Genomic DNA, 57,186 nt, shown 5'->3' on the forward strand with positions numbered 1-57,186 from the left:
CTGAACGCATTGCTTGAGCCTCGAGACCGATTCAAGGTTTTGGCGCTGGCGCTTCTGATGATTATTACTGCCTTTATGCAGATGGCGGGTGTCGCCTCGGTCATGCCCTTTCTAACGGTACTTTCAGATCCAAGTGTTGTAGAGCGTAACGCTTGGCTGAACTTTGTATACATGGCAATCGGTTTTGAATCGGTGGATGGGTTTCTCTACTTTCTGGGCATCATGGCTTTTGTCATCTTCATGTCCGGCACAGCGCTACAGGCATTGACTAATTGGGCTATTACCCGATTTTCTCATATGCAGCAGTATGAGCTTTCACGCCGCCTTATGGCGGACTATCTACGCAGGCCATACACTTTTTTTCTTACCCGGAATTCGGCTGATTTGGCCAAAACGGTGCTACAGGAAGCGAATCGGGCCATCAGTGGCGTGCTGATGCCCGCGATGCGGCTACTCAGTCACGTGCTCCTGGCTGCCGCAATTATTCTGCTCCTTATCGTGGTCGAGCCTTGGCTGTCTCTTGGTGTGGCTGTCGGGTTGGGAAGTATCTACGGCGCCATATACCTGGCGGCCCGCACTTGGCTGCACCGTATTGGCAGGGACCAAGTCGAGGCCAATCGTGAGCGTTTTACCGCGGCAGCTGAAGCCTTTGATGGCGCTAAGGAGATACGCCTGCTGGGGCGGGAGGGCGACTATCTGGAGCGTTTTCGGGATCCATCAAAGCGATTTGCCAAAAACCAGGCGAATGTGAGTCTTCTCGAAACGATTCCCCAGTACGCGATCGAAGCCATCGCTTTTGGTGGTGTACTGCTGCTGGCTTTGTATCTGATGTCAGGCCCGGGTGGGGTCGCTCAGGCGTTGCCGTTGATCGGTCTTTATGGGCTTGCCGGAAAACAGCTCATACCAGCCTTCCAAAAAATCTTCAGCACTAGCGCCGCGTTGCGATTCAACATGCCTGCTGTGGACAACATTCTTGATGACTTGGGTGATCGAGCGGGTTCGCGTCCCCTGATGTTGCGAAACCATAGCGTAAAACCATTGGCGCTTCAGCGGGATATCACGATCAATAATCTGACATATCACTATCCGGGCAGCGACAAGCCGGCGCTACATAACCTGAATCTGAGCATTCCAGCGCGTACAACGGTCGGATTTGTCGGGGCTTCGGGGGCAGGAAAAAGTACGCTCATCGATTTGTTGCTGGGCTTGCTGGATCCTGATGAAGGAGATATCCGGATTGACGATGAACGTCTGACGTCCACAAATATTCGTGCCTGGCAGGCAAGCCTGGGGTATGTGCCCCAGCAAATCTTTCTTGCTGATCAGAGTGTTGCGGAGAATATTGCTCTTGGTATACCCGCGGGAAGGATTGACCATGATGCGGTACGCAAGGCTGCGCGCTTGGCCAATCTGCATGACTTTGTTGTAAAAGATCTGCCATACGGCTATGACACAGTCATTGGCGAGCGAGGCGTTCGACTATCCGGTGGACAACGTCAAAGGATCGGTATTGCCCGGGCCTTGTATCGTGACCCTGCTGTACTTCTGTTCGATGAGGCCACCAGTGCGCTCGACAATGCAACAGAGCGAGCTGTTATGGACGCGATTCATAATTTATCAAAAGAAAAAACTATAATTCTAGTTGCCCATCGGCTGAGTACTGTTGAGCCTTGCCAGTGTATCTATGTGCTGTCTCAGGGGCGAGTGGCTGAACAGGGAGCTTGGCAGGAATTGCTTAATGCTGGTTCACATTTGCAGAAACTGGCATCTGGAGCCGAGCAATGAAACGGCGGGTCTTGGTTGAGTTTGGGTATCTCCATGATGCTGGTATTTGAGTTTTTCACCGATGATATCAAAGGCATGCCGCAAGGTTGCCAGGAAGGATTAAGATGGGAACACCTCTAGTTAGTGTGGTGATGTCAGTCTATAACGCCGGCCCTTATCTGGGCGAAGCCGTTGAAAGTATATTGCGCCAGACCTTTCGAGACTTTGAATTCATCATCATTAATGATGGGTCAACGGATGGTAGTTTAGAGCTCCTTGACTACTATGCAGGTCTTGATAAGAGGATTCGGCTTGTTCATCAGCATAATCAAGGAATACCTGCTGCACTAAATAGGGGAATTGATCTTGCGAAAGGGGGGTACATTGCGCGCATGGATGCGGATGATATATCTCTACCAGAGAGATTGGAGAAACAGTATGCGTTTTTGGAAAGCCATCCACAGGTGGCGGTGCTTGGTAGTCAAATTGATAGTATAGATCATGCAGGGTTACAGATAGACAGGAAATGGGCACTGCCATCATCAGCCGGGTTGGTTGCATGGCGAATGTTGTTTCGCACGAGTGTTGCGCATCCCACAGTGATGATGCGATCAGATGTGGTCAGGAAATTTAATGGGTATAGTTTAGCATGTCGAGTGTCGCAAGATCATGAGTTGTGGACGCGAATGATTTCTTCCTGTCGTATTCAAAACCACCAAGATGTCCTTTTAAAACGCAGAGTCTGGGGAGGAAATGCGACATTTACAAAAGCGATCTCTGCAGATGGTCCGCTCCTGCCAAGTCTTCAGGAGTTGCACGGTCGCTATGTTGATCAACTTGCCGATTTAAGGGATTTGCAGTTTTGCCGTAACTTTGTGTATTACGGTATGAGTAAGTCCATGGAGTACGCAAAGTATTCTGTTGCAGATCTTCAGCGAGTATTTAGCTATATTCAAGAATTAAGAAAAGGGTTTGTCAGGAAACACCCATATGCCTATGAGGATGAGGCTAAGATTCTCAAGGATGAGCATAAAAAGCTCATGGATATCGCGTATGGAGTCGATAGTTTTAGTCGTGTGAAAGGCCTCGCGCTCAAGCTCAAGACGCCTTTTTTTGTTTCTCAGGTTAAATCACGTCTTCACGATCGATATTTTTTTCGTCATGGTTGATGGTTGGAAGAGTTTTCTTGATGTTTTTGGGTTGCGGTTTATTTGATTCATCTGCAGGGCATCGATGGCGAATTAAATCAATTGGTGCGTGTGTGACCGCGGCTGCCTAGCCAAAGATGCCATAAGTCGGGGGCGTATGATTAAGTCATTGGCAAAAAAAATAATTAAGCATGAGCGTTGGTGCTTTTTATCCTGGTGCAGAAGTCGTTTTGGGCTTTTTTCGTCGATATTCGCTTATATCCATTTTTTGTTGGGTGGGAAAGCGGTTCGTGTAACGGATCATGTTACTGGGGTTGGCGTATTTTTACGACCCTGTACTGCAGATCAAAAAGTATATGATGAAATCTTTAAGGCTCAAGAATATCGGCTTGATGTGGGGGAGCCTGTGGTGATTGTAGATGCGGGAGCTCATATCGGTCTTTCTTCGGTTTATTTTGCCCAACGTTACCCACGAGCGATGATTATTGCTGTGGAGCCTGAAAGCTCAAATTTCGAGTTACTAAAAAAAAATGTAAGTGTATATGCCAACATTAAGCCAGTTCATGCGGGTCTATGGAGTAGAACGACTTGCCTAGCAATTCAGGATGAGGGGGTTGATACATGGAGTTTTCGTGTCGTAGAGGCCGACTCTGAGCATGGCATTATGGCAACCAGTGTGCCTGATTTAATGAGTGATTTTAATATCGATCGTATTGATGTATTAAAGATTGACATTGAAGGCGCCGAGCTTGAAGTCCTTGGTGATAGTGGTTCGTGGATTGATTCGGTTGATACGATAATTATTGAATTGCATGACCGCTTCAGGCCTGGCTGCAGAGCGGCCCTTGACGATGCCCTTTCCGACTTCGAATACAGTGAGTCATTTTCTGGGGAGAGTATAGTCATTAGTAATATGAAGCGACTCTCTGTTGATAAAAATATTGCCTCTTGATTTTTAGGTATTTTCTGGTGCTGTTTTTATGAATTTTGTGGCTGCCTTGTTTTCTGTGGGCTAAATTCCTAATTACTTAAAGTTTATTTGGTTCTGATGATGACAACAGAAAGTAATGCAGAATCTATCTCGCTGCCACTGGTTTTAGTAATACCAACCCATGACCGTGTCCTGCTCCTTGAACGAACCCTTGATTCAGTGCTGGCATGCAGGGCGCCTGAGGGGAGATCTGTTCGGGTGGTTGTTATAGAAAACGGAGGGAGGTATGGTGCCGAGGAAATCGTCAGGCAAAAAAGAACATGGGTCGTGCCTGAGTATCACTATACGGCAGGTGGTAATAAGAGCTTGGCGCTGAATCAAGTCCTGCAAACCGTTCCGGATTCACTGCTGGTCTTTCTTGATGATGATGTGCGTGTTGATCCAGACTTGCTCATCCATTATTCCAATGCTGCCGGACATGATTGCGAAGGACGTTTCTTTGGTGGGGGGCTATTGGTTGACTACGAAAAAACTCCCCCCGAATGGTTGCGTGGATATTTGCCGAGATCATCGACGGGATGGCACCCAGAAGAATATGCTCCCTTGGGGCGCATGTACTTTTTCGGGGCCAACTGGGCGGCTTTTTCAAGAGATTTGAAGAAAGTGGGCGGTTTTGACCAGCAGTTTGGGCCTGGGGGGCTCTCTGGTGGGACAGGTCAGGAAACGGTGACGCAGCAGCGATTGTCACAGGCTGGCATCAGACCCGAGTACATCAGGGGCGCCATTGTCTGGCACTATGTGCCTGAATGTCGGTCTTCGCCTCAATGGGCACTGGAAAGGGCCTATAAAACGGCCATTTCCAGTGGCTATAATCTTTCCAAAGCCGAATGTGGCAAGACAATTTCAGGAATTCCACTTTGGCTTTTCCGTGCGATGGTTTTGGCGTGGTTAAGGTCTATCAAGGCCGTGTTGATGGGGAATCCGGTGGATCGCTTTCATGCGAAATTTAAATTCACTGAAAGATTGGGCCATATGAGAGGTGTGCGTAGGCGTCATCTCGAAAGCCGAAATTCTACTAAAGATGAGCATTGATGCAATTTTTCTTCTCTGACTATCCGACTGTCGTTACTTATCTGTCTTTGCGATTCCAGTAGGGTAGGCAACGTAGCGCCGTTTCTCCGGGAGGTAGTATGCGATCGCTAAGTATGGCGGTGGGCAGTTTTTCTGATCGAGTGATGTTGAAATACTATCCCTGGAGGCGCCCATCATTTCAAGAAAAGATCATGGAGATTGAAAGGTTGAGAAAAGTATATGCTTTCTCACATGCGCAGGCCTTAGGGAAAGGTGGTGCACGTTCCGTGATCGATCAGCTTGGATTCCGAAGGCCCGCCGTCATCGGCGGGGAAAAATCGCCGCTGGATATCAAATATGACAGCTTGCCTGATGCATTTGTCATCAAACCTTCTGAAGGCTCTACCAGTCGTGGCGTATTTCCCATTATCAGAGATGAGGCAGGCTTGAAGTGCCTGTTTGAGGGTTATGTCACGCCTGATTACATTTCATCCACGATATTACGGCATGCAAATGATATCTCGTATCATACGGAATCAGTCACGATAGAGGCGTTGGTTCAGGATCCACAGCGCCAAGGGCAGATTCCGTATGACTGGAAATTTTGGTGTTTTCAAGGGCGAGTGGGGGTGGTTTGCCAGAATTCATGGAAAACGCGAAAAATCAGGGATGTTAAATGGTGGGATGGACAATGGGAGGATCTTGGCAAGGCAAGAAATGATGCTCCTGTCCTGAGTACACTTCCTGCTCCCCGGTTCCCGAAGGAGTTGACTGAGGTCGCGCAGAGCATTTCGCGAAAAATTCGTTTTCCATTTGTTCGCGTGGATTTGTACGAGGACCACATCGGGCCGATGGTAGGAGAAATCACGCCGTTTCCCGGGTTCAAGGCACCATTTCGAAGAGACATCGACCGCATGTTGGGCAAAGCCTGGGAAGAGGCGTGGGCGGAACTAATGTCACAGGATGGGTATATCCTTCCTTTGTCTCAAAACAAGCAAGCCGGTGTGTAGGACTGAATCCGGGCTTGTAGAGACTAATACCTAGGTTGGGTGAGCTCGCGCACGCACGATGAAAGGAAATAGATCACACATGAGTAATGCGACACCGGAAATTGCGGTTGTTATCCCGTACTATCAGCGACAGGCTGGTCTTCTGCGGCAGTGCGTGCTCTCCATCATAGAGCATTCCGGAACCACAAATTTTCAGATTATCGTTGTGGATGATGAGTCGCCTGTCTCGGCAGCCGAAGATTTGGCAGGGCTAGAGCCTCTCATGCTGGAACGAATCTGTATTATCCGTCAATCCAATGGCGGCCCTGGTGCGGCCAGAAACCGGGGTTTGGATGAAGTTCCTGCGGGAACTCCCTATGTGACTTTCCTTGACTCAGATGATCAATGGACCGCTGATTTTCTAAGTGATGCGGTATTTGCCTTGCGCTCTGGGTGTGATCTTTTTATTGGCAACAGCCAGCGCATTGGCCAGAAAACTGCCCGCTTTGAGTGGGTTTCTGGGGCAGGATTCAGCATGGCACCCGAGGATCACCAACAGATGGATGTGGTTCGTAAAATTTACGAATTTGCTGGCGATTTTTTCGATTTGCTGGTCTACCGGACGAATGTTATCGGGCCGACCACAATGGCATATCGGTTCGACAAGTTCCCAACGGTACGGTTTGATCCTTCTATTTTCAATGGACAGGATCGACTGTTCAAGCTCACTTTGGGGCAGGGTTTGGATCGAGTGGCTTTTTCACCAAAGATCTATGCCTATGAAGGCGAAGGAGTGAATATCTTTGACAAGTCTCAGTGGGGGGCTCCTGGCTCCATAAGACTGGCTTCCAGTTATATTCGTCTTTGCAAGCGTATTCTGTTACAGATACGGCTGACGTCTGCCCAGAGAGACCATATTGCCAAGCAGCTTGCAGAAGCTCGCCGCGGTTTGGCGGGGAACACCTTACACCTGCTTCGCACCGGCAGGCCAGTAGACTGGTCTCGGATCCTGTCGACATTTCGCGAGGATCCAATATGTGCGGTGTGGTTTGTTCCTAATCTTGCCTTGAGCATTTGGAAACGCTTTTCATAGTAGGTGATGCTATGGTCGTGGTTGCTGGCTATGTTCCAAAATCGCGAAAGCAGAATATGGTCTCACCTGAAAGCAGGTAATCAAACGGGTATGTGCTTACGCAGGAGAAAAATGATCGGCTCGTCCCTTGCCATGGTAACCGCCAATCATCCAGTTCCATCATTATAAGATTGGTGTTCTTAACCCATTCCAGATTTTTCTGGAAGAGATTTGACTGTGCGCCTTCGATGTCGATCTTGATGATGAAAGGGGCATCAGTTCCGGCTTGTTTGCAAATGTCATTGATGGTGTAGCTGGGAACGGTGTCTGCATGTTCGCTATCTTCCGCATCAACCTTGAATGCGGCAGAGCCTGAATCCGGATTGATGATGCGTAGGTGCCCACTTTGACTCCACACCCCTCCCAGTAGCGGGGTTGCCCGATCGCCCAGGGCTTTAATATTGCTTTTTAGGATTTCATAGTTCGCCCTGTCTGGTTCCACGACGATAATCTGAGCCTCGGGGAATTTTAATCCCAGGAAGAGCGTGGATAGCCCGATGTTGCCGCCGCAGTCGATGATGAGTGGACGTTTCCCTTCAGAGATCATTTTGTGATACTGGTTGATCAGGTTTTTGCTCTGCGGGAATCCTGATATGTCATACTGCTGTAGAACCAGACACTGCCAGAATATGGAATGATCGCTGACGGTCTTGCGTAAGTGAATCTTGGAAGGATAGCCGGGTGTCTGGTACTGCTTAATGGTGCCGGGCGCCTGATGCATGCGGGTTTCCATGGAAAAAAGCAACCGTATTCCGTGAATAATCCCGAATTTTCGGAGATAGTTTGGTGTTTTTGCAATAATGCGGTAAAGAGTTTTCATCTTGCTCCACCAAGTGATTTTGGAAGGGATTTTATGATCTGTTTAGCTTGGCGGGTGTAGGCTCCCCCATCAAATCTGTGCCCACCGATGAAATGGATAATTTTCCCATCCTCCAGATCTTGCTTGAGATCCCAGTACGGATAATGCTCGAAAGGCAAGACAAGCGGGTTATCGGTATTTGCAATCATATAGTTTGATGCAACCTGTTCACTACCCCAGGAAGACCATTTTTCATTACCTAATTGCTTCTCCATTTCCACGGAGAAGTTCTCAAGCTCCTGGAACTTGATGCTTTCCATGGCAAATCCCGCAAAGCCAGCGCAGCCGCGGATATAGCTGCGTTCCAATGCATTGGGTAAATTGCAGAGTGCACGCTCAGCCAGCACCTGAATATGCTGGCTCTCCATGGCGTGAGCGAGTTTACTGGCATCATGAACAGGGGTGCGTGAGCGCCCAAGGCGAGTGCCTAGCGTGAAGCATCGGTTCTGTTGGATGCACTGAAGAACTTCGGTCGGTTCGCGAGCCGTCACCGTGTCTGAATCCAGTTGGATTACGTAGTGCCGGGGACACAGGCATGAAATCATTACTAGGCGCTCCCAGCAGCCACCACGTGGGCACTGGCCGACGTCAATGTCTGAAGTGCGAATAAATTCGACTGTTCCCAAGTGTTTTTCGATGATTTCTCTATGATTTAGGCATAGCCCATCATCTATGATGAAAAATGATCTCGGCGTGATGAATTGTGCGAGCGATTTTGCTGCGATTAGCAGCATGATCAGGTCGGGGTCATGTGATTGGCTGAGAATTATGGTTTGGCTTTCGGGGTTGCAGACAATAGGGGCTGTCTTAAGAATTCCGCGCGCATTCCAGTTGAATAGCCGTTTTTTGTACTTGGCTAATGAGGGCATTTTGGGCTCTCTTGTTAGGTTATTACCGAGGAGTTATGAGGTTGGATTTCAGGATCATTACCCACCCATTCATGACGCACTAGAAATGCGGTTTTACCAGGATCGATTGCCTGCGGTGGAAGGCAGAATCCACTTGCCGTAGGCATGGAGGAATCCAACTGTGCAGTGCGAATTTCATCCAATCCGTAGGGGTGTATTCTTCGAGGTACTCCCTGAATTTTGGATATGATCTCCAGTTTTTTTGTGAATGCAGTCGCCGCCGTCATCAGCGCGTGGCCGGCAGGGTTCAAGAGCATGAAAGGCTCTTTGCCACGATTATCAATTCTGAGCTCATGGGACAGCTTTCCATATTTCGATGCGAAATTAAGCGAGATCGTACAGCGAAGATCCTGTATATGGTTTCGGCTAAGCGCCTTCTTCTGTCCATAAATTCCATTAAGCAAGCGCCAGTCCAATGCCGCCAGGACTCTTTGAGCAAGGCCGATGACTGGTTGCCGTAATAGGCAAACCGGATACCCGGATAAGTGAACGGATAGCACTTCATTTTTTTCTGAAATTTCAACGGTATCAAAATCAGTCAGGCCATAAATGCCGGTGCTGGTTTGGAATATGGGTGTCCAGCCTGCTAATGCGGGATTTCTAAGAAGTGCATCCGCAGTTGTGCGAGTGGGTGGAGGGCATAGGCATTGTCCCCCCAAAACCAGATGGAATGGCACGCCTCCTGCATAGCGAAATTCGACTTCTGTACTGCTAAAGCGCTGCGGGGGTTGTCCACGAGTGGATACCAGTGCCACCATCTCCCTTGACTCAAATCGGAGCAAACCAGCATCCGTATCTTCTATGAGATGTGTTTGTGAATGAGAAAAACTCAGGTGATGTAGCCAATTTGAAGCTGGTTCAGCACTACTGTTGGTGTGCTGTGCCCAAGTCAGTATGCCTGCAAGCCAGGCATTATAGACACCTAGTTCCATATAGTTATCCCAACCGGCTTCCTTGTCTTCCGCTATATTCGGATTGAGTGATATGAGCCCATCTACTCGCGTTTGTCGGTCAAGGCGATCCAGTATCCCGGTAATGATGTGGTAGCCTGAATTATGGCGCTGCCTCTCATCGGAAAAACCCATCAATAATAGGCTTGCCAGGAGACAGGCATCGCCGTAGAGCGCATGCGTGCTGCGACCAAAGCCTCCCACGTGGGTAGCTCCATCCCATGTAAGCGCTACCCAATCTAGCATTTTTTGAATTTTGGATTTCAGTGCAGGAAAATCCATGTGCCATGCGGCTAAAACAGCAACAAATAGTGCTTTGTGGTGGTAGGCCATGGGGGTTGCTCCCCATGAATTTTTCGGTTTGGACGGATAATCTATGAACCCACCAGAGGGCGTAGTCCATCTATCTAATAGTTCGATGAATTTTTTTCCACGCTGTATGCGTTCGCGATCGGATGTCGCCTCCAGTATTCGGCAGAGAGCTGCCAGCAGTGTCCAATTGTTGGAAGAGTAATGGCCCCGTAGGGGGAAGCGGGGCATGGCGGAGTTAATTATGAGCTTGGTGGCTGCATGTGTGTCGCTTTGATCAAGGGTGTTTCTCAGCAATAATAGCAATAACCGATTGAATGGCTCATGACGGATTGCTTCTGGTGGGGTTGATAGCCATGACTCAAGAAGGTCCGTCCACGTAGTACTCTCGGTACCGTTTTTCAGTGCCAAGGCTAGGGCCAAGCTACTTTGACCATAGTGACTATTTGGCATAAGGTCTTGCCGTATGGGATCCCAGACACCTGATCCAGGCCTGATGAATGCCGCTAGATTTAAGGTGATCTGGTCCGTGAATTTATCCAGGCGTCGTGAGCAAGGTTGGGACGGTAGTCCAGAAAAGTTTTTTGAGTGATCGCCGATGACAGGTTGTGATAGCTCATCCATGTTATCGATCTCCTAGTTGTAGTTTTTTTTGTCAGCGGCGTCCACTTGTGCAGATGCGATAAAGTCTGGAAATCGAATCCTTTGGGATAGTAATTTACTCCTATCTCCTGTGGTAGCAGTTTCGATTACGGTCGGTGATTCGGATTCTTCAAGTTCACGACGCATGATGATAGTCAACGCGATAAAAGCATACAGGAGATTGAAATAGGCGACATCCAGAAAGGTCCCTGCTGCCATGAATCCTATCAGCCCAACTTGCAGAGCCCAAGCGAATTCGGCCAGCCATAGCTGATTTTTTCTTTTCGCGGCGGTTCGCCTTATTCGGTGCAGTGTATGGAATGTAAACCCGATCAATAGCAACCATATCGCTAAGCCACCAAATCCGTGCTGTCCCAGCATCTGGAAGTAGATGCTGTGAGCAGAAAAATGGTGTCCCCAGCCGCCGTCAAAATTGGCATAGCTGAGCCACCAGTCAAAGCCCTTGCCGGTATGTCGGAATCCCATTCCCAGCAAAGGGCGTTCTTTTGCCATGTTCCAGTTTGCTCCCCAGGCCTGGATCCGCTGCATGGATGAGTCATCTTCCTGGTAAGTCTGGATTGTTTTCCACCTTTCCAGGAGTGGATCGGGTACTGTCACACCAAGCACAAGCACGCCGATGAGTGCTGCAGCAATCATGGTGCCTTTGTACTGCATCCTGAGAAAAAGGAACGGCAGAATCGCAAGAAATCCGAGCAATGCCCCCCGTGAGTGGGTTGCCAGTATCGCAATGATGGTGAGCCAAAATGCTGCATATATTCCCCAAGAAATATATTTTGACCAACTGCGTATCCATGGCCAACCAAAGTCGATCCATTGATAGTAAAACATTCTTGCGCTGGCCAATATCAAAGGTAATATCATCAGCATGGCCAGGCCAATATAGGTGTTGCCTGCCAGAAAGCTTCTGGGAGGGCCTAGAACCATATGTGCCCCCCCCGTGCTGATGGCAAAAAAACCTCCTTTGATCCCATAAAACCCAATGGAAAATGTAATGATGAGTAGTAATGGCACAATCCGGCGCTGACCATAAATAAGTATTGGCGTCACGAAAGTAATGAGCATGATCTTCATGACTGTATCCCACTGCGCCCAAGCGCCAGTCGGGTTTACTGCAAAATAGCTTGTCAAGGTGAAATACCCGGCCAGGATGAACATCATGGCCATCTCTCGGGTATATGGCATGGGTCGCCGATCCTTTGTGAGAAACAAGGCGATAAGGGTCGCGAGACCAATGACGACAGCTATTTGGAATGTCCGCATAAATCCCCATGTATGCGCATGAGGAACAAAAAGCCCCACCCAGAACCATGCAAGGATCCCGACCCAAGGGCGAAGCAGTATTATCGGCACTAAGCCAATGGTGATGGCAAATAGCAAAAGATCACGCATGACTAGACCTTTGGGGCGCGTATATCAGAAAGTCCTGTGAGCAGTGCGGGACTTTAAGAGGCAGGATAGTCTTTTTATGATTCATAAAATCAACCTTGGGTGTTTTTCAGGGACTTGAGCCTGCATGCTGTTTTGATCTGGAAAATCACGAAAGGGGGTTGCCTCAGCATTTTATATTCCCTGCTTAGTGGCGCATGAGGCATGATTATCATAAGGAAAGGTGGCGATGTTTTACTGTTTTGAAAGCACTTAGTAGCAAGTAACGCCAAGTTGCCGGGCGGCCGGGCCTTCGAGTGGCGGAGTAAGCAAATGAGCGTAGTGCCAATTGCGGGTCTCCAGCCCAGTAATGATGATAACCAAAATCGAAACTGATATCAGCGAGACGTTTTTTGATATCAGCTGGAGCTGTATACTCTTGGTTGGGGCCTTTGAGTCCCCATCGGGCCAAGGCCTTTTCAACCACTATGCGCTCATAGTTTTCATGAGGCCACTTGTGGATACACCCTCGTCCATGTACCCGATAGAGTGCAAGGATACGGTCAAGTTGATGGATCTCTGTCACTCGTGAGGCCCTTATCCAGTAGTCATAATCCTGGCCGCGCTTTAGTGTAGTATCAAATAGGCCAATGGTATCGATGAGGGTTCGCCGGAACACCACTGTGATTGTGTGGAGTAGAGAGCTGAAAAGTAGTCGATTGTAGAGCCAGCCGGAGCGATCTGGAACTATGCTGGCTGGCTGCCCCATTGTGGGGGTAGAGATATATGATAAGGCCGCCGGAAATCTTCCCTCGGTATCTGGTTTCCAGACTTGCCATCGGGCGTAAACCATGCTGATGTTCGGGTGTCTTTCAAGATGCTGAATTTGAAGGGATAGCTTGCCGGGTAACCATATGTCATCAGAATCAAGAAAGGCGATGTATTCACCTGCTGCCGCTGCCATTCCAGCATTCCTTGCAGCAGCAGCTCCCTGGTTCTCTTGTGTGATCAAAGTGATGCGATCACCATAGCTTTTTAGTAAGTCGATGGTTTCATCCGTTGAGCCATCGTCAACGATGATGAGTTCTATGTTTGGGTAGTCTTGGTCGAGTACGCTCTCAATAGCCTCTTGTATATAAGCGCCAGTGTTGTATGAGGGCATTACAATACTTACAAGTGGCTTGCTTGGTTGCGCTTTGCTATTGATGCTTGGGGCGCCGTGAGTTGCATGGCAAGATCTGTGCATTATGTGCTCGGCTTGAATTGTTGGTTGCTATTTTAGCTGATTAGCTCTGTTCCAGCACAAGCCACATTTGTTATGGCGAGAGCTTGAAAGTTGGTAATTTTTCACTCCTTATGATGGGGTGAGGGCGGGTTTATGTGCTCGGAAATTAGGTAGAGAGGGCGCTGTTTAGTTTCATCGAACATTCGGCCCAGATACTCTCCTATTACTCCCAGTGCTATTAGTTGAACTCCGCCTAGAAAAAGGATTACCACCATCAATGATGGGTAGCCAGGCACAGGGTTTCCGTGAATGAGTGTGTGGACGATCATCCAGATGCCGTAGATGAATGAAAGTGCAGCAACTGTCAGGCCAAAATAGGTTGCTATCTTAAGTGGTGCTGTGGTGAAAGATGTGATTCCTTCAAGCGCGAAATTCCAAAGCTTCCAGTAATTCCACTTGGTAGATCCGGCAAATCTGCGATCCCGATGATAGGGTATTGCAGTTTGTTTATATCCGATCCAGGCAAAGAGACCCTTCATGAAACGATGATGTTCTCTCAGGGATTTCAGGGCATCAATGGCGGGCCTGCTCAGGAGTCGAAAATCGCCTGTATCTGCGGGAATTTCCACATGGCCAATTTTTTTTATGGTACGGTAGAAAAGGTATGCAGTAATTTTTTTTAGCAATGATTCTCCGTCACGCGAGATACGCTTGGCATAAACCACATCGTTTCCCGCACGCCACATTTCTAATAATTCAGGGATTAGCTCTGGAGGGTCCTGTAAGTCGGCGTCGATAATGATCACAGCTTCTCCTGTCGCATGATCGAGTCCAGCCGACATTGCAATTTCTTTCCCAAAGTTTCTGCTGAGATTAATAAGCTCAACCTGGGGGTCATTTTCAGATAATTGTGTGATTATCTCAGCTGTATGGTCTTTGCTGCCATCATTTATGAAAACAAGCCTGAAATTATAGGGAAGCTCTTTGGTGACGGATTTAATTCTTTCGTAAAGTGCGAGTATGACTTCTTCTTCGTTATACGCGGGGACAATAATTGAGATGGTTGTTATGTTTTTGTCTGATTCTTTTGGGGGGTGGTTGGGCATGGCGTTTGTCCTGAAAAGGTCCAATATTTGTTGATTATGAAGTTCCAGAATAGCACCACAGCCGTGCTAGCGATCTGTGCAGCTAAATAATTTATCTTTAAAATATATACTCCTGTGGCTAGCAGTCCTGCATTTAGTAGCATGCCGCTCAGTGCCGCTGCTATAAAGCGTGGAGCAATGGTTGTGTGGGTTCCTGTTGCTTTGAATGTGAAGCGATAGTTCAGGATATAGTTAATGATTGCGCCACCGATAAATCCTATGGTGGATGCAAGGGTAGGCTCCACATTTGCTGTATATGCTAGCCCGATAAAAAGTGTATAGTGGCCGGCGGTAGAGATGCCGCCGACTGTTACGAAGGCTAAAAATTGATGCGCAATATGCATTCATGGCCTTTGCTGAGATTGGCGATGAGAGCGTTGCTTTTCTGTAATGCTTAATGCCGCGATTATTGCTAGAAAACCTAGCGCTGGTAAGTGATATTTGCCGCCGCTCTCTACGATAGAGTGAATGCTGTAGAAATATAGAAAAACAAGTATCATGGGCAGTAGCAAAATTGAAGGCGGTTCGCGCCGGCTAAGCCATCGATATGTGCCCACTAGAATGATTATCCAGATTAGGATCCAGTAGGAGTTTGCTACAGCTTTCCATGCCGCATATGTCGGTTCACTCACCTGGATTCCGCCACGTCGTAGGGTTTCATAGATTCCTGTGCTGTCGTCTCCCAGGAATAGTATTTGCTTTTCTATGGCAAGGCGCAGGAAGTCCATTGGGTTTTCACGTATCCATTCCATGCCTAACTTGAATCCTAAGGCGTTGGCCTCAAGCTCTGGATATTGGTCAAGTTGGTCCGTCCATTGTGTTCGAATGAAACCTCCTGTAGCCTCGGGGTGATTGGCTTTATAGAAGACACCGCCGCCATTGGTGGAGATTAGTACGAACTGGTCGAAAACCTGATAATTTCTTATAGACCAAGGTGATATAATTAATGCCATTCCCAATAGTATGAGTGCTAGTCTCATAAGTATTATTTTTGCGGGTGACCGGATTAGGAAGTCGGAGACTATGACTGCCGTTGTCAGTAGAATCACTGACGGCTGAACCAAGGCACCAAAGCCAAGGATCATTCCTGCCGGAAGAGCAATTTTATAATTTTTCGGTCTGCGGTAAAGAAGCAGGAATACGATTACGAGTATGAGTATCAGGGGCATCTCTTTTTCAGGAACACCGGTGAGCGCGATGTGTGTGGGCCAGATACAGATAATGGCTGTGGCAATGCGCCCACATGCTTCTCCTCCAATTGTGCGTCCAAGGAAATATACACCTATTATGGTGCCGGTATATATCGCCAGATTCGTTCCGACGATAACTTCTTTGCTTGAACCAAAGATGGCCACTATGGGGGAAAGCAGAAATGGGTACCCCGGAGGCCAGAAAGCTCGCCATCCTGTACCGCCATATTCTTCGCCTCTGCTAAGTTTTTCTGCAAGCCAGAGATAGGTGGCTCCATCTGACGATGGAGATGCTGGAAAGCTGATAACCCAAAGCAGCCTCAGGATTATTCCTATAGTAATTACTGACCCTAGCCACATGGCTGTGGATGGTTTTTTTGAGAGATTTTCGGTGCGGTCAAAGAGATAAGTTAATTTCTGGCGACCTATGAAAAGTGTCGTCAATATCCCCATTGAAAATAGTATCCCAATAAGCCAGTTTATCCAGGGGGAGGGGGCAAATAGCAGGCGCGTTGAAAGTAGTGGGGTGGCAATCAGTACCTGGATTGATACTATTCCTAAAATGCCAACGATAATGAGTGTAAGTAGGAGCCTTATGCCGGTTGAAGTATTCACAATATGAGCTTCCTTAGCATGCGGTTGTATAATTCCAGATGCCATTTTTAAAGCAGGGAGATAAAAATGGAGGTATGGGCGTGATTTAATTTGTTTGCTGGAGGCTTGAATGGTTGCCGCAACTTGCGTCTCCGGTGCTGCGGGAATCGAGGTTGCATCCGATGCGTGAGATTCAGGCATCGGCCACAAGTGCAGCCACCCGTTGGTGGTGCTTTGCTATAAGGTGCGCGGGCCTTCTTGGCCAAATGTGGGTTGGCCCGACCGCTGATGCTCACTCTAGCCTCCCATGGTGGTCTATCCGGCAGAGACGTGCTCCCTGCGGGCACGCATTTTGGTGCTGTGCTGGTAGAAGCGGCGTCCAGGCTATGCCGATTATGAATTGTCAGTGACTTGAACATCTGCATTAAGCCATGCTGATGTGACCGGCTTTACTCTTATGGGGCTTATCCTACACCCGGTCGGCACAGGGTGAAACGTCTTCCAATGAATGCTCGCCAGAGGTTTGCCAGGAGCTTGGTTGCGGCGGACCCATATTTTTTTGTCTGGTTGCCTTTGATTCTCTAATCTGGGGGGAGGATTAGCAAGATGTTGGCACAAAGCCTGCCTTACCTGAGACGACCTATTCGTGACCCTGCTGTGAGCAGTGATCTGGATGCCAGAACGCCTGTGTAACCGAGGTGTTCTGTTGGGGCTTGGGGCACCACTGATAGAGCTGGCCGGACTGAAGGCCCCGCTCTCTAGCGGCGGCACTTAGATGATTCGCTTGGTTAGGACCAATGTCTAATCCTTGAAAGCCCCCTGCCGTTCGGTTCTATGGATGGGAGGCGACCGGTATCGAGTGCTTTGCAATCATGGACGCCTTAGGTGTGTTGAGGTCGTATCCGATGGTTGAAAGTCCCACTCAAGATGGGGAAATTCCCACTCCTGTTCCCGCGTTTGCCCGCGATCAAGTTTGCCTTCGACAGGGCGGAGGTCCAGGGTGTCAAGATTGCCCCATGGGTTTCTTAAATAGATGTCGGCCTGTCCCATGTTGCGGGTCAGGTTGTCCTTGTTTCTGACCCGGCGGGGCAGGATCAGCGGGGTGCCGGCGAAGACGGCGTTGCCCGCGACGACCTGTTCGTAGCCCTGCTGGGGGCGGTCGACATGAATGCCGAAACCCTGTGCAACCAGGGTGTTCTGCAGGATGTGAACCTCCCGGGGCAGGTGGTTGTGGGGGCGGACGATGAGGGCGTCGTTGTAGTGGTTCACGAACAGGTTGTTGTACAGGGCAATATTGCCCTCGCCCTGGAACAGGCGTTCGTAGGGGTTCTGGTAGAACAGGTTGCCATGGATCAGGTAGCGATCATGTTGCCCCAGGCCGGTTTCGGGGAAATGGCCCACCAGCAGGTTGGGGCGCGCCTGGTTGCCGCTGTTGCCGTGCCGGGCCTTGCTGAAGGTGTTGTAACGAATGAGGGTGTGTCCCGGCTGGGTGGGCATGCCCGGTAGCCATTGGCGCTGGGTCTGGTGTTTGATCTGGGCGTTGTAGCCCAGGGTGTCTTCGATAAGGTTGTGCTCGATCAGCCCGCCGATGAAGGGGCCGCTTCCATCAGGTCTGCCCAGATACATGCCGGTGCCCACATGATGGATATGGTTGTGCCGGATGATCCAGCCCCAGGCGGGGCTGCGGGTGGTGATGCCGTTATGCCCTTGGGCACCGTCGTAATTGTGGATGTGCAGGTGTTCCAGGGTGATGTGGTGGGTGAAGTGGCTGTGGCTTTCGGCGACGATGGCGTCGGCGTTTTGCTGTTGGCCGTCCAGGGTGAGATGCCGGATGGTGATGTGGGCAGCATTGACTAGGCTGATGGTGCGCTGGTTGTTCCTTGCCTGGAGCAGGGCGGGTGTGCCGGTTTCCGGACCGGTGATGACGATGGGGTGTTCTGCGGTGCCCTGGATGTGGTGCAGGTTGAGCTGGCCGGAATAGGTGCCGGGGGCCAGTTCCAGGCGATCACCCGGCTGGAGTTGCCTGGCCAGTTGGCGGAAGTTCTCCGGCGTGGCCTGAAGGATGCGACGGGGTGTCGGCAGGGTGGTGGGCGCATCCGGTTCCGCCATGGTGATGGCGAGTGTCCGCTGGAGCGGTGGGAGTAGGTGGGTGTTGATGTTGCTGCCGGGTGCGCTGTCCTTCATTGGGGACTGGATTTCAGCGCTGGTGGTGATGGTATGGGGCTGGGCGGCCAGTGGCTGGCTGATGGGCAGGAGCAGCAACAACAGCAGCAGGAGTAGCGGCGGTAGGTGGTGCCCGGTGGGGTGTTTTGGAGTTTTGGGTGGTGCCATCATCCGTCAGGTATCCGCGGGTTGAGTGGCCTGTCGATTCGGAACGAGAGGTTCAGCGTAAACGGATATGGGATGTTCTGCCATATATATGGAGTTGGGCTATGGTGGAGTCCTGGTCCCTTGGGCGACCGCCCGATCATGACATTCTGGATGGAGATCTCCATTGACTGATGTGCCTCGAAAGGGGGTTAATTTTGCGGTGGCTGCCTGGTTGTCACTGCTGGCGGTGCTCTATGCCACCTTGATGCCGTTTGATTTCGGTAACCAAAGTGTTGCCCAGGCCTGGGCACATTTCACCAGTCTGGATGTCCCGCAAATGCGTGCCTCGGCACGGCAGCAGTGGGTGGCCAATATCCTCATGTTCGTGCCTCTTGGGCTGTTCTGGACGGCCTGGTTGTCCGGTTATGTGCGCGGTTTCCTGGGGCGTTGCCTGGTGGGGCTGTTCGTGGTCCTGCTGGCCCTGGCGACCACGGCGACGGTGGAGTTCCTGCAGTTCTGGTTGCCCCGGCGAGAGCCGTCCCTGCTGGATATGAGCGGCAACTTCATTGGTGGCGTGGTGGGCGTGCTGGCATGGTATGGATTGTCGGGGCCGGGACTCCGGTGGTTGGCGACGCTGCGCCAGGGTGGGTTGACCGCGTTGCGAAGAGGGTTGGTGATCTATGGGGTGGCCTATGTGCTGTTTGCCTGGTTGCCGCTGGATTTCATCGTTTCCTGGCAGGAGTGGGTGGGTAAGCTGGAATCCAATGGCTGGGGGCTTTGGCGGGCGCCTGTCTCTGAGGATGCCGGCCTGCGCTGGTGGGTGCTGCGGAGCATGATTGTGGTGATGACCCTGCCTGTCGGTATCTTGGTGGGGTGGTGGATGAGGGAGTATTTTGCGGCTGTCTCAGGCCGCAGGAGATTCTTCCTGTCCGTGGTTGCCGCAACGATGTTTGGCGTGTGGGTGGAAATCGGGCAGTTTCTGACGATTTCCGGCGTTGCCGAGGGTGGGTCCGCTCTGTTCCGTGCGCTGGGGGTGCTCCTGGGGATCGGGCTGTTTGTGTGGTGCGGTTATTTCAGTCCGGATCGGCTGCGTCACTGGGCGCGGCCGGTGGTGATGCTTTCGTTGATCCCTTATCTGGCGCTCATGGTGCTGCTCAATCTGGGCGGAAAGGGGTTTGTTCGGGGGGGTGAATCCGGATGGACTGGGGGACGATGGCGAGTCTGAATGTGTCGCTGATGGTGGAGCCGTCCACAAGGTCAACCTTCCAGGGCAGCTCGGATTCGCTGAAGGCCTCCTGGAGCAAGCCCAGGTGTCGCAGGCTTATGGGCGTTCTGGGCATGATGAGTAGATCCAGGTCCGAATAGGGCTTGGTCCTGCCGGTGACCCTGGAGCCGAAGGCCCTGACTTCCGTGTCCGGCAGGTGCCGGCAAAGGATGTCCGACACGATTGCCCAGTGACGGGGCTCGATGTCGATGGGAGGCTTATTGGTTGCGGGCATTGAGCTGTTCCAGCAGGTGTTGCGCATCCTGAAGAAAGCCCTGGCACGCCTGGAGGATTATGGCCGCTTTCTTTTGATCGTAAGTGTGGGCCGTGATGTTGCGCAGGGTGCGATACTGGAACCAGGCTTCCACGTCACTGATCAGGCCTTTTTCGGCTCCGCTTCGCAGCAGGTCTCTGAAATTGCTTTTATCGATTTCTTCAGGGCTGGCTGCTTCCAGTTCCATCTGTCGACGTAGCATCTTGACGCTGAGTTCGTAGACAAACTCGAAATTCTGAATCACGCCGGCGATGAGGGTGTTTCTGACCGCAGGCGCCTGTGACTGGAACCAAGTGCTGTCACTGACGATGGCCATGGCCTCTCGAAACGAGATGATGGCATTTTGCAGCGGACTCAGATCCAGCGTTTCATCCATGGTGCTTCCCCATGTTGGTTGCTTGGTCAGACCAGTATTTCCGGAATGCCCGGGTGGCCCAGGAATTTTTCCGGGCTGGCCGTCAGGCCGTAGGCCCCTGACTGAAAGATGACCACCAGATCGTCGGGTTGGGCCTTGGGCAGGGTCATGCGGTCGGCCAGTAGGTCGAGGGGAGTACACAGGGGACCGACCACCGAGGCGGTTTCCGTGTCTGTCTCGTTCATCCGGTTGCCGATGGCCACCGGGTAGTTCTTGCGGATGATCTGGCCGAAGTTGCCCGAGGCCGCCAGGTGCTGGTGCAGACCGCCGTCGGTGACCAGGTAGGGGTGGCCGCGGGAGAGCTTGCGATCCAGGATGCGGCAGACGTAGACCCCCGCCTCGCCCACGAAGTAGCGCCCCAGTTCGATCACCAGTGCCGCCTCCGGCAGGCGGCGGGCCGCTTCTGCCTGGAGCGTGGCCAGGTTGTCGCCGATGGGGCCCAGATCCAGGGGGCGTTCTCCGGGGAAGTAGGGGATGCCGAAGCCGCCCCCCAGGTTGAGGAACCGGACCGGTGCCGGGGCGTGTTCGGCCAGTCGGCAGGCCAGTTCAAAGCTTTTTTGCTGGGCCTCGACGATGGCGCCGGCTTGCAGGTTCTGGGAGCCGGCAAACAGGTGAAAGCCTTCAAAGTGCAGCCCGGCGTTGCCGATGGCCTGGAGCAGGCCCGGCACCTGCTCGGCATCCACGCCGAACTGTTTGGGGCCGCCGCCCATCTTCATGCCGGAACTCTTGAGTTCGAAGTCCGGGTTGACCCGTACCGCCACCCGGGCGGGCAGGCCCAGCTGTTCCGATGCCTGGGCCAGGAGGGGGATTTCCCGGAAGGATTCGATGTTGACCAGGATGCCGGCGGCCACGGCCTGTTGCAGTTCCAGCGGCTGTTTGCCGGGGCCGGCAAAGCTGATGTCGGCGGGATCGGCGCCGGCGTCCAGGGCCACCTTGAGTTCTCCGGCCGAGGCCACGTCGATGCCGTCCACCAGGCCGGCCATGTGGCAGACCAGAGCGGGCATGGGGTTGGCCTTCATGGCGTAGTGAAGCTGGATGCCCCGGGGGAGTTGTTCCCGCAGTTGCGCCACGCGCTGGGTGAGCAGGCCGCGGTCATGGGCGTAGAAGGGCGTCTGCCCCACGCGGGCGGCCAGCCGGGTGAGCGGCATGCCGCCGATGATGAGTTCGCTGTCACGGACGGGGAACTGGGTCATGGGGGTGTGGGTGGGTTTATCCTGTGACATGGCCAACCTGTTGTTTTGCCCATTCCATCGTTGCTGTCATGCCCTCAATGGCTTCGTCGATACCGACATCCGGCGCCGGTGCTCCCAAGTATCTGAACTCTACCGCGTATGGCCCCAGACGAAGAAGAAGATCAGTAGAAACCGGCGGGTAGATGCCGTGTTGTTCCATGATTCTCTGCAGTTCCAGCAGATCATGAGTTCTTCTGAATACGACCTGTCTGACAGACAGAACGGATTTAAGGGATTTTTCCATGGCCTGTTGGGCATGGAAGAGGATGATTTCGTGTGGTGCCTCCGGGACGCGGGCGAGAATATGGACCGCCGCCTGATCCCTCGCGCCCGCTTCGAGCAACTGCAGTGCCTGTTCAGTCCAGGGATCCATAAAGAAGCTTGCCTTCTCTTGAGGCCCAGTAGGCCGGGGTGCTGCACCACTGGCGGTGTTTCTCGAAATCGCGCTCGTCGTAGAGCAGAAGATCTACGCCGATGCCGGCTTTGCCTATCGCAAGACGGATATTGCGGTATTCAGCGGTATGATCGGGTATTTCTTTTTCCACCAGCATGATATCCAGGTCAGAGTCTTCCGTGGCTTCCCCTCGGGCATAGGATCCAAAAAGGATGAGCTTGGAGGGGGCGTGGGCCGCCTTGATGAGTCTGCTCGCGATGTCTTCAATCGCTTCCTGTGACAGCATCGGCCTCGTTCTCCTTTTTGTACCCGGGGATCAATTTAAATCAACGGGGATCTGGTTGCGATGGGCTTGAGGGGGTGAACGGTGGTTTCAAGGCGATGCGCGATGTGCAGCCAGCGCCTTGCGGTCCAGCTTGCCGTTGGGGTTGCGGGGGAGGGGGCCGTCATGGGCGTGGATGCGGGTCGGGACCATGTAAGCGGGCATGCGGGCCTTGCATTGGGCCAGCAGGGCGTCCACGTCCAGGGGCGTGTCCGCCGTCGGCGGTGTGGCGATGACGGCGATGACCTGGCCCAGGGTGTCGTCGGGGATGCCGAAGGCCACGCATTCGCCTACCAGCCGGGTGGCGTAGAGGATTTCTTCCACTTCCGTGGGGCTGACCCGGTAGCCCGAGGTCTTGATCATCTCGTCCCGACGGCCGATGAAGTAGAGGTAGCCGTCTTCGTCGTATCGCACCGTGTCGCCGGAGAAGACGGCGATTTCGGGCAGGACCAGCCCGGACTCGCGGCCCGGGGCCAGGGTGGGCAGGGGCCTGAAGTGACGGGCGGTCTTGTCCGGATCGTTCCAGTAGCCCTGGGCCACCAGGGCGCCCCGTTGGACCAGTTCTCCCGGTTCGTTGGGGGCGCAAGGGCTGCCGTCTTCCCGCAGGACCAAGACTTCGGCATTGGGGATGGCCTTGCCGATGGAGTCGGGGCGTCGATCCACCTCTTCCGGCGGCAGGTAGGTGGCGCGGAAGGCTTCGGTGAGGCCATACATTAAGTAGGGGCGTGTGCGGGGCAGGGTATCCCGCAGTCGACGCAGGGTTTCCCGGGGCATGCGCCCGCCGGTGTTGGCGATGTAGCGCAGGTGTTGGTCGATGCCTTCGGGCCAGTCCTGCTGGGTGAGCTGAATCCACAGGGGTGGTACGGCGGTCAGGCCGGTCACCCGTTCCCGGATCAGGGCCTTGAGTACATCCCGGGGCATCAGGTAATTGAGCAGGACCACTCGGGCGCCGGCATGGAAGGCGGTGGTGAGCTGGGAAAATCCCGCGTCGAAGGACAGAGGCAGTGCGGCCAGCAGGGTGTCGTCGGCGTGGTTTTCCAGGTATTGGGCCACGCTCTTGGCGCCCATGACCATGTTGCGATGGGACAGGACCACCCCCTTGGGGCCGCCGGTGCTGCCGGAGGTGTAGAGGATGGCGGCCATGTCGGTGTCGATGATGCGCGGCTCCCGGTAGTCGGCGTGGCCGCCCGGTTCGGGCCAGCCATGGAGGGCGACGCCGGGCAGGTCGGGCATGTCGCCGGGGGCCTCGGTCAGGATGATGTGGCGCAGATCGTGGCAGTCCGCCAGGGCTTCCCGCAGGCCGCTGAGGCGGGCGGGCGAGGTGATCAGGATGCGCACGTTGCAGTTGCGCAGGATGTAGGCCACCTGGTCGGGCTTGAGGATCGGGTTCACCGGTACGAAGACGCCCCCCGCTGCGCTGGTGCCGAAGATGCCGGTGACGGTTTCCAGGCGTTTTTCCAGGTAGACGGCCACCCGTTCGCCGCGTGTGAGGCCGATGGCCGCCAGTGCGGCGGCAAAGTCCCGGATGGCCTGGCTGGTGTGCCCGTAGGTCCGGGTGGTGGCGCCATGGGTGAGGGCGGGGGCCTCCGGGCTGCGCTCGTCGGCGGCGAAGGGAAGATGGTGCAGGAGGTAGGTGCTGTCCATGGGGGCCTCGCGCTGTGTTTGGTGTGATTCTGCAGTATCGAGGGCAGGAAAGACTAGGTGCGGCCCGGAGATATCCCGATCTGGTGGAGGTTGGCCAACTGGGTCATAGTGGCGCAATACGCCCATTCTAAGACGCCTGGAGGTCGTCGCGCAGGTCAATATTCTTGAGGCCAGGAACCCGCGGTGAATATCCTTGAGGATGTTCGCGGCGCACTATAATTGGAATGCGGATGCGCTGCATCTCAGCCATGGAGATCGTGTCATGAGTGTTTTGAGTCCTGAGTCTCGGAAGTTTGGCTGGTGGATCCTGGTCCTTCTGCTGATGATCCCCCTGTCGGCGCCGGCGTCGGAGTTGGCCGATGCCATTGCCCGGGTCAAGCCCTCCGTGGTGGGGGTGGGGACTTTCCAGCCGACCCGTTCGCCCCGGGCCAATCTGATGGGGACGGGATTTGCGGTGGCCGACGGGCGTCATGTGATCACCAATGACCATGTGATTCCCCTGACCATCGATACGGCGAATCGGGAGCACCTGGCCATCTTCATTCCGGGGTCGGGGGATTCCGGCGAGATGCGCCGGGCGGAGCGGGTGGCCTCGGACCCGCTGCGGGATCTGGTGTTGTTGAGGATTGAGGGGGCGCCCCTGCCTGTGCTGCGCCTGGGGAACTCCGATCGTCTGCGGGAAGGCGAGACGGTGGCCCTCACGGGCTTTCCCATTGGTGCCATGCTGGGGCTGGTGCCGGCCACTCATGTGGGAATTGTCTCCGCCATTACGCCCGTTGCCATGCCCATGCATTCCTCTCAGCAGCTGGACCCCCGGGTGATCCGGCGCCTGCGTGATCCCTATGCGGTGTTTCAGCTGGATGCCACGGCCTATCCCGGTAACAGCGGCAGCCCCCTATACCGCCCTGCGACCGGCGAGGTGGTGGGGGTGTTGAATATGGTGTTTGTGAAGGAGGGTCGGGAGCGGGCGCTGGATCGGCCCAGCGGGATCAGTTATGCGATCCCCGGGAACTACATCCGGGATCTGTTACGGCAGGTGGATCTGACGCCCTGAATGAGTCGTTCCCGCGCAATTCTTCCGCGTCATTCCCGCGCAAGCGGGAATCCAGTCGAGGGTTGGAGAACACTGGGCTCCCGCTTTCACGGGAGTGACGGTGGTGGGGTGGGGTGCAGGAGTGGCGGTGGGTGCGGGTAGGTCAGTTTAACGTAAACGTATTCTTGACATTGTTTGCCGGAGGCAGGCTATCAAAGGCTTTATGAGCGTTCGTACCAAGCTGATCCTCGCTGCCTGGCTGTCCCTGTTCGGGGTGCTTTATGCCACCTTGATGCCGTTCGATTTTAGTGATCGCTCCCTTGGGCAGGCCTGGGACCATTACGCCGGCTTGACCTTCCCGGTGATGAAGGCCTCGGCCCGCCAGCAGTGGGTCGCAAACATCCTTCTTTTTTGGCCGCTGGGGCTGCTTTGGGCAGCCTGGCTTTCCGGTTACGCGCGTAGCATGGTGGGCAAGTGGCTGGTGGGGGTGTTTGTTGTGCTGCTGGCCTTGGCGACCACGGCTACGGTGGAGTTCCTGCAGTACTGGCTTCCCCGGCGCGAACCTTCCCTGCTGGACATGAGCGGCAACTTTCTCGGGGGCTTGCTCGGGGTGCTGACCTGGTTTGCCTTGTCCGCGCGAGGGAAACGGTGGCTGGATTTGCTGCGTCAGGGTGGGCCGCTGGCCCTGTGGCGGGGACTGCTGATCTACAGCGTCGCTTATGTGCTGTTTGCCTGGCTGCCGCTGGATTTCATGATCTCCTGGCAGGAAGTGCTCAATAAACTGGCGGGTGACCACTGGGGGGGCTGGAAGGCACCGGTTGCCGAGGATATGGGGTCGCGAGGATGGGTGATCGGCAGCATGATGGTGGCAACCTGTCTGCCGGTGGGGCTCATGCTGGGGTGGTGGCTTGTGCATCGGGTGCCTGCGGCGTCATGGGTCCGTCTGGTGATGCTGTCCCTGCCGCTGGCGGGCATGTTCGGCGTGTTGGTGGAGTTGGGTCAGTTCATGACGGTATCCGGGGTTGCCCAGGGGGTGACGGCCCTGCTCAGGACCTTGGGTGTGGTGCTGGGTGTGATGCTGTTTGCCCGGCGTTCTTCTGTCACGCCGGATCGCCTGCGGCACTGGGCCAGGCCGTTGGTGTGGTTGGGGGTGTTGCCTTACCTGGTGTTGACCTTCGTGCTCAACCTGGGGGCCGGAGGCTTCCAGGTTGATGTTGGATCGGCGCTTTCCAAGCTGGAGTCGCTGCGATTCCTACCGTTCTGGTATCACTACATGGTGCCGGAAGCGGTGGCCATTTCCAGTGTGTTCTTCCATGTGGTGATGTATCTGCCGGTGGGTGTCGGGCTGTGGCTGTGGTGCTGGGGGCCACGCGGGGTGACACCTGCCGGGCGCGGCCTCATGGCGGCGGGGGCGGCCTTTTGCCTTGCCTTGGCGATGGAGACCGGCAAGTTGTTCATGGCGGGGCTGCGGCCCGATCCGACGAACGTGTGGATTGCCGCGGGCGCGGCCTGGTTGGGCTGGCAACTGCTGGGGTGGGCATGGATGGGTCTGAAAGGTGTGCGGCTTGCGCCGCAGCGACCTGCCAGCCGGTCCGTTGCTGATCCTTCAGGCCACGGACCGACTTCTTCCCGCCGGTCTTATGGGGGGTTCGTGCGAGGGGAGTAGAGGCGGGTATTTTAGAATGAGCGCATGACCAGCACTTGCACCTTGAACAGAATGGCGGTCACCAGCAGGCCGATGCCGCCGGTGAGGATGACGATCAGTTCCAGTCTGAAGAGGTAGTGCTCACCCATCAGCCAGGTGACTGCGCTGGCAAGACAGGCGGTGATGCCCAGCAGGGCGATGAGGGTGCCTAGTATGTCGATGAGTTTGTCCATGTTTTGTTCCAGTGGTGGATGTGGTTGATTTTCGACTCATCCATAAGTCATCGTTATGTTGAGCTTGTATCTTCCATCGCCATGTCGGTTCGGTTGATTTGGTCTATATATAGCCATTATTTTTTGCGGTTTGCCTTGATTGATGTCGAATGTTTGTGGTCCTAATGGTTGACCAGCGTCACTGGATCCGGTCGTCTCGTCCATTTGTGGGTGATCGGTGCATGTGGGTGGTCGGTTACCCCGTTTTGTCGGTATGCTTTACATGTTCTTGTGCCGGGCACGCCTTCTGTCGCAAAAGATGTGCGAAAATCCCGTATTTCCGGGATGGGTGAATAAATTAAGTCATGCAGTTGCGGATCGATCAGATTAAGGCGTGGTCTCACGGGGTAGTGTGTCGGTAAAATTTACGCTATCAGGTTGATTTTGTGAGGGTCGTCACGTTAGATTGTCGGTTATGCCCCGTCATGTGGCGTTCCACGCGGGATGGCTCTTTTTTTGCATTCTATTGTTGGTGAGCTTGGGCGTTGCGTCCTGGTCGTGCCAGGGGAGTCTTCTGCTAAGCTCCTCCAGCTTGGCTGGTCTGAAAACTGCTGGTCCGAATGTCGGATCGCCGGAATTTACCTCGGCTGTTTCCGACTGGATAGTGTCTTGCCTTGCTGCCATGCATGAATGCTAATCTCTCGCGAGGCTACTACTAATGGCTGATAAAAACATACCCGAAACCAGTAACAAGGCGTCCGAAGCGTTGCCTCGCCCTGTTGACAGTGGGGCATCGGGCTCGCGCGGGGTGCATCCTGGTCGAAGACGGTTTGCCTTGGCCGCCGGTTCGACCTCGGTGCTCTTCGCTCTGGTCAACAAGCCGGTCTTGGGGGCGTGGGCCTGTGTTGCCGATACACCCTCCGGTTTCGACTCGCTGAAAGCCAGTGGTCGCAAGGGAGATCGGGAAAATTTGCTGTGTGGCAAATCACCCGGGTACTGGGGGAATGCCGCTCAGGTTAAGGGGGCATCTTCTCCTGAACTGGGTAGGCTATTCACCGAGGTGTTCGCATCCGCAAATCATTTTCAGGTTGTGGGAAATGTTCGTGATGCGGATTTAAGGATCAGTGCCTTGACGCTCGGGGATGTTGTATCCAGACATCAGCACAAGAAGCAGTCGTTTCGTGATCCTGACAATCTTGCTCGTGCATTTGTGGCGGCGTATATGAACGCCATGACATGGCCGGGCACGTATCCTTTGAGTCCACGCCATGTGGTATCGATGTGGCAGGAGCTTGATGGAACGGGTGTGTATATGGTCAGGCCCGGGGTATCCTGGGATAGGGCCCGCGTGAAGGAATATCTCGAATCAACATACGAAAGGACTGTCTGGATTGACGATGCCGATGAGTTTTTTGATGTCTCGGACGGTTCTCCGGACTGACCTTGGAGATTGATCGCGCAGACGTTATCGCCTGGCAATTGCATCCTGCAGGCGTGATCGTTCGAACCCTGGATGATGGCGCGGCCGTCTTTCATCAGGGTTCCGGTGACGTCTACGTTCTGTCCCGTCTTCACGGTGAGGTGCTGGAGCATCTGGCGGCGGGGCGCGGCGATTTCAGGGCATTGTTGCAGTTTTTTGACCTCGACACCGAGCCCTCCGGACCCGAAGATCTCCGATGCAAAATCCAGGAAGCGTTGTATCAGGTCATGTCCACCCTGGAGAGCATGCAGCTGGTGGGGCGGGTGGCATAGAAACCTCTCCGCTGATGGATGGCGTGGGCGATATCCCGGCACGTGACTTCAGGGCGCTGGTGGCCGATGCCGGTGTCATCATTCGTTTCGGGCGTTTTGCCTTTCGTCTTCGATCCCCCGTCGAACATTTGGCCGATGAAGTGCATCGGATGTACCGGTATCATCCGGTGAGCCTGGAAGGGTTTGCCGACTTTCATGTGGAAGTGAGGCCGCCCCGTACCCTGAGGCGATGGTTCGGCAAGCAGCTCGAATTCCATGTGGATGGCAGCTCATCTTTCTTCCCTTTGCCCCATGCGCAGGCCTTTCCGTTGTTGGAATGGGGGCTCAACTGGTGTGTCCACGATGCGGTAAAGGATTGCCTGATACTTCATGCTGCCGTGGTGGAAAAGGACGGCAAGGCCCTGTTGATTCCCGCGCCGCCGGGTTCCGGCAAGAGCACCCTGGTGGCCGGGCTGGTGCATCAAGGCTGGCGGTTGCTGTCGGATGAGCTGGCGCCGTTGGCCCTGGACGGACTCAGCGTTGAAGGGCTGGCGCGCCCGATCAGTCTGAAGAATGATTCCATCGACCTGATCAAGGGACTGGTGGGGGAAGATGCGTTCAGTGAGACCGTGCGGGACACCGTGAAGGGTTCGGTGGCGCTGATGCGTCCACCCCGGGAGAGCGTGCTGTCCGTGCGGCGGCCGGCAACCCCGGCGGCGGTGATCTTTCCGAAATTCACCCGTGGCGCCCGGCCCGTCAGTCAAGGGCTGGGGCAGGGGGCTGGGTTTGCGTTGCTGATGGAGAGCGCCTTCAATTTCTCCGTCCTGCGTCGGCGCGGCTTTGAGGCGTTGGCTGATCTTGTGGCGCGGTGCGAGTGCTACGAGATCGGCTACGGCAGCCTCGATGAGGGTATGCAGTTGGTGGAGGACATCCATGCCGCTGCCTGATGCCCTCGATTCAGGGAAGGGTCTGCTCGTGTCCGGGGTGCTCAATCCCGAGGCCTTGGGAGCCCTTTCTCCCGGTCAGTGGGATGTACTGATCAGGCAGGCCCGTCTGAGCCGATTGCTCGGTAGGCTGGCGATGCGCTTCAATGAGTGCGGACTGCTGGCGTCCGTGCCCGTCGGTCCCCGTCAGCATCTGGAATGGGCCATTGCCCGGGTGAATACCCAGACGGAGGAACTGCGGTGGGAGCTGTCCTGTATCGAAGAGGCGTTGGCCGGACTGGATGTGCCGGTCATCCTGCTCAAGGGGGCGGCCTACCATGTGGCCGATCTGGCATTTGCCCGGGGGCGTCTGTTTGGTGACATCGACATCATGGTGGCGCCGGAGTCTCTGCCGCGGGTGGAGGCGGCGTTGATGCTCAAGGGCTGGGCGAACAGCCATCATGATGCCTATGACCAGCGCTATTACCGTGAATGGATGCATGAGTTGCCGCCCATGCAGCATATCCGTCGTGGCACGACTCTTGACGTCCATCACTCGATTCTTCCTCCCACGGCCCGGCTGAAGACCCGCCCTGGGCTGCTGATGGACGCTGCGGTGACTATTGAGGGCTGCTTCTTCAAGGTGCTGGCGCCGGAAGACAGGGTGCTGCACAGCGCGACGCATCTGTTCTTTTCCGAGGGTGAGATGGCTGGCGGGCTCAGGGATCTGCTGGACCTGGACGGGATGGTCCGGGGGTTCTCGGGGGGCGAGGACTGGCAGCGGTTGTTGCGGCGGGCGGCTGAGACCGGGCTGGAGCGCCCGCTGTTCATGGCGCTGCATTATCTTGATCATCTGGTGGGTACGCCTGTCCCCGGAGATGTGCTTGATCAGGTGCGACACCATTATCCGGCGGGGTTGGCGGGGGCGGTACTGGACTGGGGGATGCAGGTATCCCTGGCGCCTTCGGACACCCTGGATCGGGGTGTCCTGCAGCGTCTGAGTGAATGGTTGCTGATAGTCCGGGGTCACTGGCAGAAGATGCCCCTGCACCTGCTGATGATGCACCTGGGCAGGAAGGCCCTCGTCCGGCAGTCCTGAGGGCCTGGCCCAAGCCGGGCCTGTCTTCAGTAGCGCGGTGCCCGTTCCCAATCCAGCGAGGTTTGGGTGATGAACGCCAGGTCGTCGTGCCGCGGGGTCCAGCCCAGTGTGGTGCGGATTCGGTCCGCCGCGGCCACCAGGCTGGGCGGGTCGCCGGCGCGGCGCGGTTCTTCCCGGATGTCCAGCGGCTTGCCGTTCAGGCGCCCCACCGTATCCAGCACTTCTCTGACGCTCAGCCCGTGGCCGTAGCCCACGTTGAAGGTGTCCGATTCGCCTCCGGCGCGGAGGTAGCCCAGGGCCTTGAGGTGGGCGGCGGCCAGGTCGCTGACGTGGATGTAGTCACGCACCCCGGTGCCGTCGGGGGTGGGGTAGTCGGTGCCGAAGACCGAGACATGGGGTCGTTTGCCCACGGCGGCTTCGCAGGCCACCTTGACCAGCAGGGTGGCCTTTGCCGTGGACTGGCCGATGCGGCCTTCCGGGTCCGAGCCGGCGACGTTGAAGTAGCGCAGGATGACGTGGCGCAGATCACAGGCGGCGGAGAGATCCCGGAGCATCCATTCGCTCATGAGCTTGGAGGTGCCGTAGGGGTTGATGGGGGCGGTGGGGCTGTCTTCCCGGGCGATGCCGTCGCGGGGGATGCCGTAGACGGCGGCGGTGGAGGAGAAGACGAAATTCTTTACACCGGCCCGGGCGGAGCATTCCAGCAGGTTGCGGGTGCCGCAGGTGTTGTTGCCGTAGTATTTGAGCGGATCGGCGACGGATTCGGGGACGATGGTGTGGGCGGCGAAGTGCATGACGGTGTCGATGTCATGCTCATGCAGGATGCGGCTGACCAGCGCCTTGTCGGCGACGTCGCCGATGATCAGTTCGCCCTGGGTGACGGCGTCGGCGAAGCCGGTGGAGAGGTTGTCCAGGACGATGACGCGTTCACCGGCCTCGGCCAGCATCAGGGCGGTGTGGCTGCCGATGTAGCCGGCGCCGCCGGTGACCAGGATGGGTTTGTTTGACATGGTGATCCCTCGGGCTCAGGCCTGGATGGACCGGCCTCGGCCGATGGCGTAATAGGCAAACCCCATGTCTTCCAGGTGCCGCGGCTCGTAGAGGTTGCGACCGTCAAAGATGGTCGGGGTCTTGAGCTGCTTGCGGATCAGGTCGAAGTCCGGGCTGCGGAAGACGTTCCACTCGGTGACGATGGCCAGCGCGTCGGCACCTGCCAGGGCCTCTTCGTGGTCTTCGCACAGGGTCAGGTTCGGGCGTTCACCATAGAGGCGGGCGCATTCTTCCATGGCCACCGGGTCGTGGGCGCGAACGTGGACGCCGGCATCCCACAGGGCTTCCATCAGGGTGCGGCTGGAGGCTTCGCGCATGTCATCCGTGTTGGGTTTGAAGGAAAGGCCCCACAGGGCGATGGTGCGGCCCTTGAGGTCGCCGTTGAAATGGGCGCGGATCTTGTCGAACAGGCGCTCTTTTTGGCGCTCGTTTACGTCTTCCACGGCGGCCAGCAGTTGAGCCTTGAAGCCCACCTGGCGGGCGGTGCGTTCCAGGGCCTTCACGTCCTTGGGAAAGCAGGAGCCGCCGTAACCGCAGCCGGGGTAGATAAAGTGGTAGCCGATGCGCGGGTCGGAGCCGATGCCCTGGCGCACGTGCTCGATGTCGGCGCCCAGCTTTTCCGCCAGGTTGGCCAGTTCGTTCATGAAGCTGATCTTGGTAGCCAGCATGGCGTTGGCGGCGTATTTGGTCAGCTCTGCAGAGCGGATGTCCATGGCCATGACCCGGTCATGGTTGCGGTTAAAGGGGGCATAGAGGGCGCGCATGAGTTCGGCGGTGCGCGGGTTGTCGGTGCCGACGATGATGCGGTCGGGCTTCATGAAGTCGTCGATGGCGGCCCCTTCCTTGAGGAATTCCGGGTTGGAGACCACGTCGAAGTCCACCTGGGAGCTGCGTTGGGCCAGGGTGTCGGTGATGGCCGCCTTGACCTTGTCGGCGGTGCCCACGGGGACGGTGGACTTGTTCACCACGATGCGGTACTCGCTCATGTTGTCGGCAATGGCGTGGGCGACGGCGAGGACGTGGCTCAGATCGGCGGAGCCGTCCTCGTCGGGCGGGGTGCCCACGGCGATGAACTGGAACAGGCCGTGTTTGACGCCTTCTGCCGGGTCCAGGGTGAAGGAGAGGCGTCCGGCGGCGGTGTTTTCGGTCACCAGGTCTTCTAGGCCGGGCTCGTAGATGGGGATTTCGCCGCGCTTGAGGCGCTCGATTTTGTCGGGGTCGATATCCACGCACAGGACGTGGTTGCCCACTTCCGCCAGGCAGGCGCCCGTGACCAGTCCTACATAGCCGGAGCCGTATATGGTGACCTTCATGATCGTGCGATTCCCCTGATGTGGATCTTTGAGTCAATCAGGCATCGTAGCAAAGGCCCGTGATGACTTCATTAAGGAAGCACTGAGTAAGCCTCTTTCCGCCACTCCCCGATGCCCTTCTTCCTCTGTCTCCCCGGTCCAGTCTTCCTGCGCTCCCCGGTCCACTCTTCCCGTGCTCCCCGATGCCTCTTTCCGTCACTCCCGCGAAGGCGGGAGTCCAGAGTTTTCAGCCTATGACTGGATTCCCGCTTTCGCGGGAATGACGGAAGGGGGGCGAGGTCGGGCCGCAGGTTCTGGATTCCCGCTTTCGCGGGAATGACGGAGCTATCGGGGATGACGGAGCTATCGGGGATGACGGAGCTATCGGGGATGACGGATTTGCTGCGTGGGCCGGGGGAATGACCGGGAATTTCACTTCAATCGAAAATTAGTGCTTGACAGCGGGGGCGCTCATGCGAATAATCACCGGCTTTCACCCCTGGAGGGGTTCCCGAGCGGTCAAAGGGGGCAGACTGTAAATCTGCTGGCTCAGCCTTCGAAGGTTCGAATCCTTCCCCCTCCACCAGATTCCTGGTTCCGGCGTTTATCCACTACATTAAGGTGTGAGCGCCGGGTTTCCTTCCTGAGTAAGGGGAGGATGAGGTGTTTTACTTGGCGTCCCGTGTCCCGTTTTTTTGGGCGGGTGCCGGCAAGGCGACTGAGTGGCGCTACCGGCAGTGCGGGGTTCCGCGGGTGTAGTTCAACGGTAGAACCTCAGCCTTCCAAGCTGATGATGTGGGTTCGATTCCCATCACCCGCTCCAACAGCATCAGTGTTATAGAGTCAGGCCCATATAGCTCAGTCGGTAGAGCACTTCCTTGGTAAGGAAGAGGTCACCGGTTCAAATCCGGTTATGGGCTCCATTGTCTATTTTGTGTAAAGCAAGAACTTCAGCCGGGGTGCTAGACCATGTCGAAGGAAAAATTCGAGCGTAAGAAGCCGCACGTGAACGTGGGCACCATTGGTCACGTTGACCATGGCAAGACCACGCTGACGGCGGCGCTGACGGTGGTTCAGGCGAAGAAATTTGGTGGTGAGGCCCGTGCCTACGACCAGATCGACAACGCCCCGGAAGAGCGCGCTCGCGGTATCACCATTGCCACCGCGCACGTGGAGTACGAGTCTGATAATCGTCACTACGCCCATGTGGACTGCCCCGGCCACGCCGACTACGTGAAGAACATGATCACCGGTGCGGCGCAGATGGACGGCGCGATCCTGGTGGTGTCTGCCGCTGACGGCCCGATGCCCCAGACCCGCGAGCACATCCTGCTGGCCCGTCAGGTGGGCGTGCCCTACATCGTCGTGTTCCTGAACAAGGCCGACATGGTGGACGACGCCGAGCTGTTGGAGCTGGTGGATATGGAAGTGCGTGACCTGCTGTCCAGTTACGACTTCCCTGGCGACGATACTCCGATCATTGTGGGTTCTGCGCTGAAGGCACTGGAAGGCGACACTTCCGATATCGGCATGCCGGCGATCGACAAGCTGATTACCGCCCTGGACGAATACATTCCGGAGCCTGAGCGTGCCATCGACGGTGCGTTCCTGATGCCGGTGGAAGACGTGTTCTCCATCTCCGGACGTGGTACTGTAGTGACCGGTCGTATCGAGCGCGGCATCGTGAAGGTGGGAGACGAAGTCTCCATCGTGGGTATCCACGACACCATCAAGACCACCGTGACCGGCGTGGAGATGTTCCGCAAGCTGCTGGATCAGGGTCAGGCGGGTGACAACGTGGGTGTGCTGCTGCGCGGCACGAAGCGTGACGAAGTGGAGCGTGGTCAGGTGCTGTGCAAGAGCGGCTCGATCACCCCGCACACCAAGTTTGAAGCGGAAGTTTACGTGCTGTCGAAGGAAGAGGGTGGTCGTCACACCCCGTTCTTCAACGGCTACCGTCCGCAGTTCTATTTCCGTACCACGGACGTGACCGGTTCCTGCGATCTGCCGGAAGGCATCGAGATGGTGATGCCGGGTGACAACGTGAAGATGACCGTGTCCCTGATCGCGCCGATCGCGATGGAAGACGGTCTGCGCTTCGCGATCCGTGAAGGTGGCCGTACCGTCGGTGCCGGCGTGGTCGCCAAGATCATTCAGTAAGCAGTAAGAAGTACTGGCGGAGTCATCCGCCGAGGCGATACAATCGTCCAGCTGGAACGGCTTGAGTTCGGCGCCCGTCGGAAGGCGGGTGCCGGGTTTGAATCAGAAGGCGGTTCGCTTGTATCGGTTGTTACAGGCCAGTAGCTCAATTGGCAGAGCAGCGGTCTCCAAAACCGCAGGTTGGGGGTTCGAGTCCCTCCTGGCCTGCCATCTCTCGCAGGCAGTTGCGATTGCACCCGGGTCAAGTTCTATCCCATGGCAGGTAAAGCGGAAGTAGAAGGTGCCGGTTTCGATACCGTCAAGCTGCTGGTAGCCGTCGGGCTGCTGGTGGCGGGCGTCATCGGCTTTTATTGGTTCTCGGATGGGTCAACACTCCTCCGTGTTCTGGGCCTGCTGGCAATCAGCGGGGTGGCGGTGGGTATCGTGTTTACCACTGCCAAGGGTCGGACGCTGGCGGGTTTCCTCCAGGATTCGCGCACCGAAGTGCGCAAGATGGTCTGGCCCACCCGGGTCGAGACCTTGCAGACCTCTCTGGTCGTCCTGGCGGTGACTATCCTTGTGGCGATCATGCTGTGGCTGATCGATATGCTGCTGGGGTGGTCGATTCGCGAATTCATCCGCTGAGCAATTAGGAAGTCAAGATGGCCCTGCGTTGGTATGTCGTGCATGCATATTCCGGTTTTGAGAACCAGGTGAAGCGCTCCCTCAAGGAGCGCATTACCCGTTTTGACATGCAGGACAAGTTCGGGGACATCCTCGTGCCCACCGAGGAAGTGGTGGAAATGCGCGACGGACAGAAGCGCAAGAGTGAGCGCAAGTTCTTCCCCGGGTATGTCCTGGTCCAGATGGAAATGGATGAAGATACCTGGCACCTCGTCAAGAGCGTGCCCAAGGTGCTGGGTTTCATCGGCGCCAACGCCGATCGTCCCACGCCGATTTCGGACAAGGAGGCCGATGTCATTCTGCAGCGTATGCAGGAAGGCGCGGAAAAGCCGCGTCCCAAGGTCTTGTTCGAGCCCGGCGAAGTGGTCCGGGTTACCGATGGTCCCTTCAACGACTTCAATGCCGTCGTCGAAGAGGTCAACTACGACAAGAACCGCCTGCTGGTGGCTGTGCAGATTTTTGGCCGCTCCACGCCCGTGGAGCTGGAGTTCCATCAGGTCGAGAAGGTATAGATCTGCTGGAATTACCGAATTGCGGCAGGACCCGGGGAGCCCTGGGTCCTGCCGCTTTTCCTCAGGGGAGCCGAAAGGCGCTAGCACCCACACTCAGGAGTTCATGTCATGGCTAAGAAGATCGAAGCTTACATCAAGCTTCAGGTGGCCGCCGGTAAGGCCAACCCCAGTCCCCCCGTCGGCCCCGCACTGGGTCAGCGCGGTGTGAACATCATGGAATTCTGTAAGGCCTTCAATGCCCAGACGCAGAGTCTGGAGCCGGGTCTGCCGATTCCTGTGGTGATCACCGTCTATTCCGACCGCTCCTTCACCTTCATCACCAAGACCCCGCCGGCCTCCGTGCTGCTGCGCAAGGCCGCTGGTGTGCCCAAGGGTTCCGCCACGCCCAATACCGTCAAGGTGGGCAAGGTGACCCGTGAGCAGGTGGAAGAAGTTGCCCGTACCAAGATGCCCGATCTGACCGCCGCAGATATGGAAGCCGCCGTGCGTTCCATCGCCGGCAGTGCGCGCAGTATGGGTCTTGACGTGGAGGGCGTGTGAGATGGCAAAGCTGAGCAAGCGCATGCGGGCGATCCGCGAAAAGGTTGAGCCCGGCAAGATGTATCCGTTGTCCGATGCCCTTCATCTGCTGAAGGATACGGCTTCCGCCAAGTTCAGTGAATCCGTGGACGTGGCCGTGAACCTGGGCGTGGACCCGCGTAAGTCCGACCAGGTGGTGCGTGGTTCCACCGTGCTGCCCAACGGCACCGGCAAGACCGTGCGCGTGGCCGTGTTCACCCAGGGTGCCAATGCCGACGCCGCCCGTGAAGCCGGTGCCGACATCGTGGGCATGGATGATCTGGCCGCCGAAGTGAAGGCCGGCAATCTGAACTTTGATGTGGTGATCGCCAGCCCCGACGCCATGCGTGTGGTGGGGCAGTTGGGCCAGATCCTGGGTCCCCGCGGCCTGATGCCGAACCCCAAGGTGGGTACGGTGGCTGCCGACGTGGCGGGTGCGGTGAGAAATGCCAAGGCCGGTCAGGTGCGTTACCGCACGGACAAGGGCGGTATCATTCACTGCACCATCGGCAACGTGAGCTTTGAGCCCAAGGCGCTGGAAGAAAACCTGATGGCGCTGTTGGGCGATCTGATGAAGGCCAAGCCGGCTGCCGCCAAGGGTGTGTACATGAAGCGGGTGACCGTTTCCACCACCATGGGTCCCGGGTTGCCGGTGGATCAGGGTTCCCTGTCGCTGTAATACGGATTCGAAATTAGTTTGGGTGGGACTGCCGGCGCAAGCCGGTATCCGTCCAAGACCGCAGGCGTCCCGGGTTGCCGGGACTTAATGGAAGCATCAGGTCCGCCTGCGCAGACGGTGTCTCCCGATTCAGGTTCTTCCTGCTGAGGGTACGCCGTAAAGGTAGTCGAGGGTCTTACCGCTCTCGGCTTTATCACTCAGCGTCAACGGCGCAAGCCCTTGACGTCAAACAGGAGGTATATCCGTGGCACTGAATCTCGAAGACAAGAAGGCGATTGTCTCTGAGGTCGCTGCGGTGGCCGCCAGTGCTTATTCAGCCGTTGCGGCTGAATATCGCGGGCTCTCCGTGGGCGAGATGACCGAACTGCGCAAGAAAGCGCGTGAGTCCGGCGTCTACCTGCGGGTGGTGAAGAATTCCCTCGCCCGTCGTGCGGTCGAGGGGACCGATTTCCAGTGCATGCAGGAAGGTATGGTCGGACCCTTGGTCCTGGCCTTCTCCCAGGAAGATCCGGGTGCTGCTGCAAGACTGGTCAAGGACTTTGCCAAGAGCCACGCGAAGCTGGAGTGCAAGATGGTGTCCGTGGGTGGACAGCTGCTGGGTCCGGGCGATCTGGATCGTCTGGCCAGCATGCCGACCCGCGACCAGGCCATCAGCCTGCTCATGGCTGTCATGAAGGCGCCGCTCGACAAGTTCGCGCGCACCCTCAACGAAGTCCCGGGCAAGTTCGTTCGCACTGTGGCCGCTATTCGCGACCAGAAACAGGCTGCTGCCTGAGCATATTTTTGAACCGAATCGGGTATCACACCCTCTTAGGAGTTAACCATGGCTGTTTCGAAAGAAGAAATCCTGGAAACCATTTCCAACATGACCGTTCTGGAAATCGTTGATCTGATTTCCGCGATGGAAGAGAAGTTCGGCGTGAGCGCTGCCGCTGCCGTGGCTGCCGCCCCCGTTGCCGCCGCCGGTGGCGAAGCCGCTGCTGAAGTCAAGGACGAGTTCGATGTCGTCATGACCAGCTTCGGCGCCAACAAGGTCAACGTGATCAAGGTCATCCGCGGCCTGACCGGTCTGGGTCTGAAGGAAGCCAAGGACATGGTCGAATCCGCTCCGGCCACCGTGAAGGAAGGCGTGAACAAGGATGAAGCCGAGAAGATCAAGAAGGAACTGGAAGAAGCCGGCGCCAGCGTCGAACTCAAGTAAGGCGTTGGTCTGGTCTTTGTTTCGCGACTTGCTCGCGTGACACCCGGGGGCTGGCGGTGATACACCGCCGGCCTCTTGCTGCTTGCTCCACTTCACCCCGCACACAAGGGTGGCGTGTCGATTCTAGTGTGAGGAATCACAATGGCTTATAGCTACACCGAGAAGAAGCGCATCCGCAAGGATTTCGGCAAACGGCCCCAGATCCTCGATGTCCCCTATCTGCTGGCCACGCAGATTGATTCCTACCGTCAGTTCCTGCAGATGAGCGAGCCCCGTCAGGGCCGCGACGAGATAGGTCTGCACGCCGCCTTCAAGTCGGTGTTCCCGATCGTGAGCTATTCCGGGTCCGTGGAACTGGAATACGTCAGCTATCGCTTGGGTGATCCCGTATTTGATGTGAAGGAATGTCAGCTGCGTGGGATGACCTACGCCGCCCCGCTGCGTGTGCTGCTGCGCCTGGTGATCTACGACAAGGAAGCCCCGGCGGGCTCCCGCGTGGTCAAGGACATCAAGGAGCAGGAAGTTTACATGGGCGAACTGCCGCTCATGACCGACAACGGTACGTTCGTGATCAACGGTACCGAGCGCGTGATCGTGTCCCAGCTGCATCGGTCCCCCGGCGTGTTCTTCGACCACGACAAGGGCAAGACCCACAGCTCCGGCAAACTGCTGTTCAATGCCCGCGTGATTCCCTACCGCGGCTCCTGGCTGGACTTCGAGTTTGATCCGAAGGACTCCATCTTTGTACGTATCGACCGTCGCCGCAAGCTGCCTGCGACGGTGCTGCTCCGTGCCCTGGGCATGGAGGAAGAAGACATCCTGGAAACCTTCTTCGAGACCAATACGGTCAAGATCCTCAAGGAAGGTTTCGAGATGGAACTGGTCCCGGAGCGCCTGCGCGGCGAGACGGCGGCCTTTGACATCTACGTGGGCGATCAGCTGCTGGTGGAATCCGGCCGGCGCATCACCGCCCGTCATGTGCGCCAGATGGAACAGGCCGAGCTGAAGTCCCTGGAAGTGCCGGCCGAATTCCTGGTGGGCAAGATTCTGGCCCATACCGTCGCCGATGAAGACAGCGGCGAGCTGGTGGCCAACGCCAACGACGAACTGACTCCCGACATGCTGGAGAAGATCCGTCGTTCCGGCGTCAAGACCTTCCGCACCCTGTATACCAACGATCTGGATCACGGCCCCTATATCTCCAGCACCCTGCGGATCGACACCACGCGCTCCCAGCTGGAGGCCCAGGTGGAGATCTACCGGATGATGCGTCCGGGCGAGCCGCCGACCAAGGATGCCGCCGAGAACCTGTTCCAGAGCCTGTTCTTCAGCGAAGACCGCTATGATCTCTCCGCCGTGGGGCGGATGAAGTTCAACCGTCGCGTGGGTCGTGAGGAAGAGGTCGGCCCGGGCGTGCTGGATAACCAAGACATCCTGGACGTGGTCAAGGTCCTGATCGACATCCGTAACGGCAACGGCCATGTGGACGACATCGACCACCTGGGCAACCGTCGCGTGCGCAGCGTGGGCGAGATGGCGGAAAACGTCTTCCGCGTCGGCTTGGTGCGCGTGGAGCGCGCCGTGAAGGAACGCCTGAGCGTGGCCGAGAGTGAGGGCCTGATGCCTCAGGAACTGATCAACGCCAAGCCGGTGGCGGCGGCGGTGAAGGAGTTCTTCGGCTCCAGCCAGCTGTCCCAGTTCATGGACCAGAACAACCCGCTGTCCGAGGTCACCCATAAGCGTCGTATCTCGGCCCTGGGCCCCGGTGGTCTGACCCGCGAGCGGGCGGGCTTCGAAGTCCGTGACGTGCATCCCACGCACTATGGTCGCGTCTGCCCCATCGAGACCCCGGAAGGTCCGAACATCGGCCTGATCAACTCTCTGGCCGTGTACGCCCGCACCAACCGCTACGGCTTCCTGGAAACGCCGTACCGCCGGGTGGTGGACGGCAAGGTGACCGAGGAAATCCTGTATTTGTCGGCCATTGAGGAAGGCAACTACGTCATCGCCCAGGCGAACGCCACCCTGGATGAGGCCGGTAGCCTGATGGACGAGCTGGTGTCCTGCCGTTTCCAGAACGAGTTCACCATGTCCACTCCGGACAAGATCCAGTGCATGGACATCTCGCCCAAGCAGATCGTCTCCGTGGCGGCGGCACTGATTCCATTCCTGGAGCATGACGACGCCAACCGCGCCCTCATGGGTTCCAACATGCAGCGCCAGGCCGTGCCCTGTCTGCGTGCCGAGACCCCGGTGGTGGGCACCGGCATCGAGCGTACCGTGGCCATCGACTCCGGTTCTTCCATCGTGGCCCTCCGGGGTGGCGTGGTGGACTCCGTGGATGCCGCCCGTGTGGTGGTGCGCGTCAACGATGACGAGACCGAAGCCGGCGAACCCGGTGTGGACATCTACAACTTCATCAAGTACACCCGTTCCAACCAGAACACCTGCATCAACCAGAGCCCGCTGGTCCGCGTGGGTGACGTCATCGCCCGCGGTGACGTCATTGCCGATGGTTCCTCCACGGATCTGGGTGAACTGGCCCTGGGCCAGAACATGCTGGTGGCCTTCATGCCCTGGAACGGCTACAACTTCGAGGACTCCATCCTCATCTCCGAGCGGGTGGTACAGGAAGATCGCTTCACCTCGATCCACATCGAGGAACTCACCTGCGTGGCCCGGGATACCAAGCTGGGGCCGGAGGAGATCAGTGCCGATATCCCCAACGTGTCCGAAGGTCTGCTCTCCAAGCTGGATGAGTCGGGCATCGTCTACGTGGGGGCCGAGGTGAAGCCGGGTGATATCCTGGTGGGCAAGGTCACGCCCAAGGGCGAGACCCAGCTGACCCCGGAAGAGAAGTTGCTGCGCGCCATCTTCGGCGAGAAGGCCTCGGACGTGAAGGACACGAGTCTGCGTGTCTCTTCCGGTATCGAGGGCACCGTGATCGATGTCCGCGTCTTCACCCGCGACGGTGTGGAGAAGGACAAGCGTGCCCTGCAGATCGAGGAAATGGCCCTGGAATCCGTCCGCAAGGACCTCAAGGATCAGCTGCGTATCTACGAGGACGACATCTACGATCGCGTGGAGAAACTGCTCTCCGGCAAGCTGGCGGCCGGTGGCCCCGGCGGCCTGAAGGATGGCGCCAAGGTGACCCGCACCTACCTGAGCGAACTGCCTCGTGAGAAGTGGTTCGAGATCCGCATGCGCAGTGAGGAAGTCAACGAACAGCTGGAACTGATGCAGGACCAGCTCAAGCTGCAGCATGACGCCTTCGAGAAGCGCTTCAAGGAGCAGAAGGCCAAACTCACCGCCGGTGACGATCTGGCGCCCGGCGTGTTGAAGATGGTCAAGGTCTATCTGGCCGTGAAGCGTCGCATGCAGCCCGGTGACAAGATGGCCGGCCGCCACGGTAACAAGGGTGTGGTGTCCATGATCGTGCCGATGGAGGACATGCCTTACCTGGAGGACGGTTCCCCCGTGGACATCGTGCTCAACCCGCTGGGCGTGCCTTCGCGCATGAACGTGGGGCAGGTGCTGGAAACCCATCTGGGGTGGGCGGCCAAGGGGCTGGGCCAGAAGATCGGCCGCATGATCGATGCCAAGGCCCAGATGGACGAGTTGCGCCGGTTCCTGGATCAAATCTACAACCATGATCCCAAGAACATCAAGGAAGACCTGTCCCAGCTCTCCGACGAGGAGGTCATCGAACTGGCCAAGCGCCTGCGTCGCGGCGTGCCCATGGCCACTCCGGTGTTCGACGGTGCCGAGGAGCATGAGATCAAGCACATGCTCAAGCTGGCGGATCTGCCGGAAACCGGTCAGACCTTCCTCTGTGACGGCCGGACCGGTGAGACCTTCGATCGGCCGGTCACCGTGGGCTACATGCACATGCTGAAGCTGAACCATCTGGTTGATGACAAGATGCACGCCCGTTCCACCGGCCCGTACAGCCTGGTCACCCAGCAGCCGCTGGGCGGCAAGGCCCAGTTCGGTGGCCAGCGCTTCGGGGAGATGGAAGTCTGGGCCCTTGAGGCCTACGGCGCGGCATATACGCTGCAGGAAATGTTGACCGTGAAGTCTGATGACGTACAGGGCCGCAACAAGATGTACAAGAACATCGTCGACGGCGATCACCGGATGGAAGCGAATATTCCCGAGTCCTTCAATGTACTCATGAAGGAAATTCGTTCGCTGGCCATCAATATCGAACTGGAGCAGGACTGAGCCAGGACCACATGACGGGGGCGGACCTTCCGTCCGCCCCGTCGGGCAATCAGGACGTGTCCGCTCCGACTCAATCGAGGTGAATCGATGAAAGATCTTCTCAATCTACTCAAGCAGCAAGGCCAGGTGGAAGAATTTGATGCCATCCGGATCGCGCTGGCGTCCCCTGAAATGATCCGGTCCTGGTCATTCGGCGAGGTCAAGAAGCCGGAAACCATCAACTACCGTACCTTCAAGCCGGAACGGGATGGCCTGTTCTGCGCCAAGATCTTCGGCCCCATCAAGGACTACGAGTGCCTGTGCGGCAAGTACAAGCGCCTCAAGCACCGCGGCGTGGTGTGTGAAAAGTGCGGCGTGGAAGTGACCCAGACCAAGGTGCGCCGCGAGCGCATGGGTCATATCGAGCTGGCCAGCCCGGTGGCCCATATCTGGTTCCTCAAGAGCCTGCCGTCCCGCATCGGTCTGTTGTTGGACATGACCCTGCGCGACATTGAGCGGGTGCTGTATTTTGAAGCCTTCGTGGTGGTGGATCCGGGCATGACCACCCTGGAACGGGGCCAGTTGCTGAGCGACGAGCAGTACCTGGATGCCATCGAAGAACACGGTGACGAGTTCGATGCCCGCATGGGCGCCGAGGCTGTGTTCGAACTGTTGCGCTCCATCGATTTGCAGCAGGAGGCCGGCCGCCTGCGCACGGAAGTGCGCGAGACCAATTCCGACACCAAGATCAAGCGTCTGGCCAAGCGCCTGAAGCTGATCGAGTCCTTCCTGGAGTCCGGCAACAAGCCCGAGTGGATGATCCTCACGGTGCTGCCGGTGCTGCCGCCGGATCTGCGTCCCCTGGTGCCCCTGGACGGTGGTCGCTTCGCCACCTCCGACCTGAACGATCTGTATCGCCGGGTCATCAACCGCAACAACCGTCTCAAGCGTCTGCTGGAGCTCAATGCCCCTGACATCATCGTGCGCAACGAAAAGCGCATGCTGCAGGAGGCGGTGGACGCCCTGCTGGACAACGGCCGTCGCGGCCGTGCCATCACCGGCACCAACAAGCGCCCGCTCAAATCCCTGGCCGACATGATCAAGGGCAAGCAGGGTCGCTTCCGTCAGAACCTGCTGGGCAAGCGCGTGGACTACTCCGGTCGTTCCGTGATCGTGGTGGGTCCGACCCTGCGTCTGCACCAGTGCGGTCTGCCCAAGAAGATGGCCCTGGAGCTGTTCAAGCCCTTCATCTTCGGCAAGCTGCACCGCCGTGGCTTGGCCACCACCATCAAGGCAGCCAAGAAGCTGGTGGAAAGGGAAGGGCCGGAGGTCTGGGATATCCTTGAAGAGGTGATCCGCGAGCACCCGGTGATGCTCAACCGGGCACCGACCCTGCATCGCCTGGGCATTCAGGCCTTTGAACCGGTGCTCATCGAGGGCAAGGCGATTCAGCTGCATCCGCTGGTCTGCGCCGCGTTCAACGCGGACTTCGACGGCGACCAGATGGCGGTGCATGTGCCGCTGTCCCTGGAGGCGCAGCTGGAAGCCCGCGCCCTGATGATGTCCACCAACAACATCCTCTCGCCCGCCAACGGTGAGCCTATCATCGTGCCGTCCCAGGACATCGTGCTGGGCCTGTACTACATGTCCCGCGATCGCATCAATGCCAAGGGCGAGGGCATGTTGTTCAGTGACGTGGACGAGGTGCATCGCGCCTACGAGAACGGCGTGGTGGAACTGCACGCCCGCGTGCAGGTGCGCATCCGCGAAGTGGTGGTGAGCGAGGACGGTGAGCGTTCGGAGACCCTGACCCGCTATCAGACTACCGTGGGCCGTGCCCTGCTGTCCCGCATTCTGCCCCCGGGCCTGCCGTTCGAGATCGTCAACCGCGATCTGACCAAGAAGGCCATTTCCGGGCTGATCAACCACTGCTACCGCCGCGTGGGTCTGAAGGAGACGGTGATCTTCGCCGACCAGCTGATGTACACCGGCTTCAAGTACTCCACCCGGGGCGGTGTCTCCTTCGGTATCAACGACATGGTGATTCCGGACGAGAAGCTGGGCATCCTGGCCGCTGCCGAGACCCAGGTGAAGGATATCGAGGAGCAGTATTCCTCGGGTCTGGTGACCAAGGGCGAGCGCTACAACAAGGTGGTGGACATCTGGTCCCATACCAACGACCAGGTGGCCAAGGCCATGATGGAGAAGCTGGGCAAGGACGAGGTGGAAGATGCCCAAGGCAATCTCGTCAAGCAGCCTTCCTTCAATTCCATCTTCATGATGGCCGACTCCGGGGCGCGAGGTTCCGCCGCCCAGATCCGTCAGCTGGCGGGGATGCGCGGCCTGATGGCCAAGCCGGACGGTTCCATCATCGAGACCCCCATCACGGCGAACTTCCGTGAAGGTCTGAACGTGCTGCAGTACTTCATCTCCACCCACGGTGCCCGTAAGGGTCTGGCGGATACGGCACTCAAGACCGCCAACTCCGGTTACCTGACCCGTCGTCTGGTGGACGTGGCCCAGGACCTGGTGGTGACCGAGCCGGATTGCGGTACTGATCAGGGTATCGTCATGAAGCCCATCATCGAAGGCGGCGACGTGGTGGAACCGCTGCGTGAGCGGGTGCTGGGTCGTGTGCTGTCCGAGGACGTGCTTTCCCTGAGCGGCGAACTGATCATGTCTCGCGGCACCCTGCTGGATGAGGACGCCGTGGACACCATGGAAGCTGCCGGTGTAGACGAGGTCGTGGTGCGTTCCGCCATCACCTGCCAGACCCGTCACGGCATCTGTGCCAAATGCTATGGCCGCGACCTGGCGCGTGGACACCGGGTGAACATCGGTGAGGCGGTGGGTGTCATCGCCGCTCAGTCCATCGGTGAGCCGGGTACCCAGCTTACCATGCGTACCTTCCACATCGGGGGCGCCGCCAGCCGTACCGCGGCCGCCAGCAGCATTTCCGTCAAGGGCAAGGGTTCCATCCGTCTGCACAACATCAAGACGGTGTCGAACAAGCACGGCAACCTGGTGGCAGTGTCCCGTTCCGGTGAAATCGGCGTCATTGACGATGCCGGCCGTGAGCGTGAGCGCTACAAGCTGCCCTATGGTGCGGTCATCATGGTGGTCGATGGCGAGGCCGTGGAAGCCGGCAAGGAAGTGGCAACCTGGGACCCGCATACTCACCCGATCATCACCGAGGTGGCCGGTACCATCCGTACCCACGACTTCATCGACGGCGTGACGGTGAACAAGCAGGTGGACGATATCACCGGACTGACGTCCACCGTGGTCATCGATCCCAAATCTCGTGGGTCCCAGGGCAAGGACCTGCGTCCCACGGTGAAGCTGATGGGCCCCAACGGTCAGGATCTGTGCCTGGCGGGTACCGAAATCCCCGCTCACTATGTGCTGCAGAGCGGCGCCATCGTGAACCTGGAAGACGGCGCCGCAGTGGAGGTGGGTGACGTTATCGCCCGTATCCCGCAGGAATCCTCCAAGACCCGCGACATCACCGGTGGTCTGCCTCGGGTGGCCGATCTGTTCGAGGCCAGGAAGCCCAAAGAGCCGGCCATCCTGGCGGAACGTTCCGGTACGGTCAGCTTCGGCAAGGACACCAAGGGCAAGCAGCGTCTGATCATCACCGATGAGAAGAGCAGCGAGACCCATGAGGAGCTGATTCCCAAGTGGCGTCAGGTGAACGTGTTCGAAGGTGAGCATGTGGAGCGCGGGGAAGTGATCGCCGACGGCGAACCCAACCCCCACGACATTCTGCGTCTGCTGGGCGTAACCGCCCTGGCCGAGTACATGGTCAAGGAAATCCAGGACGTCTATCGTCTGCAGGGTGTGAAAATCAACGACAAGCACATCGAGGTGATCATTCGCCAGATGCTGCGTAAGGTGGAAATCACCTATCCGGGAGACAGCCGCTTCCTCAATGGGGAGCAGGTGGATCGTGCCCGGGTGGTGGAAGAGATGGATATGCTGGGACCGGACAAGCAACATCCCCTGTATGATCGGGTGTTGCTGGGCATCACCAAGGCCTCGCTGGTCACGGAATCCTTCATCTCCGCGGCTTCCTTCCAGGAAACCACGCGGGTGCTGACCGAATCCGCTGTGCGCGGTGCCCGGGATGACCTGCGCGGCCTGAAGGAGAACGTGATCGTGGGTCGCCTGATCCCGGCCGGTTCCGGGCTGGCGTACCACAAGGAGCGGCGCCGCCGGCGTCACGGCGGGGGCCTGTCCTTGTCCGTGCCGGAAGTGGCCGCTGCTCCGTCGCAGACCCCGGTGACGCCCGAATCCAATGGGGATTCGGACGGCGCCGCGGCCTCCGAGGAATGATTCAGCAGTCTTTTGGTGGTGAGTGTGCCCGTCATGTCTTGACACTGACGGGCCCTCTGCCTAACATATCGCACCCTCGACAGGCCGGTAGGTCCGGCCTGTCGTTGTTTTTGGGCTAGGAGAAACGCTTTCATGGCAACAATTAACCAGTTAGTGCGCAAGCCGCGCAAGCGCCCGACGGAAAAGAGCAACGTGCCGGCCCTGGAGGCCTGCCCGCAGAAGCGTGGCGTGTGTACACGTGTCTATACCACCACGCCGAAGAAGCCGAACTCCGCGCTGCGTAAGGTCGCTCGTGTGCGCCTGACGAACGGTTACGAGGTCTCCAGCTACATCGGTGGTGAAGGTCACAACCTTCAGGAACACTCGGTGGTGCTCATTCGTGGTGGTCGTGTCAAAGATTTGCCGGGTGTGCGCTATCACACGGTCCGTGGCAGCCTGGATACCCAGGGTGTGCAGAACCGTAAGCAGGCTCGCTCCAAGTACGGCGCCAAGCGTCCCAAGAAGGCCTAAGGGCTCGTTGAGATAAGACCATGTCCAGAAGATCTGAAGCTCCCAAGCGCACCATTCTTCCCGATCCCAAGTACGGGAGTGAGCTGCTCGCCAAATTTATCAATACCGTGATGCGCGACGGCAAGAAGTCCGTTGCGGAACGCGTGCTGTACGGCGCCCTGACCCAGATTGAAGGGAAGAAGGGTGACGGTATCCAGGTGCTGGAGCAGGCGCTGGAGAACGTGCGTCCCCGCGTCGAGGTGAAGTCCCGCCGCGTGGGTGGTGCTACTTACCAGGTGCCCGTGGAAGTGCGTGCCGTGCGCCAGAACGCCCTGGCCATGCGCTGGATCGTGGATGCCTCCCGCAAGCGCGGCGAGAAGTCCATGGCCCTGAAGCTGGCGGGCGAGTTGATGGATGCCGCTGATAGCAAGGGTGCTGCGGTGAAAAAGCGTGAAGACACCCACCGCATGGCGGACGCCAACAAGGCCTTCTCGCATTACCGCTGGTAAGGCAACCGGCGGCCAAGAACAAGACTTTTCGAGGTAATTTCAAGTGGCACGCAAAACACCCATCGAGCGCTACCGGAATATCGGTATCATGGCGCACATCGACGCCGGCAAGACGACCACGACGGAGCGTATTCTGTTCTATACCGGCGTCTCCCATAAGCTCGGTGAGGTGCATGACGGCGCAGCTACCATGGACTGGATGGAGCAGGAGCAGGAGCGCGGCATCACCATCACCTCCGCGGCGACCACCTGCTTCTGGTCAGGTATGGACAAGCAGTTCCCGGAGCATCGCGTCAACATCATCGACACTCCCGGGCACGTGGACTTCACCATCGAAGTGGAGCGTTCCCTGCGTGTGCTCGACGGTGCCTGTGCCGTGTTCTGTGCCGTGGGTGGCGTGGAGCCTCAGTCCGAAACCGTGTGGCGCCAGGCCAATAAGTACCAGGTGCCGCGGATGGCGTTCGTCAACAAGATGGACCGCCCCGGCGCCAACTTCCTGCGCGTGATCGGGCAGATCCGTGATCGTCTGGCTGCCAATCCGGTGCCCATCGTGATTCCTATCGGCGCTGAGGATACCTTCAGTGGTGTGGTGGACCTGCTCAGCATGAAGGCCATCTACTGGGATGACGCCTCTCAGGGTATGACCTTCGAGGCCAAGGATATCCCGGCCGAGATGCTGGAGCTGTGCAACGAATGGCGTGAGCACATGGTTGAAGCTGCCGCCGAAGGCTCCGAAGAGCTGATGGAAAAGTACCTGGAAGGCGGTGAGCTGAGCGTTGATGAGATCAAGCAGGGTCTGCGTGCCCGTACGCTCAGAAATGAAGTGATTCCCGCTCTGTGTGGTACCGCCTTCAAAAACAAGGGCGTGCAGCGCATGCTGGACGCCATCATCGAGTTCATGCCGGCGCCCACCGACGTGTTGGCCATCAAAGGTATTCTTGATGATGCCGCCGAGAGTGAAGGCGTGCGTCATTCCACCGATGACGAGCCGTTTGCCGCCCTGGCGTTCAAGATCGCCACCGACCCGTTCGTGGGTACGCTGACCTTCTTCCGTGTCTATTCCGGTGTGGTGCAATCCGGCGACAGCGTCTACAACCCGGTCAAGGGCAAGAAGGAGCGCATCGGCCGTATCGTGCAGATGCACGCCAACTCCCGCGAAGAGATCAAGGAAGTGCGGGCGGGCGACATCGCTGCTGCGGTGGGTCTGAAGGATGTCGGCACCGGCGATACCCTGTGTGATCTGAGCAATATCATCACCCTGGAGCGCATGGAGTTCCCCGAGCCGGTGATCTCCGTGGCCGTGGAGCCCAAGACCAAGGGCGACCAGGAAAAGATGGGCGTGGCCCTGTCCAAGCTGGCTCAGGAAGATCCTTCCTTCCAGGTGCGTACCGACGAGGAATCCGGCCAGACCATCATTTCCGGCATGGGCGAGTTGCACCTGGACATCATCGTCGACCGCATGCGTCGCGAGTTCAAGGTGGAGGCCAATGTGGGCAAGCCCCAGGTGGCTTACCGGGAAACCATCCGCAAGAAGGTGGAGCAGGAAGGCAAATTCGTGCGTCAGTCCGGTGGTCGTGGTCAGTACGGTCACGTCTGGCTGCGCATTGAGCCGCTTGAGGCCGGTTCCGGTTACGAGTTCGTCAACGGTATCGTGGGTGGTGTGGTGCCCAAGGAATACATCCCGGCGGTGGACAAGGGCGTGCAGGAGCAGATCAAGAACGGTGTCATTGCCGGCTTCCCGGTGGTGGACGTGAAGGTCACCCTGTTCGACGGTTCCTACCACGATGTGGACTCCTCCGAAGCCGCGTTCAAGATCGCCGGTTCCATCGGCTTCAAGGAGGGCGCCGCCAAGGCGGGCGCCGTGCTGCTGGAGCCCATCATGAAGGTGGAAGTGGTGACGCCGGAAGAATACATGGGCGACGTGATGGGTGACCTGAACCGTCGTCGCGGTCTGGTGCAGGGTATGGACGATGCCCCGGCGGGCAAGATCGTTCGCGCCGAGGTGCCGCTGGCCGAGATGTTCGGCTACTCCACCGACCTGCGCTCCGCCACCCAGGGTCGCGCCGTGTACTCCATGGAGTTTTCCAAGTATGCGGAAGCGCCGGCCAGCGTGGCTGAAGCGGTCATCAAGAAGTCGTCCTGAAGATCGGCTTGATCGGACGTCACCAGATTCGAATATTGAAGGGGTAATACAAGGTGTCGAAGGAAAAATTTGAGCGTAAGAAGCCGCACGTGAACGTGGGCACCATTGGTCACGTTGACCATGGCAAGACCACGCTGACGGCGGCGCTGACGGTGGTTCAGGCGAAGAAATTTGGTGGTGAGGCCCGTGCCTACGACCAGATCGACAACGCCCCGGAAGAGCGCGCTCGCGGTATCACCATTGCCACCGCGCACGTGGAGTACGAGTCTGATAATCGTCACTACGCCCATGTGGACTGCCCCGGCCACGCCGACTACGTGAAGAACATGATCACCGGTGCGGCGCAGATGGACGGCGCGATCCTGGTGGTGTCTGCCGCTGACGGCCCGATGCCCCAGACCCGCGAGCACATCCTGCTGGCCCGTCAGGTGGGTGTGCCCTACATCGTCGTGTTCCTGAACAAGGCCGACATGGTGGACGACGCCGAGCTGTTGGAGCTGGTGGATATGGAAGTGCGTGACCTGCTGTCCAGTTACGACTTCCCTGGCGACGATACTCCGATCATCGTGGGTTCTGCGCTGAAGGCACTGGAAGGCGACACTTCCGATATCGGCATGCCGGCGATCGACAAGCTGATTACCGCCCTGGACGAATACATTCCGGAGCCTGAGCGTGCCATCGACGGTGCGTTCCTGATGCCGGTGGAAGACGTGTTCTCCATCTCCGGACGTGGTACTGTAGTGACCGGTCGTATCGAGCGCGGCATCGTGAAGGTGGGAGACGAAGTCTCCATCGTGGGTATCCACGACACCATCAAGACCACCGTGACCGGCGTGGAGATGTTCCGCAAGCTGCTGGATCAGGGTCAGGCGGGTGACAACGTGGGTGTGCTGCTGCGCGGCACGAAGCGTGACGAAGTGGAGCGTGGTCAGGTGCTGTGCAAGAGCGGCTCGATCACCCCGCACACCAAGTTTGAAGCGGAAGTTTACGTGCTGTCGAAGGAAGAGGGTGGTCGTCACACCCCGTTCTTCAACGGCTACCGTCCGCAGTTCTATTTCCGTACCACGGACGTGACCGGTTCCTGCGATCTGCCGGAAGGCATCGAGATGGTGATGCCGGGTGACAACGTGAAGATGACCGTGTCCCTGATCGCGCCGATCGCGATGGAAGACGGTCTGCGCTTCGCGATCCGTGAAGGTGGCCGTACCGTCGGTGCCGGCGTCGTTTCCAAGATCATCGAGTAAGCATCATGGCAGCCAAGCAGAGAATCCGTATTCGCCTCAAGGCCTTCGATCATCGTCTGATCGATCGTTCCGCCAGTGAGATCGTGGAAACCGCGAAGCGGACCGGTGCTCGTGTGAAGGGCCCGATTCCGCTGCCGACCAAGATGGAAAGCTTTACCGTGCTGATTTCTCCGCACGTCAATAAGGATGCCCGGGATCAGTACGAGATCCGGACCCACAAGCGCCTGATGGACATCATGGACCCCACCGACAAGACTGTGGACGCCCTGATGAAGCTGGATCTGGCCGCTGGCGTGGATGTGCAAATAAAGCTTAACTAGCCACAATAGTTGTGGCATAATTGTTGGCTTTCCATGGCCCGGTGCAGGGTAACTTGTGCCGGGCCGTGATTTTCAGAACGCAGAATAATTTCTTCGGCGCTCCGGTTCGGGGCGGAAGCAAGAGGTAGTGTCATGGCAATCGGACTGGTCGGTCGCAAGGTGGGCATGACTCGTGTCTTCACTGAAGACGGAGTCTCCCTGCCGGTGTCTGTCATCGAGGTTGAGCCTAACCGGGTGGCGCAGGTTAAGACCGGCGACCGGGATGGTTATCGGGCCGTGCAGGTCGCGGTGGGCAGTCGCAGGGCAAGTCGTGTTTCCAAGCCCCTGGCGGGCCACCTGGCCAAGGCCGGCGTGGAAGCCGGGCGTGGTCTTTGGGAATTCCGTCTTGAGGATGGTGAGGGCGAAGGTATCGAAGCCGGTGCCAGCCTCAATGTGGAAGTCTTCTCTGCAGGTCAGAAGGTGGATGTCACCGGGACCAGCAAGGGTAAGGGCTTCCAGGGTGTCATCAAGCGTCATAATTTCAGCATGCAGGATGCCACCCATGGTAACTCGCGCTCTCATCGGGCGCCGGGCTCGATCGGTCAAAACCAGACCCCGGGTCGCGTGTTCAAGGGTAAGAAGATGGCCGGCCAGATGGGTAATGAGCGCTGCACCGTGCAGAACCTGGAAGTTGTCCGGGTTGATGTCGAGCGCAATCTGCTCCTGATTCGTGGCGCGGTGCCGGGTTCCACCGGTGGTGACGTGCTGGTGCGTCCCGCTGTTAAGGCGAAAGGTTGAATCTCATGAAGCTTCAGGTTCAAGACACCCAGCAGGACGTCGAGGTCTCTGATCGCGCGTTCGGTCGGGATTTTAACGAGGCCCTGGTGCACCAGGCCGTGGTTGCCTATATGGCAGGCGGTCGTGCCGGTACCAAGGCGCAGAAGAGCCGCAGTGATGTGCGCGGCGGTGGCGCCAAGCCCTGGCGTCAGAAGGGTAGCGGCCGCGCTCGCGCCGGTACTATCCGCAGCCCACTGTGGCGTGGGGGTGGTGTGACTTTTGCCGCTCGTCCCCGGGATTATTCCCAGAAACTGAACAAGAAGATGTACCGCGCCGCCATGGCCAGCATCTTCTCCGAGCTGGTCCGTCAGGAGCGTCTGGTGGTGGTGGATGCTTTCAGCATCGATGCCCCCAAGACCCGCGATCTGAAGGCCAAGCTGGACGGCATGAATCTCGACGGCGCCCTGATCGTTACCGGTGAGGCGGATATCAATCTCTATCTGTCTGCTCGCAACCTGCTCCGCGTGGGCGTGTGTGAGGTGGTTGATCTGAATCCGGTGGCTCTGGTGGGCTTCGACAAGGTGGTCATCACCGTGCCGGCGCTGAAGCAAGTTGAAGGGTGGCTGTCATGAACGAGGAAAAATTGCTCAAGGTCCTGGTGGCCCCGCATGTGTCTGAGAAAGGCACCATGCTGGCTGAGCTGAACAATCAGCACGTGTTCAAAGTGGCCGTCGACGCTACCCGCGTTGAAGTGAAAAAGGCGGTTGAATCCTTGTTTGAAGTCAAGGTCAACTCCGTGCGCATGCTGAACCAGCAGGGTAAGCGCAAGCGCATGGGTGTCCACGCCGGACGCCGCAAGCATTGGAAAAAGGCCTACGTGACTCTGGAAGCAGGTCACGATATTCAATTGGCCGGCAACGAGTAATCGGAAAGGTAACGCGAGATGGCGATCGTCAAGTCGAAACCCACCTCCGCGGGCCGTCGTTTTGTGGTCCGGGTGGTGACGCCCGATCTGCATAAGGGCGAGCCCTTCGGTCCTCTGCTGGAAAAGAAGCACCGGTCGGGTGGTCGTAACAACCAGGGCCGCGTGACTGTGCGGCACGTGGGCGGCGGACACAAACAGCACTACCGCATCGTGGACTTCAAGCGGAACAAAGATGATATTCCGGGCAAGGTTGAGCGCCTGGAGTATGATCCGAACCGCACGGCGCATCTTGCGCTGGTCCTGTATGCAGACGGCGAGCGGCGCTATATCATTGCGCCCCGTGGCGTGAAGGCGGGCGATCCGATCGTTTCCGGCGTGCATGCTCCGATCAAGCCGGGTAGCGCACTGCCCCTGCGGAACATTCCGCTGGGTACCGTGGTGCACTGCATCGAGATGCGTCCCGGCAAGGGCGCCCAGCTGGCTCGCAGTGCCGGCGCCGGCGTCCAGCTGGTGGCCCGCGAAGGTCAGTATGCGACCCTGCGCCTGCGCTCCGGCGAGATGCGCAAGGTGCATGCGGACTGCCGCGCCACCATCGGTGAGGTGGGTAACCAGGAACACAGTCTGCGCAAGTTCGGCAAGGCCGGTGCGAAGCGTTGGCTGGGTATCCGACCCACCGTTCGCGGTACGGCCATGAACCCGGTGGACCACCCGCATGGTGGTGGTGAAGGCCGGAACTTCGGTCTGCATCCGGTCACCCCGTGGGGTGTGCCGACCAAGGGTTACAAGACCCGCAAGAACAAGCGCACGGACAACATGATTGTTCGCCGTCGCAAAGCGAAGTAAGAGGGGATAGGTCAGTGCCGCGTTCGCTCAAGAAAGGTCCTTTTGTCGATCATCATCTGCTGAAGAAGGTCGAAACCGCCGCTGCCAACAATGACCGGCGTCCGGTCAAGACCTGGTCTCGCCGGTCGATGGTCATTCCGCAAATGGTGGGCTTGACCATCGCCGTGCATAACGGGCGTCAGCACGTGCCCGTGCTGGTCAGCGAGAACATGGTGGGTCACAAGCTCGGGGAGTTCGCGGCAACGCGTACCTTCAAGGGGCATGTGGCCGACAAGAAGGCTAGGTAGGGGATCATCATGGAAACCATGGCTCAACTGCGATTTGCGCGTATATCGCCGCAGAAATGCCGCCTGGTGGCGGATCAGGTTCGGGGACTGCCCGTCGAGCGGGCCCTCCAGGTGCTGAGCTTCAGCCCTAAAAAGGGTGCTCACCTGGTGAAGAAAGTTCTCGAGTCGGCCATTGCCAACGCAGAACACAATGACGGCGCTGATGTGGACGAGCTCAAGGTATCACGCATTTGTGTGGACCAGGGGCCGGTTCTCAAGCGCATCGCGGCACGGGCGAAAGGCCGTGCCAACCGGATCACGAAACGCACGAGCCATATCACTGTGGCCGTGAGCGCTGAGTAAAGTTAGGGGTCTGAGATGGGTCAGAAAGTAAATCCGATCGGCTTCCGCCTTGGGATCTCCGCCGACTGGGCGTCAACCTGGTACGCCGACGGACGAGATTATGCGGATAACCTGCACAAGGACCTGGAAATTCGTCAGTTCCTTAAGCAGAAACTGGCCCAGGCCTCTGTCAGCCGGATCCAGATCGCCAGGCCTGCGCGCCAGGCGTTCATTACGATCCACACGGCGCGTCCGGGTATCGTCATCGGCAAGAAAGGGGAAGACATCGAGTCCCTGCGCAAAGAAGTGGCGGGTCGCCTGGGTCTGGCTGTCCCTAACGTCAAGATCAACATTGAAGAGATCCGCAAGCCGGAGACCGATGCGCAACTGGTCGCCGAAGGGATCGCCCAGCAGCTGGAGCGCCGCATCATGTTCCGCCGCGCCATGAAGCGCGCCGTGGGCAATGCCATGCGCTTGGGCGCCCTGGGCGTGAAGGTTCATGTGGCCGGTCGCTTGAATGGTGCGGAAATTGCCCGCAGCGAGTGGTACCGGGAAGGCCGCGTGCCGCTGCACACGTTGCGTGCTGACATTGATTATGGGTTTGCCGAAGCTCGCACCACGTACGGCATCATCGGCGTCAAGGTGTGGGTGTTCAAGGGTGAGGTGTTCGACTTCGATAGCAAGACGGACGCTCCCCAGGATGGCAAGGCCGCGGTTAACTGAGGAGTTGAAAGATGCTGCAGCCCAAGAGGACCAAATTCCGCAAGCAGTTCAAGGGCAAGAACCGCGGTCTCGCCACCTCCGGCGAAAAGGTCAGTTTCGGTGAATACGCCCTGAAGTCCATGGATCGGGGCCGGATTACGGCCCGCCAGATTGAGGCGGCCCGTCGTGCCATGACCCGTCACATCAAACGTGGCGGAAAGATCTGGATCCGGGTGTTCCCGGATGTGCCGGTCACCAAGAAGCCCGTTGAAGTACGTATGGGTAAGGGTAAGGGCAACGTGGAGTACTGGGTGTGCAAGATTCAGCCCGGTCGTGTGCTCTATGAGATGGAAGGCGTCAGTGAGGAAGTGGCAAGGGAAGCCTTCCGCCTGGCCGCCGCCAAGCTGCCCATCAAGACCGCATTTGTGACTCGGCAGGTGATGTGATGAAGGTAAGCGAAGTACGTGAAAAAGGCAGCGATGAGCTGCAAGGCGAACTGCTGGAGCTCTACCGCGAGCAGTTCAAAATGCGCATGCAGAAGGGCACCGGCCAGTCGCCGCGTCCTGACCGCTTCGGCAAGCTCCGCAAGGATATTGCCCGCATCAAGACCGTGCTGAATCAGCGTTCGATGGCAGGCGAGTGAAGTCATGAGCGAACAGGAACAGAAAGAACAGCGTGCGATCACCGGCCGTGTGGTGAGCGACAAGATGGACAAGACCCGTACCGTGCTCATTGAGCGCCGGGTCAAGCATCCACTGTACGGTAAGTACATGCGTCGCTCCACGAAGCTCCATGTGCACGACGAGAACAACGATTCCCGGATGGGCGACAAGGTCCTGGTGAAGGAGTGCCGTCCCATGTCCCGGACCAAGACGTTCCGTCTGCTTAAGGTCGTTGAGCGCGCGCCTGAGTAAGCCGGTGCAAGTGAACACCGATACGAAGTGAGATCAGAACATGATTCAGATGCAGACGGTTTTGGATGCAGCGGACAACAGCGGGGCGCGCCGGGTCCAGTGCATCAAGGTGCTCGGCGGCTCTCATCGCCGCTATGCCAGTGTGGGCGACATTATCAAGGTGAGCGTCAAGGACGCCATCCCCCGCGGCAAGGTGAAAAAAGGCGAGGTTTATAATGCCGTAGTGGTGCGGACGGCCAAGGGTGTGCGTCGTCCGGATGGTTCGGTGGTGCGCTTTGACCGCAACGCGGCCGTTCTGCTCAACAACCAGCTCCAGCCCATCGGCACCCGTATCTTCGG

General features: G+C 57.4%; 56 protein-coding genes and 4 tRNA genes (2 of these 60 running past the window's edge). 42 read left to right on the plus strand and 18 right to left on the minus strand.

What is annotated here, in order from left to right; genetic code table 11:
• The 6 genes from LQ956_RS08745 to LQ956_RS08770 all read left to right on the plus strand — a co-directional run.
• Positions 1-1,785, plus strand: partial view of an ABC transporter ATP-binding protein gene (locus tag LQ956_RS08745; protein ID WP_238629829.1) — the 3' portion only. It extends 21 nt beyond the left edge of the window; 1,785 of the gene's 1,806 nt are visible here — the last part of the coding sequence; its start codon lies beyond the left edge, outside the window; it ends in the stop codon at positions 1,783-1,785.
• Between the two features lie 104 nt (positions 1,786-1,889).
• Positions 1,890-2,933 carry a glycosyltransferase family 2 protein gene (locus LQ956_RS08750; RefSeq protein ID WP_238629830.1) on the plus strand — a complete coding sequence of 348 codons (1,044 nt, stop codon included), beginning with the start codon at positions 1,890-1,892 and terminating at the stop codon, positions 2,931-2,933.
• 136 nt (positions 2,934-3,069) lie between these two features.
• Positions 3,070-3,864, plus strand: coding sequence for an FkbM family methyltransferase (locus LQ956_RS08755; RefSeq protein WP_238629831.1), 795 nt, complete (start codon positions 3,070-3,072; stop codon positions 3,862-3,864).
• Positions 3,865-3,963: 99 nt separating this feature from the next.
• Positions 3,964-4,935: a glycosyltransferase family 2 protein gene (locus tag LQ956_RS08760; protein ID WP_238629857.1), complete on the plus strand. Its 972-nt coding sequence runs from the start codon at positions 3,964-3,966 to the stop codon at positions 4,933-4,935.
• Positions 4,936-5,078: 143 nt separating this feature from the next.
• Complete coding sequence (locus tag LQ956_RS08765; protein WP_238629832.1) at positions 5,079-5,924, plus strand: ATP-grasp fold amidoligase family protein; 846 nt, start codon at positions 5,079-5,081, stop codon at positions 5,922-5,924.
• Between the two features lie 79 nt (positions 5,925-6,003).
• On the plus strand, positions 6,004-6,996 hold the full coding sequence (locus tag LQ956_RS08770) for a glycosyltransferase family 2 protein (RefSeq protein ID WP_238629833.1): 993 nt from the start codon (positions 6,004-6,006) through the stop codon (positions 6,994-6,996).
• A 28-nt stretch (positions 6,997-7,024) separates the two neighbouring features.
• On the opposite strand, the gene LQ956_RS08775 is transcribed toward LQ956_RS08770, so the two are convergent.
• The 9 genes from LQ956_RS08775 to LQ956_RS08815 form a co-directional block, all read right to left on the minus strand.
• Positions 7,025-7,855: an FkbM family methyltransferase gene (locus LQ956_RS08775; RefSeq protein ID WP_238629834.1), complete on the minus strand. Its 831-nt coding sequence runs from the start codon at positions 7,853-7,855 to the stop codon at positions 7,025-7,027.
• The gene (locus LQ956_RS08780) at positions 7,852-8,763 is read right to left on the minus strand and encodes a hypothetical protein (protein WP_238629835.1); all 912 of its coding nucleotides are present in this window, start codon (positions 8,761-8,763) and stop codon (positions 7,852-7,854) included. The genes LQ956_RS08775 and LQ956_RS08780 overlap by 4 nt, the downstream gene beginning before the upstream one ends.
• Before the next feature lie 14 nt (positions 8,764-8,777).
• Complete coding sequence (locus tag LQ956_RS08785) at positions 8,778-10,685, minus strand: hypothetical protein (protein ID WP_238629836.1); 1,908 nt, start codon at positions 10,683-10,685, stop codon at positions 8,778-8,780.
• Positions 10,686-10,697: 12 nt separating this feature from the next.
• On the minus strand, positions 10,698-12,113 hold the full coding sequence (locus LQ956_RS08790; RefSeq protein WP_238629837.1) for a putative O-glycosylation ligase, exosortase A system-associated: 1,416 nt from the start codon (positions 12,111-12,113) through the stop codon (positions 10,698-10,700).
• Positions 12,114-12,321: 208 nt separating this feature from the next.
• Positions 12,322-13,335 (minus strand): glycosyltransferase, encoded by a 1,014-nt coding sequence (locus LQ956_RS08795; RefSeq protein ID WP_488349798.1) that lies wholly within the window; start codon positions 13,333-13,335, stop codon positions 12,322-12,324.
• Positions 13,336-13,436: 101 nt separating this feature from the next.
• Positions 13,437-14,420, minus strand: coding sequence for a glycosyltransferase family 2 protein (locus LQ956_RS08800; protein ID WP_238629839.1), 984 nt, complete (start codon positions 14,418-14,420; stop codon positions 13,437-13,439).
• Positions 14,381-14,803: a GtrA family protein gene (locus LQ956_RS08805; protein ID WP_238629840.1), complete on the minus strand. Its 423-nt coding sequence runs from the start codon at positions 14,801-14,803 to the stop codon at positions 14,381-14,383. Before LQ956_RS08805 ends, LQ956_RS08800 begins: the two co-directional genes overlap by 40 nt.
• A complete protein-coding gene (locus tag LQ956_RS08810; RefSeq protein ID WP_238629841.1) occupies positions 14,804-16,264 on the minus strand; it encodes a glycosyltransferase family 39 protein in 1,461 nt (486 codons plus the stop codon).
• A gap of 849 nt (positions 16,265-17,113) precedes the next feature.
• Entirely contained in the window at positions 17,114-18,577 is a 1,464-nt protein-coding gene (locus LQ956_RS08815; protein ID WP_430733409.1) for a right-handed parallel beta-helix repeat-containing protein, read from the minus strand.
• 196 nt (positions 18,578-18,773) lie between these two features.
• Here LQ956_RS08815 and LQ956_RS08820 point away from each other — a divergent pair, with 196 nt between their 5' ends.
• The gene (locus LQ956_RS08820; RefSeq protein ID WP_238629842.1) at positions 18,774-19,778 is read left to right on the plus strand and encodes a VanZ family protein; all 1,005 of its coding nucleotides are present in this window, start codon (positions 18,774-18,776) and stop codon (positions 19,776-19,778) included.
• On the opposite strand, the gene LQ956_RS08825 is transcribed toward LQ956_RS08820, so the two are convergent.
• From LQ956_RS08825 to LQ956_RS08850, 6 genes are all read right to left on the minus strand, one after another.
• Positions 19,708-20,052, minus strand: coding sequence for a nucleotidyltransferase family protein (locus LQ956_RS08825; protein WP_238629843.1), 345 nt, complete (start codon positions 20,050-20,052; stop codon positions 19,708-19,710). The two genes, LQ956_RS08820 and LQ956_RS08825, sit on opposite strands and share 71 nt — an antisense overlap.
• A complete protein-coding gene (locus LQ956_RS08830) occupies positions 20,036-20,467 on the minus strand; it encodes a nucleotidyltransferase substrate binding protein (RefSeq protein ID WP_238629844.1) in 432 nt (143 codons plus the stop codon). Before LQ956_RS08830 ends, LQ956_RS08825 begins: the two co-directional genes overlap by 17 nt.
• A 26-nt stretch (positions 20,468-20,493) precedes the next feature.
• Positions 20,494-21,729: a pyridoxal-dependent decarboxylase, exosortase A system-associated gene (locus LQ956_RS08835; protein WP_430733410.1), complete on the minus strand. Its 1,236-nt coding sequence runs from the start codon at positions 21,727-21,729 to the stop codon at positions 20,494-20,496.
• Complete coding sequence (locus LQ956_RS08840; RefSeq protein ID WP_238629845.1) at positions 21,716-22,111, minus strand: HEPN domain-containing protein; 396 nt, start codon at positions 22,109-22,111, stop codon at positions 21,716-21,718. Before LQ956_RS08840 ends, LQ956_RS08835 begins: the two co-directional genes overlap by 14 nt.
• Positions 22,095-22,418, minus strand: a complete 324-nt coding sequence (locus tag LQ956_RS08845) for a nucleotidyltransferase domain-containing protein (protein WP_238629846.1) — start codon at positions 22,416-22,418, stop codon at positions 22,095-22,097. The genes LQ956_RS08840 and LQ956_RS08845 overlap by 17 nt, the downstream gene beginning before the upstream one ends.
• Positions 22,419-22,505: 87 nt before the next feature.
• Positions 22,506-24,098 (minus strand): acyl-CoA ligase (AMP-forming), exosortase A system-associated, encoded by a 1,593-nt coding sequence (locus LQ956_RS08850; RefSeq protein WP_238629847.1) that lies wholly within the window; start codon positions 24,096-24,098, stop codon positions 22,506-22,508.
• Positions 24,099-24,360: 262 nt separating this feature from the next.
• Between LQ956_RS08850 and LQ956_RS08855 the strand changes: the two genes are divergently transcribed.
• Together LQ956_RS08855 and LQ956_RS08860 are read left to right on the plus strand one after the other, a co-directional pair.
• Positions 24,361-25,152 carry a S1C family serine protease gene (locus LQ956_RS08855; protein WP_238629848.1) on the plus strand — a complete coding sequence of 264 codons (792 nt, stop codon included), beginning with the start codon at positions 24,361-24,363 and terminating at the stop codon, positions 25,150-25,152.
• A gap of 202 nt (positions 25,153-25,354) precedes the next feature.
• Positions 25,355-26,797, plus strand: coding sequence for a VanZ family protein (locus LQ956_RS08860; protein WP_238629849.1), 1,443 nt, complete (start codon positions 25,355-25,357; stop codon positions 26,795-26,797).
• 11 nt (positions 26,798-26,808) lie between these two features.
• Here the strand turns inward: LQ956_RS08860 and LQ956_RS08865 are convergent, their stop codons facing one another.
• Positions 26,809-27,009 (minus strand): hypothetical protein, encoded by a 201-nt coding sequence (locus tag LQ956_RS08865; RefSeq protein ID WP_238629850.1) that lies wholly within the window; start codon positions 27,007-27,009, stop codon positions 26,809-26,811.
• Between the two features lie 697 nt (positions 27,010-27,706).
• Between LQ956_RS08865 and LQ956_RS08870 the strand changes: the two genes are divergently transcribed.
• The 4 genes from LQ956_RS08870 to LQ956_RS08885 are packed head-to-tail and all read left to right on the plus strand — an operon-like array spanning position 27,707 to position 30,741.
• Positions 27,707-28,429, plus strand: a complete 723-nt coding sequence (locus LQ956_RS08870) for a hypothetical protein (protein WP_238629851.1) — start codon at positions 27,707-27,709, stop codon at positions 28,427-28,429.
• Positions 28,430-28,431: 2 nt separating this feature from the next.
• A complete protein-coding gene (locus LQ956_RS08875) occupies positions 28,432-28,740 on the plus strand; it encodes a hypothetical protein (protein WP_238629852.1) in 309 nt (102 codons plus the stop codon).
• A gap of 23 nt (positions 28,741-28,763) precedes the next feature.
• The gene (locus LQ956_RS08880; RefSeq protein WP_238629853.1) at positions 28,764-29,666 is read left to right on the plus strand and encodes an HprK-related kinase A; all 903 of its coding nucleotides are present in this window, start codon (positions 28,764-28,766) and stop codon (positions 29,664-29,666) included.
• A complete protein-coding gene (locus LQ956_RS08885; protein WP_238629854.1) occupies positions 29,653-30,741 on the plus strand; it encodes a nucleotidyltransferase domain-containing protein in 1,089 nt (362 codons plus the stop codon). Before LQ956_RS08880 ends, LQ956_RS08885 begins: the two co-directional genes overlap by 14 nt.
• Before the next feature lie 26 nt (positions 30,742-30,767).
• Here LQ956_RS08885 and galE read toward each other — a convergent pair whose 3' ends face one another.
• On the minus strand, positions 30,768-31,751 hold the full coding sequence (gene galE, locus LQ956_RS08890) for a UDP-glucose 4-epimerase GalE (RefSeq protein WP_238629855.1): 984 nt from the start codon (positions 31,749-31,751) through the stop codon (positions 30,768-30,770).
• A gap of 15 nt (positions 31,752-31,766) precedes the next feature.
• A complete protein-coding gene (locus LQ956_RS08895) occupies positions 31,767-33,104 on the minus strand; it encodes a UDP-glucose dehydrogenase family protein (protein WP_238629856.1) in 1,338 nt (445 codons plus the stop codon).
• A 480-nt stretch (positions 33,105-33,584) separates the two neighbouring features.
• Here LQ956_RS08895 and LQ956_RS08900 point away from each other — a divergent pair.
• The 29 genes from LQ956_RS08900 to rplN all read left to right on the plus strand — a co-directional run.
• Positions 33,585-33,669 (plus strand) — tRNA-Tyr (locus LQ956_RS08900).
• A gap of 163 nt (positions 33,670-33,832) precedes the next feature.
• Positions 33,833-33,906: transfer RNA gene (locus LQ956_RS08905), tRNA-Gly, on the plus strand.
• Between the two features lie 24 nt (positions 33,907-33,930).
• A tRNA-Thr gene (locus tag LQ956_RS08910) sits at positions 33,931-34,006 on the plus strand.
• 46 nt (positions 34,007-34,052) lie between these two features.
• A complete protein-coding gene (gene tuf, locus LQ956_RS08915; RefSeq protein WP_238620790.1) occupies positions 34,053-35,243 on the plus strand; it encodes an elongation factor Tu in 1,191 nt (396 codons plus the stop codon).
• Positions 35,244-35,377: 134 nt separating this feature from the next.
• Positions 35,378-35,453, plus strand: a tRNA-Trp gene (locus LQ956_RS08920).
• A 45-nt stretch (positions 35,454-35,498) separates the two neighbouring features.
• A complete protein-coding gene (gene secE, locus LQ956_RS08925) occupies positions 35,499-35,867 on the plus strand; it encodes a preprotein translocase subunit SecE (RefSeq protein WP_238620789.1) in 369 nt (122 codons plus the stop codon).
• Between the two features lie 17 nt (positions 35,868-35,884).
• Positions 35,885-36,418 carry a transcription termination/antitermination protein NusG gene (gene nusG / locus LQ956_RS08930; protein WP_238620787.1) on the plus strand — a complete coding sequence of 178 codons (534 nt, stop codon included), beginning with the start codon at positions 35,885-35,887 and terminating at the stop codon, positions 36,416-36,418.
• Between the two features lie 108 nt (positions 36,419-36,526).
• The gene (gene rplK, locus LQ956_RS08935; protein ID WP_238620786.1) at positions 36,527-36,958 is read left to right on the plus strand and encodes a 50S ribosomal protein L11; all 432 of its coding nucleotides are present in this window, start codon (positions 36,527-36,529) and stop codon (positions 36,956-36,958) included.
• 1 nt (position 36,959) lies between these two features.
• Positions 36,960-37,655: a 50S ribosomal protein L1 gene (gene rplA / locus LQ956_RS08940; RefSeq protein ID WP_238620784.1), complete on the plus strand. Its 696-nt coding sequence runs from the start codon at positions 36,960-36,962 to the stop codon at positions 37,653-37,655.
• Between the two features lie 250 nt (positions 37,656-37,905).
• Entirely contained in the window at positions 37,906-38,430 is a 525-nt protein-coding gene (rplJ, locus tag LQ956_RS08945; protein ID WP_238620805.1) for a 50S ribosomal protein L10, read from the plus strand.
• Between the two features lie 48 nt (positions 38,431-38,478).
• Positions 38,479-38,856, plus strand: a complete 378-nt coding sequence (rplL, locus tag LQ956_RS08950; protein WP_008933195.1) for a 50S ribosomal protein L7/L12 — start codon at positions 38,479-38,481, stop codon at positions 38,854-38,856.
• 141 nt (positions 38,857-38,997) lie between these two features.
• Positions 38,998-43,080 carry a DNA-directed RNA polymerase subunit beta gene (rpoB, locus tag LQ956_RS08955; protein WP_238620783.1) on the plus strand — a complete coding sequence of 1,361 codons (4,083 nt, stop codon included), beginning with the start codon at positions 38,998-39,000 and terminating at the stop codon, positions 43,078-43,080.
• A gap of 87 nt (positions 43,081-43,167) precedes the next feature.
• Positions 43,168-47,394 (plus strand): DNA-directed RNA polymerase subunit beta', encoded by a 4,227-nt coding sequence (gene rpoC, locus LQ956_RS08960; protein WP_238620781.1) that lies wholly within the window; start codon positions 43,168-43,170, stop codon positions 47,392-47,394.
• Between the two features lie 132 nt (positions 47,395-47,526).
• Positions 47,527-47,904, plus strand: a complete 378-nt coding sequence (gene rpsL / locus LQ956_RS08965; protein WP_008933192.1) for a 30S ribosomal protein S12 — start codon at positions 47,527-47,529, stop codon at positions 47,902-47,904.
• 20 nt (positions 47,905-47,924) lie between these two features.
• The gene (gene rpsG, locus LQ956_RS08970; RefSeq protein WP_238620779.1) at positions 47,925-48,392 is read left to right on the plus strand and encodes a 30S ribosomal protein S7; all 468 of its coding nucleotides are present in this window, start codon (positions 47,925-47,927) and stop codon (positions 48,390-48,392) included.
• 43 nt (positions 48,393-48,435) lie between these two features.
• Positions 48,436-50,535 (plus strand): elongation factor G, encoded by a 2,100-nt coding sequence (gene fusA, locus LQ956_RS08975; protein WP_238620778.1) that lies wholly within the window; start codon positions 48,436-48,438, stop codon positions 50,533-50,535.
• A 53-nt stretch (positions 50,536-50,588) separates the two neighbouring features.
• Positions 50,589-51,779 carry an elongation factor Tu gene (gene tuf, locus LQ956_RS08980; protein WP_238620774.1) on the plus strand — a complete coding sequence of 397 codons (1,191 nt, stop codon included), beginning with the start codon at positions 50,589-50,591 and terminating at the stop codon, positions 51,777-51,779.
• A gap of 5 nt (positions 51,780-51,784) precedes the next feature.
• Complete coding sequence (gene rpsJ / locus LQ956_RS08985) at positions 51,785-52,099, plus strand: 30S ribosomal protein S10 (RefSeq protein WP_008933160.1); 315 nt, start codon at positions 51,785-51,787, stop codon at positions 52,097-52,099.
• A 132-nt stretch (positions 52,100-52,231) separates the two neighbouring features.
• Complete coding sequence (gene rplC, locus LQ956_RS08990) at positions 52,232-52,876, plus strand: 50S ribosomal protein L3 (RefSeq protein WP_238620773.1); 645 nt, start codon at positions 52,232-52,234, stop codon at positions 52,874-52,876.
• 5 nt (positions 52,877-52,881) lie between these two features.
• On the plus strand, positions 52,882-53,487 hold the full coding sequence (rplD, locus tag LQ956_RS08995; RefSeq protein WP_238620772.1) for a 50S ribosomal protein L4: 606 nt from the start codon (positions 52,882-52,884) through the stop codon (positions 53,485-53,487).
• Positions 53,484-53,780 carry a 50S ribosomal protein L23 gene (gene rplW, locus LQ956_RS09000; protein ID WP_238620770.1) on the plus strand — a complete coding sequence of 99 codons (297 nt, stop codon included), beginning with the start codon at positions 53,484-53,486 and terminating at the stop codon, positions 53,778-53,780. The genes rplD and rplW overlap by 4 nt, the downstream gene beginning before the upstream one ends.
• Before the next feature lie 18 nt (positions 53,781-53,798).
• Positions 53,799-54,623 carry a 50S ribosomal protein L2 gene (gene rplB, locus LQ956_RS09005; protein ID WP_238620768.1) on the plus strand — a complete coding sequence of 275 codons (825 nt, stop codon included), beginning with the start codon at positions 53,799-53,801 and terminating at the stop codon, positions 54,621-54,623.
• A gap of 14 nt (positions 54,624-54,637) precedes the next feature.
• Positions 54,638-54,910, plus strand: coding sequence for a 30S ribosomal protein S19 (gene rpsS / locus LQ956_RS09010; protein WP_008933165.1), 273 nt, complete (start codon positions 54,638-54,640; stop codon positions 54,908-54,910).
• Between the two features lie 9 nt (positions 54,911-54,919).
• Positions 54,920-55,252, plus strand: a complete 333-nt coding sequence (rplV, locus tag LQ956_RS09015; RefSeq protein ID WP_008933166.1) for a 50S ribosomal protein L22 — start codon at positions 54,920-54,922, stop codon at positions 55,250-55,252.
• A 15-nt stretch (positions 55,253-55,267) separates the two neighbouring features.
• Positions 55,268-55,954, plus strand: a complete 687-nt coding sequence (rpsC, locus tag LQ956_RS09020; protein ID WP_238620766.1) for a 30S ribosomal protein S3 — start codon at positions 55,268-55,270, stop codon at positions 55,952-55,954.
• Positions 55,955-55,965: 11 nt separating this feature from the next.
• Complete coding sequence (gene rplP / locus LQ956_RS09025) at positions 55,966-56,379, plus strand: 50S ribosomal protein L16 (protein WP_200176788.1); 414 nt, start codon at positions 55,966-55,968, stop codon at positions 56,377-56,379.
• A complete protein-coding gene (gene rpmC / locus LQ956_RS09030) occupies positions 56,379-56,576 on the plus strand; it encodes a 50S ribosomal protein L29 (RefSeq protein WP_238620764.1) in 198 nt (65 codons plus the stop codon). Before rplP ends, rpmC begins: the two co-directional genes overlap by 1 nt.
• A 4-nt stretch (positions 56,577-56,580) precedes the next feature.
• A complete protein-coding gene (rpsQ, locus tag LQ956_RS09035) occupies positions 56,581-56,847 on the plus strand; it encodes a 30S ribosomal protein S17 (protein WP_008933170.1) in 267 nt (88 codons plus the stop codon).
• Positions 56,848-56,887: 40 nt separating this feature from the next.
• On the plus strand, positions 56,888-57,186 hold the 5' portion of the coding sequence (gene rplN, locus LQ956_RS09040; protein WP_200176790.1) for a 50S ribosomal protein L14. 70 nt of this gene lie beyond the right edge of the window; only the first 299 of its 369 coding nucleotides appear in the window; it begins with the start codon at positions 56,888-56,890; its stop codon lies off the right edge, out of view.

Origin of the sequence: Ectothiorhodospira lacustris (assembly GCF_022227845.1) — a bacterium.
In the GTDB taxonomy this organism is placed as follows: domain Bacteria; phylum Pseudomonadota; class Gammaproteobacteria; order Ectothiorhodospirales; family Ectothiorhodospiraceae; genus Ectothiorhodospira; species Ectothiorhodospira lacustris.

Coding starts and splice junctions, on each gene's coding strand:
- LQ956_RS08750 (WP_238629830.1), top strand. CDS start 1,890: ATGGGAACACCTCTAGTTAGTGTGGTGATGTCAGTCTATAACGCCGGC.
- LQ956_RS08755 (WP_238629831.1), top strand. CDS start 3,070: ATGATTAAGTCATTGGCAAAAAAAATAATTAAGCATGAGCGTTGGTGC.
- LQ956_RS08760 (WP_238629857.1), top strand. CDS start 3,964: ATGACAACAGAAAGTAATGCAGAATCTATCTCGCTGCCACTGGTTTTA.
- LQ956_RS08765 (WP_238629832.1), top strand. CDS start 5,079: ATGTTGAAATACTATCCCTGGAGGCGCCCATCATTTCAAGAAAAGATC.
- LQ956_RS08770 (WP_238629833.1), top strand. CDS start 6,004: ATGAGTAATGCGACACCGGAAATTGCGGTTGTTATCCCGTACTATCAG.
- LQ956_RS08775 (WP_238629834.1), bottom strand. CDS start 7,855: ATGAAAACTCTTTACCGCATTATTGCAAAAACACCAAACTATCTCCGA.
- LQ956_RS08780 (WP_238629835.1), bottom strand. CDS start 8,763: ATGCCCTCATTAGCCAAGTACAAAAAACGGCTATTCAACTGGAATGCG.
- LQ956_RS08785 (WP_238629836.1), bottom strand. CDS start 10,685: ATGGATGAGCTATCACAACCTGTCATCGGCGATCACTCAAAAAACTTT.
- LQ956_RS08790 (WP_238629837.1), bottom strand. CDS start 12,113: ATGCGTGATCTTTTGCTATTTGCCATCACCATTGGCTTAGTGCCGATA.
- LQ956_RS08795 (WP_488349798.1), bottom strand. CDS start 13,335: ATGCACAGATCTTGCCATGCAACTCACGGCGCCCCAAGCATCAATAGC.
- LQ956_RS08800 (WP_238629839.1), bottom strand. CDS start 14,420: ATGCCCAACCACCCCCCAAAAGAATCAGACAAAAACATAACAACCATC.
- LQ956_RS08805 (WP_238629840.1), bottom strand. CDS start 14,803: ATGCATATTGCGCATCAATTTTTAGCCTTCGTAACAGTCGGCGGCATC.
- LQ956_RS08815 (WP_430733409.1), bottom strand. CDS start 18,577: ATGATGGCACCACCCAAAACTCCAAAACACCCCACCGGGCACCACCTA.
- LQ956_RS08825 (WP_238629843.1), bottom strand. CDS start 20,052: ATGCCCGCAACCAATAAGCCTCCCATCGACATCGAGCCCCGTCACTGG.
- LQ956_RS08830 (WP_238629844.1), bottom strand. CDS start 20,467: ATGGATGAAACGCTGGATCTGAGTCCGCTGCAAAATGCCATCATCTCG.
- LQ956_RS08835 (WP_430733410.1), bottom strand. CDS start 21,729: ATGTCACAGGATAAACCCACCCACACCCCCATGACCCAGTTCCCCGTC.
- LQ956_RS08840 (WP_238629845.1), bottom strand. CDS start 22,111: ATGGATCCCTGGACTGAACAGGCACTGCAGTTGCTCGAAGCGGGCGCG.
- LQ956_RS08845 (WP_238629846.1), bottom strand. CDS start 22,418: ATGCTGTCACAGGAAGCGATTGAAGACATCGCGAGCAGACTCATCAAG.
- LQ956_RS08850 (WP_238629847.1), bottom strand. CDS start 24,098: ATGGACAGCACCTACCTCCTGCACCATCTTCCCTTCGCCGCCGACGAG.
- LQ956_RS08855 (WP_238629848.1), top strand. CDS start 24,361: ATGAGTGTTTTGAGTCCTGAGTCTCGGAAGTTTGGCTGGTGGATCCTG.
- LQ956_RS08860 (WP_238629849.1), top strand. CDS start 25,355: ATGAGCGTTCGTACCAAGCTGATCCTCGCTGCCTGGCTGTCCCTGTTC.
- LQ956_RS08865 (WP_238629850.1), bottom strand. CDS start 27,009: ATGGACAAACTCATCGACATACTAGGCACCCTCATCGCCCTGCTGGGC.
- LQ956_RS08870 (WP_238629851.1), top strand. CDS start 27,707: ATGGCTGATAAAAACATACCCGAAACCAGTAACAAGGCGTCCGAAGCG.
- LQ956_RS08885 (WP_238629854.1), top strand. CDS start 29,653: ATGCCGCTGCCTGATGCCCTCGATTCAGGGAAGGGTCTGCTCGTGTCC.
- galE (WP_238629855.1), bottom strand. CDS start 31,751: ATGTCAAACAAACCCATCCTGGTCACCGGCGGCGCCGGCTACATCGGC.
- LQ956_RS08895 (WP_238629856.1), bottom strand. CDS start 33,104: ATGAAGGTCACCATATACGGCTCCGGCTATGTAGGACTGGTCACGGGC.
- tuf (WP_238620790.1), top strand. CDS start 34,053: ATGTCGAAGGAAAAATTCGAGCGTAAGAAGCCGCACGTGAACGTGGGC.
- secE (WP_238620789.1), top strand. CDS start 35,499: ATGGCAGGTAAAGCGGAAGTAGAAGGTGCCGGTTTCGATACCGTCAAG.
- nusG (WP_238620787.1), top strand. CDS start 35,885: ATGGCCCTGCGTTGGTATGTCGTGCATGCATATTCCGGTTTTGAGAAC.
- rplK (WP_238620786.1), top strand. CDS start 36,527: ATGGCTAAGAAGATCGAAGCTTACATCAAGCTTCAGGTGGCCGCCGGT.
- rplA (WP_238620784.1), top strand. CDS start 36,960: ATGGCAAAGCTGAGCAAGCGCATGCGGGCGATCCGCGAAAAGGTTGAG.
- rplL (WP_008933195.1), top strand. CDS start 38,479: ATGGCTGTTTCGAAAGAAGAAATCCTGGAAACCATTTCCAACATGACC.
- rpoB (WP_238620783.1), top strand. CDS start 38,998: ATGGCTTATAGCTACACCGAGAAGAAGCGCATCCGCAAGGATTTCGGC.
- rpoC (WP_238620781.1), top strand. CDS start 43,168: ATGAAAGATCTTCTCAATCTACTCAAGCAGCAAGGCCAGGTGGAAGAA.
- rpsL (WP_008933192.1), top strand. CDS start 47,527: ATGGCAACAATTAACCAGTTAGTGCGCAAGCCGCGCAAGCGCCCGACG.
- rpsG (WP_238620779.1), top strand. CDS start 47,925: ATGTCCAGAAGATCTGAAGCTCCCAAGCGCACCATTCTTCCCGATCCC.
- rpsJ (WP_008933160.1), top strand. CDS start 51,785: ATGGCAGCCAAGCAGAGAATCCGTATTCGCCTCAAGGCCTTCGATCAT.
- rplC (WP_238620773.1), top strand. CDS start 52,232: ATGGCAATCGGACTGGTCGGTCGCAAGGTGGGCATGACTCGTGTCTTC.
- rplD (WP_238620772.1), top strand. CDS start 52,882: ATGAAGCTTCAGGTTCAAGACACCCAGCAGGACGTCGAGGTCTCTGAT.
- rplW (WP_238620770.1), top strand. CDS start 53,484: ATGAACGAGGAAAAATTGCTCAAGGTCCTGGTGGCCCCGCATGTGTCT.
- rplB (WP_238620768.1), top strand. CDS start 53,799: ATGGCGATCGTCAAGTCGAAACCCACCTCCGCGGGCCGTCGTTTTGTG.
- rplV (WP_008933166.1), top strand. CDS start 54,920: ATGGAAACCATGGCTCAACTGCGATTTGCGCGTATATCGCCGCAGAAA.
- rpsC (WP_238620766.1), top strand. CDS start 55,268: ATGGGTCAGAAAGTAAATCCGATCGGCTTCCGCCTTGGGATCTCCGCC.
- rplP (WP_200176788.1), top strand. CDS start 55,966: ATGCTGCAGCCCAAGAGGACCAAATTCCGCAAGCAGTTCAAGGGCAAG.
- rpmC (WP_238620764.1), top strand. CDS start 56,379: ATGAAGGTAAGCGAAGTACGTGAAAAAGGCAGCGATGAGCTGCAAGGC.
- rpsQ (WP_008933170.1), top strand. CDS start 56,581: ATGAGCGAACAGGAACAGAAAGAACAGCGTGCGATCACCGGCCGTGTG.